50 protein-coding genes, 2 pseudogenes and 1 riboswitch (2 of these 53 cut by a window edge) are annotated in these 55,708 nt (G+C 74.3%); of the genes and pseudogenes, 22 read left to right on the forward strand and 30 right to left on the reverse strand.

Annotated elements, in window-relative coordinates; translation table 11 throughout:
- Nucleotides 1-193, forward strand: the 3' portion of a protein-coding gene (locus tag ACIPAE_RS10040; RefSeq protein WP_329367239.1) for a MarR family transcriptional regulator. Its footprint begins 338 nt before the window's first position; only the last 193 of its 531 coding nucleotides appear in the window; its start codon lies beyond the left edge, outside the window; it ends in the stop codon at nt 191-193.
- 108 nt (nt 194-301) lie between these two features.
- Here the strand turns inward: ACIPAE_RS10040 and ACIPAE_RS10045 are convergent, their stop codons facing one another.
- Nucleotides 302-694, reverse strand: coding sequence for a VOC family protein (locus ACIPAE_RS10045; RefSeq protein ID WP_328466366.1), 393 nt, complete (start codon nt 692-694; stop codon nt 302-304).
- Between the two features lie 173 nt (nt 695-867).
- Here ACIPAE_RS10045 and ACIPAE_RS10050 point away from each other — a divergent pair, with 173 nt between their 5' ends.
- The 3 genes from ACIPAE_RS10050 to ACIPAE_RS10060 all read left to right on the forward strand — a co-directional run bounded on the left by ACIPAE_RS10050 (nt 868) and on the right by ACIPAE_RS10060 (nt 3,821).
- Nucleotides 868-2,601 carry a SpoIIE family protein phosphatase gene (locus tag ACIPAE_RS10050; RefSeq protein ID WP_402444156.1) on the forward strand — a complete coding sequence of 578 codons (1,734 nt, stop codon included), beginning with the start codon at nt 868-870 and terminating at the stop codon, nt 2,599-2,601.
- Nucleotides 2,602-2,718: 117 nt separating this feature from the next.
- A complete protein-coding gene (locus ACIPAE_RS10055) occupies nt 2,719-3,186 on the forward strand; it encodes a DUF1992 domain-containing protein (RefSeq protein WP_366413462.1) in 468 nt (155 codons plus the stop codon).
- Nucleotides 3,187-3,239: 53 nt separating this feature from the next.
- Nucleotides 3,240-3,821 carry a hypothetical protein gene (locus tag ACIPAE_RS10060; protein WP_402444158.1) on the forward strand — a complete coding sequence of 194 codons (582 nt, stop codon included), beginning with the start codon at nt 3,240-3,242 and terminating at the stop codon, nt 3,819-3,821.
- Here ACIPAE_RS10060 and ACIPAE_RS10065 read toward each other — a convergent pair.
- Nucleotides 3,818-4,864 carry a hypothetical protein gene (locus tag ACIPAE_RS10065; protein ID WP_402444160.1) on the reverse strand — a complete coding sequence of 349 codons (1,047 nt, stop codon included), beginning with the start codon at nt 4,862-4,864 and terminating at the stop codon, nt 3,818-3,820. The two genes, ACIPAE_RS10060 and ACIPAE_RS10065, sit on opposite strands and share 4 nt — an antisense overlap.
- A 318-nt stretch (nt 4,865-5,182) precedes the next feature.
- On the opposite strand from ACIPAE_RS10065, the gene ACIPAE_RS10070 reads away from it, so the two are divergent.
- Complete coding sequence (locus ACIPAE_RS10070; protein WP_366413465.1) at nt 5,183-5,449, forward strand: hypothetical protein; 267 nt, start codon at nt 5,183-5,185, stop codon at nt 5,447-5,449.
- Between the two features lie 124 nt (nt 5,450-5,573).
- Here the strand turns inward: ACIPAE_RS10070 and ACIPAE_RS10075 are convergent, their stop codons facing one another.
- On the reverse strand, nt 5,574-6,074 hold the full coding sequence (locus ACIPAE_RS10075) for a DUF5949 family protein (RefSeq protein WP_329367250.1): 501 nt from the start codon (nt 6,072-6,074) through the stop codon (nt 5,574-5,576).
- 294 nt (nt 6,075-6,368) lie between these two features.
- Between ACIPAE_RS10075 and ACIPAE_RS10080 the strand changes: the two genes are divergently transcribed.
- A complete protein-coding gene (locus tag ACIPAE_RS10080) occupies nt 6,369-7,052 on the forward strand; it encodes a hypothetical protein (RefSeq protein WP_402444163.1) in 684 nt (227 codons plus the stop codon).
- Between the two features lie 299 nt (nt 7,053-7,351).
- Nucleotides 7,352-7,636 (forward strand): chaplin, encoded by a 285-nt coding sequence (locus tag ACIPAE_RS10085; RefSeq protein WP_329367254.1) that lies wholly within the window; start codon nt 7,352-7,354, stop codon nt 7,634-7,636.
- Nucleotides 7,637-7,747: 111 nt separating this feature from the next.
- Here the strand turns inward: ACIPAE_RS10085 and ACIPAE_RS10090 are convergent, their stop codons facing one another.
- Together ACIPAE_RS10090 and ACIPAE_RS10095 are read right to left on the reverse strand one after the other, a co-directional pair.
- Nucleotides 7,748-8,599: a tyrosinase family protein gene (locus ACIPAE_RS10090; protein ID WP_366413467.1), complete on the reverse strand. Its 852-nt coding sequence runs from the start codon at nt 8,597-8,599 to the stop codon at nt 7,748-7,750.
- A gap of 39 nt (nt 8,600-8,638) precedes the next feature.
- Nucleotides 8,639-9,088 carry a tyrosinase family oxidase copper chaperone gene (locus tag ACIPAE_RS10095; RefSeq protein ID WP_329367258.1) on the reverse strand — a complete coding sequence of 150 codons (450 nt, stop codon included), beginning with the start codon at nt 9,086-9,088 and terminating at the stop codon, nt 8,639-8,641.
- 331 nt (nt 9,089-9,419) lie between these two features.
- On the opposite strand from ACIPAE_RS10095, the gene ACIPAE_RS10100 reads away from it, so the two are divergent.
- Nucleotides 9,420-10,766, forward strand: a complete 1,347-nt coding sequence (locus tag ACIPAE_RS10100; RefSeq protein WP_402444165.1) for a glycoside hydrolase family 26 protein — start codon at nt 9,420-9,422, stop codon at nt 10,764-10,766.
- Between the two features lie 18 nt (nt 10,767-10,784).
- Here the strand turns inward: ACIPAE_RS10100 and ACIPAE_RS10105 are convergent, their stop codons facing one another.
- From ACIPAE_RS10105 to ACIPAE_RS10140, 8 genes and pseudogenes are all read right to left on the reverse strand, one after another.
- Nucleotides 10,785-11,963 (reverse strand): GNAT family N-acetyltransferase, encoded by a 1,179-nt coding sequence (locus ACIPAE_RS10105; RefSeq protein WP_402444494.1) that lies wholly within the window; start codon nt 11,961-11,963, stop codon nt 10,785-10,787.
- Between the two features lie 107 nt (nt 11,964-12,070).
- Nucleotides 12,071-12,769 (reverse strand): lipopolysaccharide biosynthesis protein, encoded by a 699-nt coding sequence (locus ACIPAE_RS10110; protein WP_366413470.1) that lies wholly within the window; start codon nt 12,767-12,769, stop codon nt 12,071-12,073.
- Nucleotides 12,770-12,777: 8 nt separating this feature from the next.
- Complete coding sequence (locus ACIPAE_RS10115; protein ID WP_366413471.1) at nt 12,778-14,103, reverse strand: glycosyltransferase; 1,326 nt, start codon at nt 14,101-14,103, stop codon at nt 12,778-12,780.
- Nucleotides 14,100-14,882 (reverse strand): polysaccharide deacetylase family protein, encoded by a 783-nt coding sequence (locus tag ACIPAE_RS10120; protein ID WP_402444167.1) that lies wholly within the window; start codon nt 14,880-14,882, stop codon nt 14,100-14,102. Before ACIPAE_RS10120 ends, ACIPAE_RS10115 begins: the two co-directional genes overlap by 4 nt.
- Complete coding sequence (locus tag ACIPAE_RS10125; protein ID WP_402444169.1) at nt 14,879-16,597, reverse strand: lipid II flippase MurJ; 1,719 nt, start codon at nt 16,595-16,597, stop codon at nt 14,879-14,881. Before ACIPAE_RS10125 ends, ACIPAE_RS10120 begins: the two co-directional genes overlap by 4 nt.
- Nucleotides 16,594-17,997 (reverse strand): O-antigen ligase family protein, encoded by a 1,404-nt coding sequence (locus ACIPAE_RS10130; RefSeq protein ID WP_402444171.1) that lies wholly within the window; start codon nt 17,995-17,997, stop codon nt 16,594-16,596. The genes ACIPAE_RS10125 and ACIPAE_RS10130 overlap by 4 nt, the downstream gene beginning before the upstream one ends.
- A pseudogene (locus ACIPAE_RS10135) lies at nt 17,997-19,702 on the reverse strand (sugar transferase). The gene ACIPAE_RS10130 and the pseudogene ACIPAE_RS10135 overlap by 1 nt, the downstream one beginning before the upstream one ends.
- A gap of 402 nt (nt 19,703-20,104) precedes the next feature.
- A complete protein-coding gene (locus tag ACIPAE_RS10140) occupies nt 20,105-21,355 on the reverse strand; it encodes a glycosyltransferase (RefSeq protein WP_402444173.1) in 1,251 nt (416 codons plus the stop codon).
- A gap of 443 nt (nt 21,356-21,798) precedes the next feature.
- On the opposite strand from ACIPAE_RS10140, the gene ACIPAE_RS10145 reads away from it, so the two are divergent.
- The 9 genes from ACIPAE_RS10145 to ACIPAE_RS10185 all read left to right on the forward strand — a co-directional run bounded on the left by ACIPAE_RS10145 (nt 21,799) and on the right by ACIPAE_RS10185 (nt 28,745).
- Nucleotides 21,799-22,209, forward strand: coding sequence for a rodlin (locus ACIPAE_RS10145; RefSeq protein ID WP_328466329.1), 411 nt, complete (start codon nt 21,799-21,801; stop codon nt 22,207-22,209).
- Nucleotides 22,210-22,586: 377 nt separating this feature from the next.
- On the forward strand, nt 22,587-22,829 hold the full coding sequence (locus ACIPAE_RS10150) for a chaplin (protein ID WP_329367273.1): 243 nt from the start codon (nt 22,587-22,589) through the stop codon (nt 22,827-22,829).
- 137 nt (nt 22,830-22,966) lie between these two features.
- On the forward strand, nt 22,967-23,446 hold the full coding sequence (locus ACIPAE_RS10155) for a chaplin (RefSeq protein WP_402444176.1): 480 nt from the start codon (nt 22,967-22,969) through the stop codon (nt 23,444-23,446).
- Between the two features lie 353 nt (nt 23,447-23,799).
- Nucleotides 23,800-24,018, forward strand: coding sequence for a hypothetical protein (locus ACIPAE_RS10160; RefSeq protein WP_402444178.1), 219 nt, complete (start codon nt 23,800-23,802; stop codon nt 24,016-24,018).
- 160 nt (nt 24,019-24,178) lie between these two features.
- Nucleotides 24,179-24,589: a rodlin gene (locus ACIPAE_RS10165; RefSeq protein WP_366413477.1), complete on the forward strand. Its 411-nt coding sequence runs from the start codon at nt 24,179-24,181 to the stop codon at nt 24,587-24,589.
- 153 nt (nt 24,590-24,742) lie between these two features.
- On the forward strand, nt 24,743-25,315 hold the full coding sequence (locus tag ACIPAE_RS10170; protein WP_402444180.1) for a dihydrofolate reductase family protein: 573 nt from the start codon (nt 24,743-24,745) through the stop codon (nt 25,313-25,315).
- 178 nt (nt 25,316-25,493) lie between these two features.
- Nucleotides 25,494-26,723 carry a precorrin-6y C5,15-methyltransferase (decarboxylating) subunit CbiE gene (gene cbiE, locus ACIPAE_RS10175; RefSeq protein WP_402444496.1) on the forward strand — a complete coding sequence of 410 codons (1,230 nt, stop codon included), beginning with the start codon at nt 25,494-25,496 and terminating at the stop codon, nt 26,721-26,723.
- A complete protein-coding gene (cobM, locus tag ACIPAE_RS10180; RefSeq protein ID WP_402444181.1) occupies nt 26,720-27,463 on the forward strand; it encodes a precorrin-4 C(11)-methyltransferase in 744 nt (247 codons plus the stop codon). The genes cbiE and cobM overlap by 4 nt, the downstream gene beginning before the upstream one ends.
- A 421-nt stretch (nt 27,464-27,884) precedes the next feature.
- Nucleotides 27,885-28,745 carry an alpha/beta fold hydrolase gene (locus ACIPAE_RS10185; RefSeq protein ID WP_402444183.1) on the forward strand — a complete coding sequence of 287 codons (861 nt, stop codon included), beginning with the start codon at nt 27,885-27,887 and terminating at the stop codon, nt 28,743-28,745.
- Between the two features lie 184 nt (nt 28,746-28,929).
- Here the strand turns inward: ACIPAE_RS10185 and ACIPAE_RS10190 are convergent, their stop codons facing one another.
- The 4 genes from ACIPAE_RS10190 to ACIPAE_RS10205 all read right to left on the reverse strand — a co-directional run bounded on the left by ACIPAE_RS10190 (nt 28,930) and on the right by ACIPAE_RS10205 (nt 30,794).
- Nucleotides 28,930-29,277, reverse strand: coding sequence for a hypothetical protein (locus tag ACIPAE_RS10190; RefSeq protein WP_402444185.1), 348 nt, complete (start codon nt 29,275-29,277; stop codon nt 28,930-28,932).
- A gap of 152 nt (nt 29,278-29,429) precedes the next feature.
- Nucleotides 29,430-29,708 (reverse strand): hypothetical protein, encoded by a 279-nt coding sequence (locus tag ACIPAE_RS10195; protein ID WP_366413480.1) that lies wholly within the window; start codon nt 29,706-29,708, stop codon nt 29,430-29,432.
- Nucleotides 29,709-29,869: 161 nt separating this feature from the next.
- Nucleotides 29,870-30,145 (reverse strand): hypothetical protein, encoded by a 276-nt coding sequence (locus tag ACIPAE_RS10200; protein WP_328466309.1) that lies wholly within the window; start codon nt 30,143-30,145, stop codon nt 29,870-29,872.
- 298 nt (nt 30,146-30,443) lie between these two features.
- Entirely contained in the window at nt 30,444-30,794 is a 351-nt protein-coding gene (locus tag ACIPAE_RS10205) for a hypothetical protein (RefSeq protein WP_329367291.1), read from the reverse strand.
- 1,122 nt (nt 30,795-31,916) lie between these two features.
- Here ACIPAE_RS10205 and ACIPAE_RS10210 point away from each other — a divergent pair.
- Nucleotides 31,917-32,660 carry a cobalt-precorrin-6A reductase gene (locus ACIPAE_RS10210; RefSeq protein WP_402444186.1) on the forward strand — a complete coding sequence of 248 codons (744 nt, stop codon included), beginning with the start codon at nt 31,917-31,919 and terminating at the stop codon, nt 32,658-32,660.
- Between the two features lie 153 nt (nt 32,661-32,813).
- Here the strand turns inward: ACIPAE_RS10210 and ACIPAE_RS10215 are convergent, their stop codons facing one another.
- The 3 genes from ACIPAE_RS10215 to cobG are packed head-to-tail and all read right to left on the reverse strand — an operon-like array spanning nt 32,814 to nt 36,555.
- Nucleotides 32,814-34,406: a precorrin-2 C(20)-methyltransferase gene (locus ACIPAE_RS10215; RefSeq protein ID WP_329367297.1), complete on the reverse strand. Its 1,593-nt coding sequence runs from the start codon at nt 34,404-34,406 to the stop codon at nt 32,814-32,816.
- On the reverse strand, nt 34,403-35,065 hold the full coding sequence (locus ACIPAE_RS10220; RefSeq protein WP_328466302.1) for a precorrin-8X methylmutase: 663 nt from the start codon (nt 35,063-35,065) through the stop codon (nt 34,403-34,405). Before ACIPAE_RS10220 ends, ACIPAE_RS10215 begins: the two co-directional genes overlap by 4 nt.
- Before the next feature lie 20 nt (nt 35,066-35,085).
- The gene (cobG, locus tag ACIPAE_RS10225; RefSeq protein WP_402444189.1) at nt 35,086-36,555 is read right to left on the reverse strand and encodes a precorrin-3B synthase; all 1,470 of its coding nucleotides are present in this window, start codon (nt 36,553-36,555) and stop codon (nt 35,086-35,088) included.
- Nucleotides 36,556-36,670: 115 nt separating this feature from the next.
- Nucleotides 36,671-36,757, forward strand: a riboswitch (cobalamin riboswitch).
- A 362-nt stretch (nt 36,758-37,119) separates the two neighbouring features.
- Here cobG and cobN point away from each other — a divergent pair.
- Both cobN and ACIPAE_RS10235 read left to right on the forward strand, forming a co-directional pair.
- Nucleotides 37,120-40,845, forward strand: coding sequence for a cobaltochelatase subunit CobN (cobN, locus tag ACIPAE_RS10230; protein ID WP_402444497.1), 3,726 nt, complete (start codon nt 37,120-37,122; stop codon nt 40,843-40,845).
- Between the two features lie 77 nt (nt 40,846-40,922).
- On the forward strand, nt 40,923-41,867 hold the full coding sequence (locus tag ACIPAE_RS10235) for a D-2-hydroxyacid dehydrogenase family protein (protein ID WP_328474267.1): 945 nt from the start codon (nt 40,923-40,925) through the stop codon (nt 41,865-41,867).
- 107 nt (nt 41,868-41,974) lie between these two features.
- Here the strand turns inward: ACIPAE_RS10235 and ACIPAE_RS10240 are convergent, their stop codons facing one another.
- The 5 genes from ACIPAE_RS10240 to ACIPAE_RS10260 all read right to left on the reverse strand — a co-directional run bounded on the left by ACIPAE_RS10240 (nt 41,975) and on the right by ACIPAE_RS10260 (nt 48,558).
- Nucleotides 41,975-43,180 (reverse strand): S8 family peptidase, encoded by a 1,206-nt coding sequence (locus ACIPAE_RS10240; protein ID WP_402444191.1) that lies wholly within the window; start codon nt 43,178-43,180, stop codon nt 41,975-41,977.
- A gap of 289 nt (nt 43,181-43,469) precedes the next feature.
- Nucleotides 43,470-44,027 (reverse strand): hypothetical protein, encoded by a 558-nt coding sequence (locus ACIPAE_RS10245; protein ID WP_402444193.1) that lies wholly within the window; start codon nt 44,025-44,027, stop codon nt 43,470-43,472.
- Nucleotides 44,028-44,273: 246 nt separating this feature from the next.
- Nucleotides 44,274-46,160: a discoidin domain-containing protein gene (locus ACIPAE_RS10250; RefSeq protein WP_402444194.1), complete on the reverse strand. Its 1,887-nt coding sequence runs from the start codon at nt 46,158-46,160 to the stop codon at nt 44,274-44,276.
- Between the two features lie 371 nt (nt 46,161-46,531).
- Nucleotides 46,532-47,524 (reverse strand): ArsR family transcriptional regulator, encoded by a 993-nt coding sequence (locus ACIPAE_RS10255; RefSeq protein ID WP_402444196.1) that lies wholly within the window; start codon nt 47,522-47,524, stop codon nt 46,532-46,534.
- A 389-nt stretch (nt 47,525-47,913) separates the two neighbouring features.
- A complete protein-coding gene (locus tag ACIPAE_RS10260) occupies nt 47,914-48,558 on the reverse strand; it encodes an NAD(P)H-dependent oxidoreductase (RefSeq protein ID WP_329367309.1) in 645 nt (214 codons plus the stop codon).
- 85 nt (nt 48,559-48,643) lie between these two features.
- Between ACIPAE_RS10260 and ACIPAE_RS10265 the strand changes: the two genes are divergently transcribed.
- Nucleotides 48,644-49,366, forward strand: coding sequence for a MarR family winged helix-turn-helix transcriptional regulator (locus tag ACIPAE_RS10265; RefSeq protein WP_402444198.1), 723 nt, complete (start codon nt 48,644-48,646; stop codon nt 49,364-49,366).
- Between the two features lie 23 nt (nt 49,367-49,389).
- On the opposite strand, the pseudogene ACIPAE_RS10270 reads toward ACIPAE_RS10265, so the two are convergent.
- Nucleotides 49,390-49,920: pseudogene (locus tag ACIPAE_RS10270) on the reverse strand (class I SAM-dependent methyltransferase); the annotation flags it as partial.
- A 222-nt stretch (nt 49,921-50,142) separates the two neighbouring features.
- On the opposite strand from ACIPAE_RS10270, the gene ACIPAE_RS10275 reads away from it, so the two are divergent.
- Nucleotides 50,143-51,300 carry a glutathione-independent formaldehyde dehydrogenase gene (locus ACIPAE_RS10275; protein ID WP_402444200.1) on the forward strand — a complete coding sequence of 386 codons (1,158 nt, stop codon included), beginning with the start codon at nt 50,143-50,145 and terminating at the stop codon, nt 51,298-51,300.
- Nucleotides 51,301-51,403: 103 nt separating this feature from the next.
- On the opposite strand, the gene ACIPAE_RS10280 is transcribed toward ACIPAE_RS10275, so the two are convergent.
- From ACIPAE_RS10280 to ACIPAE_RS10295, 4 genes are all read right to left on the reverse strand, one after another.
- On the reverse strand, nt 51,404-52,489 hold the full coding sequence (locus tag ACIPAE_RS10280; RefSeq protein ID WP_328466278.1) for an S-(hydroxymethyl)mycothiol dehydrogenase: 1,086 nt from the start codon (nt 52,487-52,489) through the stop codon (nt 51,404-51,406).
- A 185-nt stretch (nt 52,490-52,674) separates the two neighbouring features.
- Complete coding sequence (locus tag ACIPAE_RS10285) at nt 52,675-52,920, reverse strand: SCO5918 family protein (RefSeq protein ID WP_328466276.1); 246 nt, start codon at nt 52,918-52,920, stop codon at nt 52,675-52,677.
- A 171-nt stretch (nt 52,921-53,091) separates the two neighbouring features.
- On the reverse strand, nt 53,092-54,171 hold the full coding sequence (locus ACIPAE_RS10290; protein ID WP_402444203.1) for a fatty acid desaturase family protein: 1,080 nt from the start codon (nt 54,169-54,171) through the stop codon (nt 53,092-53,094).
- A protein-coding gene (locus tag ACIPAE_RS10295) for a DEAD/DEAH box helicase (RefSeq protein ID WP_402444205.1) crosses the window boundary here: on the reverse strand, nt 54,168-55,708 show its 3' portion. Its footprint extends 106 nt past the window's final position; the window shows 1,541 of its 1,647 coding nt (coding positions 107-1,647); its start codon lies off the right edge, out of view; it ends in the stop codon at nt 54,168-54,170. Before ACIPAE_RS10295 ends, ACIPAE_RS10290 begins: the two co-directional genes overlap by 4 nt.

The raw sequence follows: 55,708 nt of genomic DNA on the forward strand, positions 1-55,708 counted from the left end.
GGACCGCAGGGTCGCGCGGGTACGGCTCACCCGCAGCGGCGGCGAGCTGATCGACTCGGTCGTGCCCGACCAGCTGCGCTACGAGCGGGTCGCGCTCTCCGGCCTCCCGGACGGCGACCAGCGGCAGGTCGCCGCGCTCCTCGCCGAACTGCTGGTCCAGCTGGAGGGACGGCTCGGGGTGCCCCCGGGCTGACCCGGGCGGCTCCGGGCCCGATGACGACTCCGGCTCAGGCCCCGGTCGTCAGAGTCCCGGCCGTCAGAGTCCGGGCCGTCAGGGTCCGGGCCGTCAGAGTCCCGGTCGTCAGAGTCCGGGCCGGTACCGCAGCGGATGGTCGGCCGGGACCTCCACCAGGACGATGCGATGGCCGTCGGGGTCGGTGATCCACATCTCGATCAGCCCCCAGGGCTCCTGGCGCGGCTCCCGCACGATCTCGGCGCCCCGGGCCCGCAGCTCCCGGTGGGCGGCCTCGACGTCGGGAACCTGGAGCCAGAGGCGCAGGGTGTCGGCGGGAGCGGCGTCGCAGCGCCCGGACACCTCCAGGAAGCCGCCGCCGAGGAAGTAGACCGTGCCCCGCTCAGGGCCCTCGCCGAACTCCCGGTACACCTCCAGGCCCAGGACGTCGCCGTAGAAGCGGCGGGAGCGGTCCGGGTCGGCGGGCCGCAGAAGGGTCCGGCTGCTGAGTACATGCACCATGCCGCCACCCTAGAGACCGGTACGCCGGAGAGCCGTACGCCGCGGGCGTCCGCGCGGACCCGTGTGCCGAGGGCACCGCGCCGGGCCCCGCTCCGTACGCACCCCCTTGAATCGCCGATCCGGCGACCTGCGGGCAGGGTGGAGCTACGACCCGACCCGGAGGAGGGACGCCGATGCAGCCCGACGTTCCGGGGCCCGGCAGCGCGGTGTGGCAGATGCTGCTGGACGGCACGCAGGCGGGTGTGGCGCTGCTCGACCCCGATCTGCGGTACCTGTACGTGAACCCGGCGCTGGCGCGGATGAACGGGGTGGAGGTCGACGCGCACGTCGGGCGGCGGATCGTCGAGGTGGTGCCCGGGGTCGATGTCGACGAGGCGATGATGCGCGCGGTGCTGGCGGACGGCCGGCCGCGCGAGCTGGACTCCAGCGGCCAGACCAGGGCGGGCTCCGCGCACGCCCGGCGGCACTGGCGCGGCAGTTGCCACCGGGTCCTGGACGGCGGGCGGGTGCTGGGCCTGGGCCTGGTGCTGATGGAGGTGAGCGCGGACCGGGAGACACGGCGGGAGCTGGAACGGGCCAGGGAGCGGCTGCTCGTGCTGGACGCGGCGGCGATGCGGATCGGCTCCACGCTGGAGATGGAGCAGACCTGCGAGGAACTGGCGGACCTGCTGGTCGAGGTGCTCGCGGACATGGCGACGGTGGAGGTGCTGTCCAGCGGGACCCGGGACGGCCGCCGGCCGCCGCCGGACGGCACGGTACGGCTGCGCCGGTCCGCGATGAGCGCCCGCCCCGCACTGCGCGAGGTGGCGCCGAGCTTCGGCGCGCCCGGCACGTACGTCGACTACCAGCCCGGCTCGGCGATCCCGCGCTGCCTGGAGACGGGCCGCCCGATCGTGATGAACCTGCTGCCCGACGAGGAGCTGAGCAGGTCCGCGCCGAACGCCGAGCGGGCCGCGGCCTACCGGGCGGCGGGCATCCACTCCGGGCTGATCGTGCCGCTGGCCGCGCGCGGCCGGCAGATCGGCACGGTGACGATGATCAGGGCCGGGTCGTCGCCCGGTTTCGACGACGAGGACGTGGCCGTCGCCCGCGCGCTCGCCGAGCGGGCCGCGATCAGCCTGGACAACGCCCGCCGCTACACCCGGGAGCACGGCATCGCGGTGGAGCTGCAGCGCGCGCTGCTGGCCGCGCCGAGCACGCCCAACCCTCGGGTCGACGTCGCCACCCGTTACCTTCCGGCGGGCGCCAACGACCTCGTCGGCGGCGACTGGTTCGACACCCTGGCGCTGCCCGGCGGGCTGACGCTGCTGGCGATGGGCGACGTGATGGGCCACGGGGTCGGCGCGGCGGTCGAGATGAGCCACTACCGGTCCATGCTGCGGGTCGGCGCCGGCGAGGGGGACGCGCCGGACCGGGTGCTGAGCCGGATCGACCGGCTGCTGGCGGCCGGGGGCGCGGAGCGGCCCGCGACCTGCCTGCTGGGGATCGCCGATCCGCTGCGCGGCGCCGCGTGGTTCGCGAGCGCCGGCCACCTGCCGCCCGCGGTGATCGCCCCCGACGGCAGCGTGACGCTGCTGGACGTGCCGCCCGGCCCGCCGCTGGGCGCGGACCTCGGCGGGGAGTACGACACGGTGTACGCGCCCTGGCCGCCCGGGCACACGCTGCTGCTGTACACCGACGGGCTGGTGGAGCGGCGCGGCGAGGACATCGACGTGTCGCTGGGCCGGCTGGCGGGATTGCGGCTGCCGCACGCGGGGGACTCCCCGCCGCAGCCAGGGGGAGGGTCGTTGGACGCGCTGCTGGCGCGGGTGGTGCACCGGCTCGCGCCGGCCGTGGCCGAGGACGACGTGGCGCTGCTGGCCGCGCGGGCGGTGCCGGGACACGGGCCGAGGACGGAGAGGTCGTAAGGCCCGTACCCCTGGAGGCCACCCCTTACCGCGCGGCCGGGTGGGCTTGTTAGCCTCGAAGGTGCACACCGTTGGTGCCCGGCGACCCCGAGTCGAGGCGTATCGAGGAGTGGACGCATGACCGAACGCAAGCCGCCAGGAGTCTCCTTCGAGACCTGGGCCGACCGGCAGATCCGCGAGGCGGAGGAGCGCGGCGACTTCGCGAACCTGCCCGGCCGCGGGAAGCCGCTCGCCTCGCTGAACACCCCCTACGACGAACTGTGGTGGGTCAAGGGCAAGATGCAGCGCGAGGGACTGTCCTTCCTGCCGCCGTCGCTGGTGCTGCGCAAGGAGGCCGAGGACGCGGTCGCCGCCGTCGCCGAGGCGCGCTCCGAGCGGCGGGTGCGGCAGATCATCGCGGCCGTCAACGAGAAGATCGAGGCCGCGATCCGCCGCCCGCCGCAGGGACCGCCGCTGAACCTGCGCCCGTTCGACATCGAGCAGGTCGTGGCCGAGTGGCGCGAGCGCCGCGCGGGCGACGGGGGCACCGGCGACGGCGGCGCGGGCGACAGGGGTACGGGCGACGGGCGGGGGCCCGCGGACTGAGCCCGGCGGACGGGGTGTTCCGGCTGCCCGTACCGCCCTGATAGGCATGGCCCGTGCGATTCGACGCGGTACCCAAACCGCCGCCCGTCGAGGCCAGACCGCGGGACGAGCGCGGCTATCCCGTGCCCGCGATCACCCCGTGGCAGGACGAGCGGCCGCAGTTCGCGCTCACCGACCACGAGCGCAGCGCCGACTGCGCCCGGCAGCGGCTGTGTTCGGTGTGCGGCACCCGCATGCCGCGCGGCACCGTGTGGCGAGTGGTGGGCGCCGCCGAGGCCGAGGCGATCGCCGACGCGCGCGCGGCCGGCCGCCCGTACCGCAACCTCGCGCCGACCACCGAGGGACCCGGGCACCGGGCGTGCATGCTCTACGCCTCGATGGTCTGCCCCTACCTGGCCCGCCCCAACGCCCGGCGCGGCACGGACGCCGAGCGCCCCGACGACATGACCGCGCATGTCGTACGGGGCGCGGTGCGCGGGGTGCTGGGCGCGGTGGTCGGCTTCGCGGAGTACGAGTTCGCGGTCACCGGGGCCCGGACCCTCTTCCGCTTCCTGGACGTGGTGGAGTTCCTGCCGCACGAGACGGCCGACACCCACCTGGCCGCGCTGCGGGCCGAACTGGGCTCGCCGGCCTAGGAGTTCCGGAAGGCCGGCAGTCCCCGGTAGCCGGAGATCCGCTGCGGGGTGCCGGAGCCGTCGGTGCGGACCTCGACGATGCCGTCCGGGGTGCGGGCGGCGATCAGGTCGCCGGTGGGCGCGAACGCCGGCTCGGTGTAGTCCGTGGTGGCGTGCGGGGTGAGGTCCTTGTACGCCGGACCGCTGTCCGTGGACTCCTCCAGGAACAGGTGGTCGTGGCCGTCCACGGAGCGGACGAAGGCGATGGCCTCGTCGTCGGCCTGCGACATCGCCGGTTCTGAGCCGTCGGTGAGCGCCGAGCCCTGCTGCCGGAGGTTGTCGTCGCGGATGTAGACCTTGCCGCTGTCGGCGTTGGCGTAGGTCGCGGCGCCGGCCGTGCCCGCGTTCGGCCAGACGTTGCCGGTGGTCGGCAGCGGGTCGGGGTGCTCGCCGGCCATCTGGTTGAGGCTGATCGGCCGCGGGGTGCCGCCGGTGGCGGGGACGCTCTCCAGCTTCGTGGTGGAGCCCGACCGCACGGCGAACATCAGGTTGTCCAGCGCGGGCATGCCGTCGGCGGGGTCCGCCTTGCGGGTCTGCCAGGTCGGGTGCGACCAGGTCTGCCCGCCGGGGTTCTTCGCCGCGATCACCCGGCCGGTGCCGTCGGGGTTGCTCACCGCGAGGTCGCCGTCGCCGTCCACGAACGCGGCCCGGCGGCCGTCCGGGGACCAGGCGAGATCGCGCACCAGGGTGCCGAAGTCGACGCGGGTGCCGTTCATGACGACGTAGCGGCTGCCGTCGCTGATGGTCAGGCCGTTGTGCGCGGTGCCGTTGAGCGGCGAGTCGGAGGTGACCGGCTTCGCGGTGACGGTCGGGTTCCCGGTTCCGCCGCTTCCGCCGGTTCCGCTGCCGGTGGTCGCGGGCGGGGTGGTGCCGTCCGCGGTGGGGTCGTCGGGGCCGCATCCCGTCAGCAGCAGGGCGGCGCCCGCGGTGAGGCCCGCGGTCAGGGCGACGGCGGTGGCGGTACGGCGGCTACGGCCGCGGCTGCGGCGAGTGGACGCGGGCATCTCGGTTCCCCCATGAACGATGAGACGGTGCGGCGGTGGTGTGCGAACCGCTGTGAGGGCAGCGTGACAAGCCAACGTCGCCGCGCTGTGCGGTAGTTGTCACGGCCCGGCAACACCGCGGCGCGCCGTGTCCCTCCCGTCCCGCGGGTCGCCGGGGCCCCTCCGCTGTCACCGCCGGCCTCCATCGCTCACCGCCGCGCGGCCGGATGCGGCCGGACGGGTGCGACGCTCCACCTGAGCGGGTGAACGCGGTGGACGGGGGCTGACGGTGGGCGTCCCGAGCGTGCCCTGCGGGCGGGCTCGGACGTTGTACCGGCCATGAACGTATTCCGCATCCTCACCACCGCCGCGGCCGGCTCCTTCGTGCTCGCTGCCGCCGCAGCGCCCGTCGTACAGGCCGCCGACCTCAGCTCCACCCTCTCGAGCACCGCGGTGACCGCCTCCGACACCGGAGTGCAGGCCGGCAGCGTCGCCGGCGGGGTGGTCCAGCAGTCCGGGGTCGGCCCGAAGGTCGCCGCCGTGCAGAAGGCCGTCAAGGCCGGGTCCGACGCGGTGAGCGCGGGCAACCAGCTGGTCAACGGCTGACCGTCGCCCGCAGCTCCGCCCGGGTGGCAGCTCCGCCCGGGTGGCACCGCCACCTCACCGCGTACCTCGTACGATCCGCGAGGAAAGGGGCGCCCCGGTCCGGGGCGCCCCTTTGCGTGGCCGCTCAGCCGCGCAGGCTGCCGACCGGGACCGTGAAGTGGGCCGCGCTGCCCAGCACCTCCTCGTCGGCGGCGAACGCGCGCAGCTCCTCCTCCGTGACCTCGGTGCCCGGGACCGCCTCGGGCCACGGGCGGCTGGCCAGGATCACGTAGACCGACGTGCGGGCGCGGGCCGCGGCCGTCCACTGCTCCGGCACCGGGCAGGTCACCTTCAGGTAAGGCATCGTCAGCACCGCCTTGCCGCCCTCCACGAGCAGCCCCACCTTCACCTTCGGAGCCTGCGCGATGTCCAGGATCGCGCCGCCCACCGGCAACCCGATCTCCTCGGCCGCCTCGAGCACCGCCTCCTGCCCGGCTGCCGGGCCGTCCACCCCGTCGCCGAGGGAGTAGGCCAGCAGGAACGGGGTGTCCTGGCCGTCCTCGTGGCTGCCGGCCCACGGGATCACCACGAGGGTGCCCAGCCGGCTCTGGAGTGACGACGCGGACGCGGTATTGGTCTGGCTCATGGGCCGGACCCTAACGGGCTACCGGCCCCGCACCCCGCCGATGTCACCTCAGCGGGGGACCCCCGGGCACAGGATTCGCCCGTTCGTGGAGCGGTCCGCCCCGGGCGCGCACCCCAACGGAGTATCCCGGCCGGGTGGTGGGCGAATCGCCGAACCCCCCGCGTTCGCAGTCGACTTGCGCCGGTGTCGGGTCGTGGGCCCCGAGGCCGCGAGGACGCTTCGGTTGCGGGAGCAGGTGCCGCTTTCCACGGTGGTCGAGGTAGCAGACTTGCCCCCACGAAGGGAAAACGTTCCATGCACAGCCACCGCACCACTGGTCTGGTCGTCTCCGCCGCGCTCGTGGCCGCTCTTGCGGGCGGCGCCGTCGGCACCGCCTCCGCCGAGACCCCGCACCACCACGCCGCCGCCCAGCCCACGGCACCCAAGGCGCAGGCCGACGCGGCCGCGGTGCTCGCCCAGGCCAAGACGCTCGGCAACCTGGGCGGCGTGCTCGCCCCGGTCACGACGCTGGTCCAGGACGCGCTCGCCACGCCGGTCTCGAAGGACAAGGTGGCCTCGGACGCGACCGCCGCGACGGCCGCGATCACCGCGGCGAAGAAGGCCCTCCCGGCGACCCCGGCCGCCCCGGCGACCCCCAACGCCCCTGCCGCGCCCAACGCCCCCGCGGCGCCCAACGCCCCCGCCGCGCCCAACGGTTCGGCCGCCGCCACCCGGGCGGTGCACCCGCGGGCCGCAGCCGATGTGCAGGCCGACGCCCTGGCCGCGCTCCAGACCGCCGTGGACTCCCTGAGCAAGGCCGTCGCCTCCGGCGACGCGACCGGCGCGCTCGCCGCCGGCACCGCGGTCGTCACCGGCCTGGTCAACGTCGCCGTCGCCACCGTGCTCGGCGGCGGCCTGCCCGCGCCCAACCTGCCGGGGCTGCCGGCCCTCCCCTCGCTGCCGTCCACTCCCACACTCCCCACCACCCCGACCCTGTGACCCCACGCCCGGCCCTCCCGCCGCGCTGACCGCGGACACCCGGCCCGCCGTCCGTCCTCGTCAAAAGGAACGGGCCGCGGGCCGCGTGTGTGCCCGCCCCCGCGTCAATTCACCTCCTCGGCGTATTACGCGGGCGGCGCGCCCCAATTCCCGCGCCGGCCGCGCTTCCAAACCGAGGAACCCTCACCGATTCGGCCCAACCTGCGTGACCATTACCGGTCCCCGGCCGTTGCCCAAGGCGTCAATAGCCGCAGCGTTGCGGCAATTCTCATCTCGTATGACGTCTCAGGGAGATCTTGATGTCGCGTATCGCGAAGGCCGCGGCCCTCACCGCCGCCGCAGGTGCCGCGCTGGCCGCTGGTGCGGGTGTGGCTTCGGCCGACGCCGGTGCCGGAGCCGCTGCGGTCGGTTCGCCGGGTGTCGTGTCCGGCAACGTCGTCCAGGTGCCCGTGCACGTTCCGGTCAACATCTGCGGCAACACCGTGGACGTCATCGGCCTGCTCAACCCGACGTTCGGCAACCAGTGCGAGAACGACTCCTCGCACGGTGACAGCAACGGGGGCAACGGCGGCGGCCAGTACTGAGTTCCTCGCACCGCCGTACGGCCTCCGCCTCCGCACGAGGCGGGGGCCGTACGCGTGATGCGGCAGGTGCGGCAGGTGCGGCCAGGGGCACACCTCGCGCACCCCAGGCCGTCACTCGTAGGTGTAGTACTTGCGGTGGTCCAGTACTACCGACGGCTTCACGTTGAACGGGGGCATCGGCTCGGTGAGGCTGATCACCCGGCCGTGCTCGGGGTCGCCGGCGCTCAGCGGCTTGGCCGGCAGGAAGCCGGACTTCGGGTGCAGCCGCTGCCAGCGGGTCCAGATCAGGTCGATGAAGGCGTGGTGCAACCAGAAGATCGGGTCGTTCGGCGAGGACCCGCCGGTCATGTGCCCGCCGACCCACTGGTGCACCCGGTTGTGCAGGTAGCCGCCCTTGGCGTCGCTGACCACCCACCCCTCCATCTTGTTGCGCAGCCCCTTCGTGCTCGGCGCGGAGTTCCACGGCGCGGTGTCGTAGGTCGCGATCTTCAGCGCGTCATTGACCTCGGCGGCGGTCGGCAGCACGATCGGCCGGTCCGGGCGGCCCATGTCGCGGGTCAGGTACTTCTCCCGCGTGACACCGAAGGTGATCGGCCAGTTGCCGCCCTGGTAGGCGAACGGGCCGGTCATCACCTGCCCGTCGCTGGAGCGGCCGTTGCCTCCCATGAAGTCCGCTTCCCACAGCGCCGACGTCTCGGAGCGGTCCACGGTCCAGTCCCAGTACGGGATGGTGACGTCGGGGTCGATCATCCGCAGTTCGTGCTCGAAGACCAGCAGGAACTGCCGGTGCCAGGGGAAGAACGTCGGGGCCATGTGCGCCACCCGCAGCCCGGTCTCGCCGTCCGCGCTGAAGTACTGCATGTGCAGTTTGACGTACTTGTCGTACCCGCCGTTCCGCTTGAGCTGCAGCACGGCCTGCACGAAGCGCGAGCGCTGGTCGCTGGTCAGATTCCGCTGGTTCATCCGGGTGTACACAGGTGCGGTCCCTCGACGCTCGGCGGGTCAGTGATGGTGCGCGGCGGCCGCATCGGCCAGCTCGGCGCTCCCGATGACGTCGACCGCGCCCCGGGCGGTGGCCAGCGGCGTCGGATACGGCTGGAAGTGGTTGGCCATGCTGACGAAGCTGCCGTCGTACCGGCGCATGGCGCCGAGCGGACGCCCGTCGATCAGCAGCAGCAGACCGCTGGGATCGCCCGAGGGGAAGCCCTGGATGCGGCGGCCGCGGTAGACCTCGTCGAACAGCGGCGAAGCCACCTCGTCCAGCAGGGAGTCCGATCCGTCGCCGTCCGCCCCCGGTCCGCCGCCCTTCCCGTCCTGCCCGCCTGCCCCCTGCGCGGCGGCGCGCGAGGTCGGCTGCCCGGCGGCGAGCATCGGACGCAGCCCGGCCGCGGTGCCCGACACGGCGGCCGCGGCGATCAGCCCGGTCCTGAGCACTCTTCTGCGTGACGGCATGCCCGGCTCCTCTCGTCGGCACTCGGCCGCGGCTCATCTTGCCCCGTGCGGCGGGGAATCCCGGGATCGCGGCCGGTGGTCGGCAACGACGATCCGGAAGTTCACCTGACCGGGTGATATCACCAGCGGCTCCCGGCCGCTATTGACGGATGAGAGGATTCCTTTGTGGGCAAGGGAGTTCGGGGAAGAGGGCGAGAGAACAGGCCCGCCCGAAGTCCGCGGCACGGTCACGACCGAGCTGTCGAATCCGCGCGCGCCATTTATTCGTACGTTATGACTGACGGTCAGGCGGCGCGTCCGGCGCGCCTTTGCCGTCGAACGAGGAGTGGCCATGGCCGAGCGACACCACTGGTGGGTGCGGGGGAGCGTCGCGGCGGCCACGGCCGCGGTGCTGCTGTCCGGGGTGGCGGCGACCGCGCTCGGCGACGACTCCGCCGGGCGGCTGCTCGGTCTGCCCGCCTACGGGAACCCGGTGGCGGTCCCCCTGCCGTCCGCGTCGGGCACGGCGACCCGCACCCCTTCCGTCCCGCCGAGCGCACCCGCGGCCTCGGCCGACGGGCTGCCGCCGATGGGCGCCTTCACCGACTCCGGCAGCAAGGGCGTCCAGAGCCTCGGCGGGCTGGAGAACTGGCTCGGCGGCACCCAGGTGAACGTCGGCCACACCTACCTGCCGGGCGACAACTGGGACAGCATCGAGGGCGACGACGACCTGCTCCAGCCGTGGGCCGCGTGGACCCGGGCCGAGCCCGGCCGGCTGTTCGTGCTCAACGTGCCGATGCAGGCCGACAACGAGGGCCACGTCCCCGACGACCAGGTGCGCGACCTGATCGAGCAGGGCGCGAGCGGAGCCTTCGACGCGCACTTCACCCAGCTCGCCCGGCGGCTGGTCCGGCTCGGCGTCCCCGACACCGTGATCGTGCTCGGCTGGGAGATGAACGGCACCACCTACACCCACCGCTGCGGCCCGGACCCCGCGGGCTGGAAGGCGTACTGGAACCGGGTGGTCACCGCCATGCGCGCCGTGCCCGGCCAGCACTTCCGCTTCGACTTCGCCCCCAACCGCGGCCGGGACGCGATCGCCTGGACCACGTGCTACCCCGGCGACTCCACCGTCGACGTCATCGGCATGGACTCCTACGACCAGCCGCCCGGCACCGACTTCCACGAGCAGGTCACCGAGCCGTACGGCCTCCAGGCCCAGGTCGACTTCGCCGCCGCGCACCGGAAGGCGATCTCCTACCCGGAGTGGGGCCTGTTCAGGAACGGCGACGACGCCGACTACATGAGCCTGATGCTCACCTGGATCATCACCCACCACCCGCTCTACCAGACGATCACCGACTACTGCCCGCACGGCGTCTGGCAGTGCGACCAGAACCCCAACGCGTCGAAGGTGTACCGGGCGCTGCTCTTCGGCCGGAAGATCGCCACCCCCGCGTCCGCGTCCCCCAGCCCGGCCCCCACCCATGGCACCGGTTCCCCCGGCACCGGCACCCCGCCCACGTCCGTGCCCGTCGAGACCTGCGTGCCGATGCCGCTCAGCGAGGTGATGAAGCAGTCCTACGCCAGCGGGCAGGTGTGCGTACGGCTCAAGCCGCGCAGGTCGGCGCCGGCTGCCCCCGCGGCTCCCGCCCCGCCCGCGGCCACCCCGTCCCCCGGGCCGACCAGCGCGCTGTGAGGGGGTCCGGCGGGCGGCCTACCGCCGGCGCCTGCGGCGTACCTCCCGCAGCCGGACCCGGGCCGCGGTCAGGGCCCGGCGGGCCAGGAGGGACGGCAGGGCGCGGCGGGTGCCCAGCAGGAGCCGGGAGTTGGGGACCGAGAGCGGACGCCAGTGGGCTTTGTGCGGTTCGGCGCCCCGCATCATGCTGAGGACGGGGCGGTCGCCGGCCGTGGTGAGACGGGCGCCGTGCCGCATCAGCAGGGTGTTGAGGTCGACCTTCGCCGAGTGCAGGGCGGCGAAGTCGGCGCCGTAGAGGTAGCCGCCGGCCAGGGTCGGTGACAGGACGGTGAGGTTCGCGGCGACCACCTCGCCGCCGATCCGGAACTCGGTGAGCCGGGCCTCGCCGGACTCGGTCATCCGGGCGCAGGCGCGGCCGAGATGGGCGGCGAAGCGGGGGCGCAGGTGCTCGGGGGTGACGCCCCGGCCCTCCCACTGGGCGGTGTGCAGCCGCAGTATCGTGCCGATGGCGGCGGGCACGTCGGCGGCGGGCACGTCGTGTTCCTCGATGCCCGAGGCGTCGATCTTGCGCAGATGGGCGCGGATGCGCTGGCCGCGCGAGCTGCCCACCCGGGCGATCAGGCCGGTCATGGGCCCGCCGGGCAGCTCCAGGCACTCGGAGTCGGCGAGCCGCCGCTTGGGGCCGGGCCACAGGGCGTACACCCGCTCGGCCGCCGCGCCCGCCGGCACCTCGCGCAGGTCCACGACCCCGCCCCGGGCGGCCCGGCGCATCCCGCGGACGAGGGCGGCGGCCACCGGGTCGCCGCGCCGGGCGCCGTCACCCGTACGGTCCGTACGGTCCGCGCCGGGTTCGGTGTCCGCTTCGGTGCCTGCTCCCGCGGTGCCGGGGGCGATGAGCACGTCGGAGTAGTCCGTGATGGCGCCGCCGAGCGGCACGAGCGCGGGCAGCGGGCGGTAGGTGCGCATCAGCGCGACCGCGCCCACCAACTCGCCCTCCCGGCGGCCCTCTTCGGTCCCGCCGCTCCCGCCGCGCCGGACCAGGACGACCCGCAGCCGGCCTTGCCGCCCGTACGACAGCCACCAGGAGTGCAGCCAGGCGTGGCTCTGGAACGGGGTGGCGCGGGGGCAACTGCGGTGCAGCCGGGTCCACTCGGGCGCGAGCGCGGCGAACTCGTCGGGGTCGCGGCAGATGCGCACGTCGAGTGTGCCGAGCGGGTCGGGCGCACCGGCTGCGTCCGCCGCGCTTCTGGGGTGCGGCGGGCGGACGGCGGCCGGCGGCGCCGCGGTGTCGGGGCCTTCCACCGTCACACCGCCGCCCGCTCGGGCCGGGGCTCGGACGAGGACGGCGAAGCGGAGGCGGACGGGGCGGCGGACGGCGACGGGAGCGGGGTGCGGGCCGGGTGGGCGGCGTCCTCCTCGCGCCTGGGCCGGACCAGGAGGACGAGCGCGCCGAGCAGCCCGCCCGCGCTCGCGCCGACCGCGCCGGACAGCGCCGCCGACGGGGAGGATGGCGCGGCGGGTGCGGCGGCGGGCGAGAAGAGGAGCAGGCGGACGCCGGTGCTGTCCGAGTCGCGGTTGCCGGTGGCGGCCAGCGAGCGGGCCACGCCGTTGGCGATGGAGGCGGCGGTGCCGGCCTTGGACGAGCTGCCGGTGACCGAGATCATCGGGGCGTCCGGCGACGTCGCCGCCTGGACATGGCTCTTCAGGTCCCCGGCGGCGGTGTGGGTGGCGGCCTGCGCGCCGGCCAGCACCGCGGAGCCGGTGACGATCCGGCCGTACGCCTGGGCGAAGCCGAGCGCGGTCGGCGAGTCGGTGCCCTGCCGCGGTACGACCATCACGTAACTGGTCGCGGCGTACTGCGGGGTGGCCACCAGGCCGTACCCGATGCCGCCGAGCAGGCCGATGCCGATGCCGAGCGGCAGGGGCAGCCAGCGCGGCACCGCGCGTCGCGGCGTGCGCCGCCCGCGGTCCTGCGGGTCGTTGATGTCGTCCGTGTGGGTCACGGTGTGTCTCACTTCTGCGCGGGTGTCGGGGTGGTGGGTTCGGCGGCGGCCCCGGGTACGGTGCCGGGCGCCTGCCGGGAGGCCGGCGGGGCGGCCTGCTGCGCGGGCGGTTGCGGAACCGGCGCCGCCGCCTGCTGCGAGAGCGGCTGCGCGGCCTGTTGCGAGACCGGCCGCGGCGCCGGCTGGGAACCGGCGGCCCGGGCCGGGCGCGGTACGGTCGCGGCCGGACCGGACCCGCGCCGCCGCAGGCCCCGCCGCTCGCCCGCCTGCGCGTACAGCGCCATGACGCGCTGCGCGGTGCGGGCGATGTGGTAGTACTCGACCGCCGCGGGGGCGGGCAGCCGGCGCGGCCCCGCGCGGTGCTCCGCGGCCAGGGCGGCGGGCAGTTCGCCGAGGTCGATCCGGCAGGCGCCGGGCGCGTCCTCGGCCGGCACGTCCTCCACGGCGGGGCAGGCCGTGTAGAGCGCGGGCAGTCCGGCGGCCAGCGCCTCGACCACCGCGAGCCCGAACGCCTCCTCGGCGGAGACCGAGACGAACAGGTCCATCGCGGCGAGCAGTCCGGGCACCTCCGGGCCGCTGGAGTCGGCGACGTGCACCCGGTGCTGGAGGTTCAGGTGGTGCACGAGCCGCAGCAGCGGCACCCGTTCGGGGCCGTCGCCGGCGAGCAGCAGATGCACGTCCGGGACCTCGGCGACCGCCCGGATCAGCGCGTCGAACCGCTTGCCGGGCACCTGCCGCCCCACCCCGCCGACCACGTACGCGCCGACGGGGATACGGAGCCGGGTCCTGGCCTCGGCGCGCACCTCGGGGTCGAAGCGGAACCGGTCCGGGTCGATGCCGTTGGGCGCGAGGTGCACCCGCGCCTCCGGCACGCCCCAGTACACCAGCCGTTCCGCGACGGTCGCCGAGACCGCGAGGGTGCCGTGGCCGAGCCGCTCGGTGGCCCGGTACAGGGTGCGGGTGCCCAGGCCCAGCGGCCGGCCCTCGATCTGGGTGGCGCCCAGCGAGTGCTCGGTGGCCACGACGGTGTGCACCCCGGCCAGCCGCGCGGCGATCCGCCCGTAGACGCAGGCCCGGTACAGGTGGGTGTGCACCACGTCGTAGTGGCCGGCCCGGATGAAGCGGGTGAGGCGGGGGAGCACGCCGACATCGCGGTTGCCGGTCATCCGCAGGTCGTGCACGCGCACGCCGTCGGCGCGGATCGCGTCGGCCACCGGGCCGGGGTCGGTGAGCGTGGCCACCTCGCACTTGGCGTCCAGGTGCCGCAGCAGCAACCGGAGTTGCTGCTCGGCGCCGCCGACGTTGAGGCCGGTGATGACGTGCAGGACCTTCATGCGTCGCCTCCTTGTGGCACGGCGGGGAGGGTGGCGAGCTCGGCTCGCCGCAGCCGGTGCAGCAGCCGTTTGGCATGCAGCCGGGGGGAGTTGTCGGCCTGGCCGACGTAGGTGCGCGGCAGGGCGTGGCCGCAGGCGACCGGCCCGGGGTCGACCGCGCAGGCGTAGTCGTATCCGGCCCGCCGGGTGGCGAGCGCGGTGCGCGGGTCGACCGCGCCGTAGGGGTGGCAGAAGCCCGCCGGGGCGGTGCCGGTGATGTCGGTCAACAGGCTTCTGCTCTCGGTCAGTTCGAGGTTGAGATCGGCGTCGTCCAGAGCGGTCAGGTCGCGGTGCAGCAGGCCGTGCGAGCCGATCTCCATGCCGGCGGTGTGCGCGGCGCGGATGCCGTCGGCGGTCAGCAGCGGCTTGCGCGGGCCGTCCGGGTCCCAGGCGTTGGTGCCGCCGAGCCGGCCGGGCAGCACGAACACGGTGGCGGTGTGGCCGTGCGCGCGCAGCAGCGGCACCGCGTCGGTGAGGAAGTCGGCGTAGCCGTCGTCGAAGGTCAGCCCGACCAGCCGGCCGGCCCGGCCGCGGGCGCGGGCGGCGAGCAACTGCCGCATGCCGACGCCGGTCAGGCCGCGCCGCCGCAGCCAGCGCAGCTGTCCGGCGAGCCGCTCCGGGGTCACCGTGACCAGGTAGGGGTCGCCGGCCCGGCGGTCGCCCACCGAGTGGTACATCAGCGTCCAGGGCGCCCGGCGGCCGGCGTGGACGCCCGCGGGGGCAAGGAGGTCAGCGGTCATGGGCGGCCCTTCCGTGTGACGGTGGCGAGCAGGTAGGGGACTTCGGGCACCCGGGCGGCGAGCGCGGCGCCGGCGAACACCACCGGCACCGCCACCGCGCAGGCGGCCGCGGCCACCGCCGGGTCCGGCAGCCGGTGCGCCAGCGCCCAGCCGGCGGCCGTGGCGCACAGCGCGGCCAGCGCGATCCGCCCGATCCGGGGCGCCACGGCGGCGACCCGGACGGCGACGGTGTGCGCGCCCAGGCCCCGCAGCAGCAGGGCGGCGGTCACGGTGATGCCCAGCGCGTTGCCGGCCGCGATGCCGTACGCGCCCCACGGCCCGACCGCGGCGGCGTCCGCGGCCGCGGTGACCGCCAGCCCCAGCCCCATCGCGGCGGCCGGGTACCAGGTCGGGCCCGCCGCCGAGAAGTACGGCCGGACCAGTGCCCCGACCAGGCTCTGACCGAGCAGGCCGAGCGCGTAGACCCGCATCACCATGGCGGTGTCCGCGGTGTCGACGGCGGTGAACTCGCCTCGCTGGAAGAGGACTTCGATGATCTGCGGGGCGCAGGCGATGACGTAGGAGGTGCCGAGCAGCACCACCAGGCAGGCGAGCGCGAGGTCGCGCTCGACCCGGCGCCTGGCCTGCTCGCGGTCGCCGTCGGCCAGCGCGCGCGACAGCACCGGGAAGGTGACCGTCACGATCATCACCGACAGTGACATCGGCAACTGGGCGACCTTTTCCGCGTAGTTGAGGTGCGAGATGGCGCCCGCGGGCAGCGGGGCGGCGAAGAACCGCTCGACCAGCACCTGCGCCTGGCGGCTGAGTGTGAAGACGATGACCGGCGCGAGCAGCGCCAGGCCGAGCGGGTTGTCCGGGCGCGGCCCGGCCGGGCCGGTCGGCGTGGACCGCAACACCCGCAGGAAGGAAGGCAGTTGCGCCGCGATCATCAGCGCGCCGCCGACCGCGACCCCGGCGGCGGCCGCCCGTACCCCGAACCTGCCGTGCAGGGCGAAGAGCACGGCGACGATGCCGGTGTTGTACGCCACGTAGATCGCGGCGGGTGCGGCGAAGCGGCGGTGCGCGCGCAGCGCGGCGCTGAGGTAGCCGGCGACGCCGAAGGTGAGGACGGTCAGCGCGGTCAGCCGGGTGCAGGCCACCGCCGTGGCCGGGTCGGCGATGCCGGGGGCGAGCACGTGTACGACCCAGGGGGCGCCCGCCGCGAGCGCCGCGGTCAGCAGCGCCAGGGCGGCGAGCAGGCGCGGCAGGCTGCCGCGGATCAGGGCGTGCGGACCCTCGCCCCGGGCGAGGGCGGCGCTGAACGCGGGCACCATCAGCAGGGCCATGGCGTCCTCGATCAGGACGGTCGCCGCGATCTCGGGGATGGTCCACGCGACGAGGAACGCGTCGCTCTCCGCGCCCGCGCCGAAGAGGTGGGCGATGCCCTGGTCGCGGACGAGGCCGAGGACGGAGCCCGCGATGCTCAGCCCCGCGGTGGCCGCGGCGGCGTGGGCCATCCGGGAGGAGGGCTCCCGGGCCGCGCTCGGGTCGCGCGGCCGGGGCGGCGGTACGTCGATCGGCTCGGGCGGGGGCGCCCACACGTCGGGGGGCTCGGTGCCGGGGTACGCCAACACGGTCGGCGGGCGCGCGGCTTCGGGTGCGTCGGCCGGGTGGGTCCAGACGTCCTGAGGGGTGCCCCGGGCGCCTTTGACGAACCCTGCTTCCCTGTCGTTCATCGGGCGGGCTCGTCCGTGGAGTTGAGCGACCACCAGGCGGTGAGGCCGAGCAGGACGGCGGTGAGGGGGGTGGAGGGGCCACCGATGTCGGCGTAGAGGAAGTCGACGGCCTGCCAGAGGAGAAGGCCGACGGCGGCGAGGCCGGGGGCGATGGCGGTGCGGGCGTGGAAGGCGCCGCGGGCACGGAAGGCGCGCCGGGCGCGGTGCAGGCGGGCGGCGCCGCCGGCCAGGAGGGCCGCCCAGGAGCCGGTGAGCAGTCCGCAGCCGATCAGGCCCTGCTCGGAGAGGGCGAGCAGGTACATGTTGTGCGGCGAGAGCAGGGGCTCGCGGGTGAAGGTCTGCCCGGCGCCGGCGGTGTCGCTCCCGGAGTCGAGGGCGAGCGAGGCGTGGGAGTCGCGCTCGTCGGGGAAGCGCTTGAGGCCGACACCGGTGGCGGGGTGCTCGCGCCACATGGACAGCGCCGCCGACCAGAGGGTGTAGCGGTCGGTGACGGACTGGTCGGGCGCGTCGGTGACCTGCGTGATGCTGGCGAGCCGCTGGGTGATCAGCTGCGAGCCGACGCCGACCCCGCCGACCAGCAGCACCGCACAGGCGGCGAGCACCGCGAAGACGCGTACCGCCTGCCGCCATCCGGCGAGCAGGGTCATCGCGGCCAGCGCGAGCGCGGTGGCGATCCACGTGCCGCGGCTGAAGGAGACGGTGAGCGGCACCAGGAGCAGCGCCGCGCACGCCGCCGCCCCGGTGCGGACCGCGCGGCGGCCGGGCGCGAGGGCGTAGCCGACCGAGATGACCAGCCCGTACGCGACGACCGTGGCCATGCCCATGATGTCGGAGGGCCCGAACGTGCCGACCGCGCGGATGTCCTCGCCCTGGTACGAGGCGCCGGTCGCGGTGGCGTACTGCCACACGCCGATCCCGCCCTGGACCAGGGCGAGGGCGACCACCGCGCCCGCGACCACGGCGAAGTCGCGCCGGTCGCGCAGCAGGAGCACCAGCGCGGCCGGCACGAGCACGAACACCTGGGCGTAGCGCACGAATCCGGTCACGCCGGCACCGGGGTCGGGCGAGGCGATCGCGGCGACCGCGAAGCCGACGACGGGCGCGCCGAGGACGATCGCCGCGGCCGGGCTGAGCAGGCGCCGCCGGTCGCGCAACAGGCGTACGGCGCAGGCGAGTACGAGCACGGCGGAGGCGGCGTCGGCCGGGGTGACCTTGCCGGAGGTGCTGACGTTGCCCGGGGCGACGGGCGCGGCCAGCAGCGCGATGGTGGCGACGGCGGGCAGCAGGTGCGCGTACGACGCGAGATGACGCAGCGTCAGGTGGTGTCGTACGGCGCCGTCGTGGCGGCCGGCGGGGCCGGCGCCGCGGGTGCGGCCGGACGGTGCGAGGGTCAGGGTCATCAGCTACCGCCGAACCGGAAGAGCGAGGTCGCGGTGCGGACGAGGATCGCGACGTCCTGCCACAGCGACCAGCTCTCGATGTAGTGGTTGTCGAACCTGGCCCGGTCCGGGATGGAGGTGTCGCCGCGCAGACCGTTCACCTGGGCGAGGCCGGTGATCCCGGCGGGCATCCGGTGCCGGTCCTGGTAACCGGGCAGCTCGGCGCTGAACTTCTGCACGTAGAAAGGGCGTTCGGGGCGCGGGCCGACCATGCTCATGTCGCCGCGCAACACGTTCCACAACTGCGGCAGTTCGTCGAGCGAGGTGCGGCGCAGCAGCCGGCCGACGGTGCTGGTGCGGCTGTCGTGCGCCACGCTCCACAAGGTCGCTGCCTCGTGGTCGTCGGCGGGGCGCAGGGTGCGGAACTTCAGTACGGTGAACGGCCGTCCGCCCAGCCCGATCCGCTCCTGCCGGAACAGCACGCCGGGGCCGTCCGCGAGGCGCACGGCCAGCGCGCAGCCGGCCAGGATCGGGGCCGCCGCGGTCAGCGCGAGTCCGGCGAGCACGATGTCCAGCGCCCGCTTGCCGTACGGCCGTTGCCGGGTCCTGTCGGTGAACGGGCGGTAGGCGTAGCCCCACAGGTGGGCCGGCTCGATCCGCCCGGCCCCGCCTGGTCCGCTGCCGGGCCGCGGTCCGTCCTGGTCGGCCTGCCAGATCCGGCAGCCCCGCGCGGCCAGCAGCGCGACGGCCTCCGCCGTGGCGGGCCCGGCCGGCCCGACCACGACCACGTGCCGTACCGCGTCGCGCACGGCGACCCGGGCGATGTCCGCGGCGGCGGTCACGGCGAGGCGCGGGATCGACGCGAGGGCGGGGCCGGTGTCGGCGGTGCTTGCGCCGGGTGCGCCGTGGGTGGGGACCGGGACGGTGTCCTGGACGGCGAGGGGGACGGACGGCGAGGCCGAGGGGTGCGGCGGGACGTCCACGCGTGCGCCGGCCGGGCCGAACGAGGCCGTCTCCAGGGTGGGTTCGGCGCCGAGGGCCGCGAAATCGGCGGCGGTGAGGCCGTGTTCGGCGGGTCCGCCGTGGTCCGCCGGGGTGGCGACGGCCACCGGGGCGAGGCCGTACTCGGGGTGGGCGCGCAGTGTCGCGGCGAGTTGCTCGGCCGCGTTCGGGGCGCCGACGACGAGGGTCGGGGCGGGTGCGCGGCGGGCGCGGGTGCGGTGCAGGCGATGGACGAGGGCACGCAGGGCGACGGCCGCGCAGCCGGTCAGCGCGGTGGCGTCGAGGAGTTCGGGCCAGCTCAGCGCGCCGCGCGGCTCGGTCGCGGCGGTCGCGGCGGCGGCCAGGCCCCAGCCGAGCACCGTGCCCAGTGCGATGGCGGGCACCTCGTCCAGCGCGGTGGGTGTGAGCCCCGGCCGGTAGAGGCCGGCTCTTCGGTGGGCGGCCAGCAGCACGCACAGCAGCACCGCGGGCAGCACGGGCGCGCCGAAGGGCCCGACCGCGCAGAGCCCGACCAGCCCGGCGAGGCAGTCCGCCGCGGCGAGCACGCCGCCCGGCGACAGCAGCCGTTCGGCGCTCGACGGCCTTTCCTGCGAGGCGGGTTCGGCCGGGCGTCCGGGGGCGGCGGGGTGCCGGCCCGGAGCCGCGTCGGGCCCGGGCCACGTGCCGGCGGCGGGCCGGATCTGCGGCTGGGGGACGACCACCCGCAGGTCGGCGTCGGAAGCACGGTCGGCCGCCGCGGTCTGCCACCTGCCCGGGTTCATCGCCGTCTGCGACGCCTGCGCTGTCTGACCCGTCTGTCCCGGCTGGGCTGCCTGAGCTGCCTGAGCTGCCTTGGCGGTCCGGCCGGTGCGGGCCGTCCGGGTCGCCGTGCGGCCGTTCCCGGACCCGGCCTGCCCGGGTCCGGCCGGTGCGGCGGAAGGAGCGAAGGCGCCGAAGGGGGCGCCGGGTCCGGCCGTGGCACCGTAGCCCCCGCCGTATCCCGCGTCGCCGTATGCCGTATCGCCGTACGCGGCGTCGCCATAAGCCGCGTCACCGTACGGCGGCAGGCCGGTCTCGGGCCAGGGCGGCGGGGCGGCGGCCTCGGGGAGGGCGGAGTGGTCCGGGGTCGAGGGGCGGTTCACGCGGTTCACCGGGCGGGCACCTCGACCTCGCGGTCCGGGTGGGTGGCCGGGGAGGTCGCGCCGGGCCGCGCCGGGTGCGGTGCGAGGGCCGTGTAGAGCGCGCCGACGGCCGCCGCGGACACGCGTACGTCGTGGTGCGCGCGGACGTGGGCGAGGGCGCGCAGGCCGGCGGCGGCACGGGTCGCCGGGTCGGTGAGCAGCCGCAGCAACGCGGCCGCGAGCGCCGCCGGTTCGCCCGGCGGCACGACGCACAGCTCGGTGTCGGCGGCCGGCACGCTCTCCCGGGCGCCGTCGACGTCGGTGGCCACCACCGGCCGCGCGCACGCCATCGCCTCCAGCGGGGCCAGCGCCATCCCCTCCCACCGGGAGGGCTGCACCACGACGTCGGCGGCCTGGTACCAGGGCAGCGGGTCGGCCGCGTTCCCGGCGAACAGCACACCCGGGGGCGCGTCGCCCACCAGCCGCTGCCGGTCCGGGCCGTCGCCGACCAGCACCAGCCGGGCGGCGGGCAGCCGCGCGGTCACCTCGGGCCAGGCCCGCAGCAGGACGTCCTGTCCCTTCTGCGGGCACAACCGCCCGACGCAGACCACCACGGGCGCGTCGGCGCCGAGGTCCGCGAGCGAGGGCAGCGCCTCCCGCGCGGAGGCCGGCCGCAGCGGCGGCCGGAAGTGCTCGGTGTCGATGCCGTTGGGCACGACCGCCCACGCGGCGCGCACCCCGTGCCGGGCCCCCGAGTCGCGCTCGGCGCCGCTGACGCACAGCACGCGGTGCGTCCAGCGGGTGGCGGCGCGTTCCCAGCGCAGCACCGCCCAGGCGGTCGGGCCGGACACCGCGTCGTAGGACCAGGCGTGCGGCTGGAAGACGGTGGGGACGCGGCCCCGGGCCGCCAGCCGGCCGGCCAGCCCCGCCTTGGAGCTGTGCAGGTGCAGCAGGTCGGGGCCGACCGCGCGGATCACCCGGGCGAGGGACCGTACCTCGGCGGGCAGCGAGCGGCCGGGCGCACGGCGGGCGGGCCAGGCCACCACCTCGGCGCCACCGTCGGCGGCGGCCGGTCCGAGGTCGCCGCCGGGCGGGCAGGCCACCACGACCCGTGCGCCCCGCGCCGCTTGCGCCCGCACCAGGTCGGCGACGACACGGGCCACCCCGCCGTCCACCGGCTGCGCGACGTGCAGCACCGTCAGCCCGTCGAGACGGGCTTCCCCGGCCGCTGCGGTCCCCGTCGTCAACGGGGCCTGGTCGTCATGGTCTTGCGGCATCGCGCGCCGTTCCCTCTCTCCGGGACCCGGGGAAGTCCGAAGTCCGGTCGGTACCACGGCCCGGCGATCGGCTCCGGCTGATCGCCCGGAGCGCTGGACCAACCTTGATCAACGGGCCGCGTGCACTCAACGAATGCGGTGCCTGTCAGGTAATCGCTCTGAATTCTCACAGCACGGTCGCAGACGACCCCGGGTAACGCCCGCAGGACGCGCGGCGCCGCCGGCAGTCGCTCTGAGCTGGCCGTTTCTTATGACCATCGGATTTCACCCACGCGACGAGATGTCAGCATCGGAGATCGGCAATCACCCTTGTGAGGGAATGCGTCCCGCATGGTGACCGGGGCTATCCGTTCGGGTGAAGGTTCATTACCAACCGGCTGTCGCGCTGTTGATCAGACTGGCCCTGGTACCGGGGCCACCCTCTCTTCCCAGAAGGACCTATCGTGATCAAGAAGATCCTCGCCACGGCCGCCGTCGCGGCCTCGCTCGCGGGTGTCTCCGCGACGGTCGCCCCCGGCGCGATGGCCATCGGCGACGACCACGGCACCACCACCGCCAACGGCAACGGCTCCGAGCAGAACTACGGCAACACCTACACCAGCGGTGTGATGAGCCCGTCGTTCGCGCTGATCCAGGGTTCGCTCAACAAGCCCTGCATCGCCCTGCCGGCCAAGGCGAACCTCGGCTCGCTCATCGGTGTCGTGCCGGTCAGCGTCCAGGACCTCAACGTGCTGACGTCGCCGCAGAACCAGCAGTGCACCGAGAACTCCACCCAGTCGCAGGGTGACGAGCCGCTCTCGCACATCCTGGACGGCCTGCCGATCCTGTCCGGCAACGGCGCGGCCAACCACTGATCCACTGATCGGCGCGCTTTCGCCGCCGACCGGATCGCGACCCGCTCACGACCGGTTCCCGACCGGCTCGCTCCGGCCTCGTTCGGTCGTGTACGGCCCCGGCCCCCGATGTCTCCGTCGGGCGGACCGGGGCCGTCGCCGTGCGGAAAAGGGAACGGCCCGGGCGGAATCGGGGCGGCGCGGGATTCCGGGATTTCGGCGAGTTACACCGCCCATTCGGGTGGATAGTGTGCCCCGGTGGCGATCGGGGAGTTTCCTCGACACCAGGGCGCTCGTTGGTCCGGTCGGCAGCGGTGTGCTCGGGCGTGGAATTGCCCGGCGGGCCGTCACGAAAGCCGTGGCGGTGCACGACGCCGTTTCCGGAAAAGGAGTCCACCGTGAAGTACTCGAAGGTCGCAGCGGTCGCCGCCGGCACCCTGATGGCAGCCGGTGCCGCTGTCCCCGCGTTCGCCAGCGCCGGCGCCGGCGGCGTCGCCGCCGGCTCGCCGGGCGTGCTGTCGGGCAACGTCGTCCAGGTCCCCGTGCACGTGCCGGTCAACCTGTGCGGCAACACCGTCAACGTGATCGCGCTGCTGAACCCCTCGTTCGGCAACACGTGCGTCAACGCCGACAGCCACTGACGTCTGCCTGACGGGTCGTGACAGCGCCCTGATCAGGTACCGCCCCGGAGTGCGGCACGGATGATCGCTCCGGGGCGTCTGTCGGGGCCGCGGAAGAGCCGCGCGCCTCTGGAGTAGCAATGCGGAAAGAAGAGTCGATGCGACAGATCCTGAGCCGGAGCCTGCTCACCGTTGCTGCCGCGGGCAGTGTCCTGGCCGTGGCGGGAGGTGCTGCCCACGCCGATGCGGGCGGCGACAGCACCGCGGCCGGTTCGCCCGGCATCCTGTCGGGCAACTCGGTGGACGTCCCGGTGCACGCGCCCATCAACGCGTGCGGCAACACCGTGGACGCGGCCGGGCTGCTGAACCCGGCGTTCGGCAACTCCTGCCGCAACGACGAGTCCCCTGCGCCCACCACCCCCGCGCCCCAGGCGCCGCCGCGCACCGAGAAGGTCCCCCCCGTGTCCCCGGCCAAGCCTGTCGTGGTGCACCAGCGGCTGGCGGAGACCGGGCTGGACAACCGCGAACTCGGCATCGCGGGCGCGGCCGGAGCCGCTTTGCTCATGGGCGGAGCGCTGCTGTACCGACGCTCCCACGCGGCCTCGAATGCGGCGCGCGGCACGGCCCGAACGCGCTGAAACCGTTCCGGTGGCGTATCGAGGAATGCGCGCCGGAAAGGCGATTGACAGCAGGACTGCGCCGTTGTTCTGCCCGTAAGGGTGATTGTCGGCCGATGCGGTGTGATTTCCGTTGCCTGCGGATCGGCGTGGTCGTTGTACACGGCGCCGGACTTCGGCATCCGACGGTGTCCCGCGGCACTCGCCCTCCCCAGGGCCGGGCCGCCGGCTCTCGGCTTAGGAAAGGGTGACAAGTGAAGTACTCAAAGGTTGCGGCGGCAGTGGCCGGATCGGTGATGGCGGCCGGAATGGCCGCACCCGCCTTTGCCGAGGGCGCCGGCGGCGCCCCCGTCTCTGTGGGCAACATGTCGACGATGCCCACGAGCATCAACGGCGGTGTCGACCAGGCGCTGAACGAGCAGCCGCTGCAGAAGATCGCCGACGCGACGCCCGTCGGCTCCGCCCTGCAGACGGCGCAGAACGGCACCGGCATCGCGGGTTCCGCGCTGTCCGGGCTGGCCAAGGCCACCGGGGGTCTGCCCGCCGGTTCGCTGCTCGGCGGGCTGCCGACGAACGGCCTGCCGCTCGGCTGACGCCGCTCATTTGCCGCCTTCCCGACTTTCCCGTCCTTTCCGCCCGCCCGGCTTATCCCCCGTCGGAGTGAAAGGCCGGAACCAAACCTCGTTGGGGCAGTTGACCAGATTGCTCCAGACCTTCCAGAACAGTGCACCAAGCACCTAAAAAAGGACGAAAATGATCAAGAAGATGCTTGCCGGTGCTGCTCTCGCCGCGTCGGTCGCCGCCGTCGGTGCCGCCGCCGCCCCGCAGGCCATGGCCATCGGCAACGATGCGGGCACCACCACGGTGAACGGCAACGGCGCCGAGCAGGCGTACGGCAACACCCAGACCGGCGGCACCCAGAGCCCGCAGATCGGCCTGGTCCAGGGCACCCTGAACAAGCCCTGCCTCGGCGTGCCGGTGAAGGCCAACGTCGGCTCGCTGATCGGTGTCATCCCGGTCACCGTCCAGGACGTCAACGTGCTGACGTCGCCGCAGAACCAGCAGTGCACCGAGAACTCCACCCAGGCGCAGGGCGACGAGCCGCTCTCGCACGTGCTCAGCAACATCCCGGTGCTCTCCGGCAACGGTGTGGCCAACCACTGAGCCACCCCCGGCCGCTTCCCGGCCATCGGCCGGTGACGCTCGCCCCGCGAGCCGAACCGGCCCGCTCCACCCCGCACGGGCCGCCGGCCTTCCCCCCTCGCCGGCGGCCCGTCGGCATGCCCCGCTGTCAGTGCCCGCCGCTACGGTGAGGCGATGCCCAGGACGACGTACTTCACCGCGACGAGCATCGACGGCAGGATCGTGGACGAGGCAGGATCGCTCGACTGGCTCTTCACGGCCGACCACGGCGGGGAGGGCGGGGCCCGTTTCCCCGTGTTCTTCGAGGCGGTCGGCGCCTTCGCCCTCGGCGCCACCACCTACGAGTGGATGCTGGAGCACGAGGAGATGCTGCGGCAGCCCGAGAAGTGGCGCAGCTGGTACGGCGACACGCCCTGCTGGGTGTTCACCCACCGGGAGCTGCCGGCCGTGCCCGGCATCGACATCACCTTCGTGCGCGGCGACGTCCGGCCAGTCCACGACGCGATGGCCGCGGCCGCCGGCGACCGTACGATCTGGCTGGTCGGCGGCGGCGAGCTGGCGGGGCAGTTCGCCGACGCGGGAGTACTGGACGAGCTGGTGCTCGGCGTCGCACCGGTCATCCTGACCGGCGGCGCCCCGCTGCTGCCGCGCCGGCTGGAGTCGGACCGGCTCACCCTGACCTCGGTCGAGCAGTTCGGCCAGTTCGCCTACCTCACCTACGGCCTCGGGCCGGAGCCGAGGGCGTAGCCGCAGGCAGGACCGCGCGGGGCACCGCGGGCGGAGGCTCAGCTGCTCCTGGCGGCGGACCGTGGGGCCGCGGGCCCGGCGCACCCGGCGGGCCGGGGTCGGCGGCAGGTCGGTAAGGTCCTGCTGACCTGCCGCTTCCCCGACCCGAGGTGTCCGCGTGAGCTCCGACCCCACCCCGGTGACCGTCGTCGGCATCGGCGCCGACGGTTGGGACGGGCTGCCCGAGGCGTCCCGTGCCGCGCTGCGCGCCGCGCACACGCTGATCGGCGGCCCGCGCCAACTCGACCTGCTGCCATCGGAGTGCGCCGGGCAGCGGGTGCCGTGGCCCTCGCCGCTGCGGCCCGCCGTGCCCGCGCTGCTCGCCGCGCACGACGGCCGCGCGCTCGCCGTGCTGGCCAGCGGCGACCCGTTCTTCCACGGCATCGGCCGGGCCCTGGCCGAGGTGCTCGGCCCGGAAGCGCTGCGGGTGCTGCCGCACCCCTCGTCGGTCTCCTACGCCTGCGCCCGGCTCGGCTGGCCGGTCGAGGACACCGCGGTGGTCACGCTCGTCGGCCGCCCGGCGTCGGCCCTGGCCGCCGCGCTGCACCACGGCCGCCGGCTGATCGTGCTCAGCGCGGGCGCCGCCACCCCCGGCGAGGTCGCCGCGCTGCTGCGCGACCGCGGCTTCGGGCCCAGCCGGCTGCGGGTGCTGGAGCAACTGGGCGGTGCCCGCGAGCGCGTCGCGGCCGACGGCACCGCCGACGGCTGGCCGCACGCACCCGGCGACCCGCTCAACGTCGTCGCCGTCGAGTGCCGGCGCGCCCCTGACGCTCGGCGGCTCGGCGCGGTGCCCGGGCTGCCGGACGAGAGCTACGACCACGACGGGCAGCTCACCAAGCGCCATGTCCGCGCGGTCACGCTGGCCGCGCTCGCCCCCGCGCCCGGCGAACTGCTCTGGGACGTCGGCGGCGGCTCCGGCTCGATCGCGATCGAGTGGATGCGTACGCACCCCTCCTGCCGCGCGGTCGGTGTCGAGCGCGATCCGGTACGGGCCGCCCGGATCACCGCCAACGCCGCACGGCTCGGGGTGCCCGCGCTGCGGGTCGTCACCGGCGCCGCACCCGCCGCACTGGCCGAACTCCCCGCTCCCGACGCGGTCTTCGTCGGCGGCGGCCTCACCGCGCCCGGCCTCCTCGACGCCTGCTGGGACGCGCTCCCCGCGGGGGGCCGGCTCGTGGCCAACACCGTCACCCTGGAGTCCGAGGCGCTGCTCGCCGCCCACTACCGGCGCCGCGGCGGCGACCTCGTACGGCTCTCGGTCGCCCACGCCGCACCCGTCGGCGCCTTCACCGGCTGGCGTCAGGCGATGCCGGTCACCCAGTGGTCGGTGGTCAAGCCGGCCGATCCAGCAGAAGCGGAAGACGAATGACCGTCTACTTCATCGGCGCCGGCCCCGGCGCCGCCGACCTCATCACGGTGCGCGGTGCGCGGCTGCTCGCCTCGTGCAAGGTCTGCCTGTACGCCGGGAGCCTGGTGCCGCGCGAGTTGCTCGCCGACTGCCCGGCCGGGGCCGAACTCGTCGACACCGCGCGGATGGATCTCGACGGGATCACCGAGGCGCTGGTGCGGGCGCACCGCGACGGCCACGACGTGGCGCGGCTGCACTCCGGGGACCCGTCGGTGTTCAGCGCGGTGGCCGAGCAGATGCGCCGGCTCGACGCGGCCGGGGTGCCGTACGAAGTGGTGCCCGGGGTGCCCGCGTTCGCCGCGGCCGCCGCCGCGCTCAAGCGGGAGTTGACGGTGCCGGCGGTCGGGCAGACGGTGATCCTCACGAGGGTGGCGCAGCGGGCCACGCCCATGCCGCCCGGTGAGGACCTGCCGACCCTCGCCCGCAGCGGCGCCCTGCTCGTCCTGCACCTCGCCGCCGGCTACGTCGACCGTGTCGTCGCCGAGTTGACGCCGCACTACGGTGCTCAGTGCCCGGCCGCAGTCGTGGCATTCGCCAGCCGCCCCGACGAGGTGGTGCTGCGCGGCACCCTCGGCAGCATCGCGGAACAGGTCCACGACGCGGAAATCCGCCGGACCGCCGTCATCATCGTAGGCCGCACTTTGGCAGCCGAGTCCTTCCTCGACAGCCACCTCTACTCCACGGCCCGCCTGCGCGACTGAGCAGCGGGCGAGGTCGGCCGACCGCGCGGCCGGCGAGGTCAGCCGCCCGCGCGGCCGAAGCGGATTGCCGCGGCGGCCAGTTCGACGCGTCGGGCGCGGGGGAATTGTCCGATGGTGATCGGCGGCGATCCCGAGTTGCCCCACCTCGTAAAAGGCTCCCGATTGCCGACCGTCCGGGAAATGGCCGAGTACGGGACGGGAAAAAAGTCCGGATCGCATGGGCGGGTTCCGACACGCCCACCGTGGGTGAGATTGGGCTCTCCATGCTCCAAAGGGTGGATCATGGTGTTCGGTTCCCCATTCTTCGCGCGCGCTCGGAGACATTATGCGCTCTGACATCAGCACGTCACAGGACACATCTGTGCCGGTTCCCCGCCCTGACTCCGGGGCACCTGCCCAAGCGCAGTCGGAGGAAAGGACGTTGGTCTTCGAGGGATTTGCGTATCACTGCCGCATTGTTCGTCAGGACAACCCCCGGACGGAACCGCTGGTGCTGCTGGGCGGTTCGGCGCAGAACCGCTTCGCGTGGCTGCGGCACCAGAAGTGGCTGGCCGAATGCAGTACGATCATCACCGTGGACCTGCCCGGTTACGGCAGTGCGGATTTCCTCCCCGCCAGCTACGGGATGGACTTCCTTGCCGACTGCGTGCACCACATGACGCAGGAACTGGGCATTCACCGGGCGAATGTCATCGGCAGCTGTTTCGGCGGGGCCATCGCTCTGCGATACGCGCAGCACTACTCCGACCGCTTGGTGAAGTTGGGCTTGGTCGGGATGACCACGGCCATCCCGGCGCACTACTCCTCCGCTGTCCCGCGGTGGGCGCGCATGCTCGAACTCGGCGACCGGGCGCAGATCGCCTCCGAACTGGTCGAGCAGTTCATGTCTCCTCCCGGAACCGGTGTGGTCTACAAGCACCAGGCGGTCTCGCGATTGCTCTACGGGCAGTTCATGGCGCAGTCCGAGGATGACATCAACAAGTCGGTGGAGCACAACGCGCGGCTGATGACCCACGACTGGTACCGGGACGAGCCGGTTCCCGCCGTGCCGATCCTGGTGTGCACCGGTGAGTACGACACGCTCTGCACACCGGCGATGGGCCGTGCAGTCGCCGCGGCCCTTCCGCGGGCCGCTTTCACCACCATCAAATACGCCGACCATCTGGCGCCGGTCGAGCGGATCTCGGAGTTCTCCGACCTGATCACCAGGTTCTGCACCGACCAGCAACTCACCGGTCTTTCGTACACCAACCCGATCGAGTGGCTGGGCAGGACCGCGTGACCGTGTTCCGGCCCGCGGTCTGAGGCGCACGCGCAGCGGAGCGCGCGCCGAGGCCGCCGGGGTGCACGACAGATGGCCGGGCCCGGGGACGATCCGGGTCCGGCCATCTGTCGACGGGGACGCGGTGGACGGGGTTCGGCCCGCCGCGCCTCATCCGTGGGGGCGGCGAGTGCCCGCCACGGCACTAGCGTGAGATGTCGGGTGCTTTGAATCCCTCGGGTGCCGGCGCGTGGTTGGAGCAGTCGACGACCGCCCCGATCTGCGTCGTCCCCGGCTGCCCCACCGCGACTTGCGGTGTCTGGGGCTCCTGACGCGACACGTTGGTGCAGTCCTGCTGCTGCTGCAGGTGGTAGGTGCCGTCTTTGCTGGTGTACGTGTTCTCGGACTTGGTGACGCAGGTGTCGTTCCCCTGAGCGTCACGCGTGCAGTTGGTGGACGGCCCCGCGGCAACGGCATGGCCGATACCCACGCAAGCCAACGAGATGCCACCCACGAGCACGGAGAGGGCCGCGCTCTTCGTGTGTTTGAACATGTGCCGTGTTCCTTCGCGGTCGGTGTCACACTCGGACCAGCACCGGTGTCCGGTCTCAACTGATCTCCGTGAGGATGGGCCCCGGCGCCCGAGGGGCCGGGGTTCGGCCGTGGATTCCGGGACCCATCTGGTACCTACTGGGCTGGTCTGGCTCAGAAGGCGCTGTTGCTGCAGCCCATGCTCGAGCCGAGCTGGGAGCTCTGGGCGCCCGGGTTGCCTTCGCCGCCCAGGGCGTTGCCCAGGGCGCCGTTGAGGATGCCGACCTCGCCGAGGACGTCGAGGTTCAGGTCGTGCGACTTACACGAGGTGCTCTGCTGCACGTTGAACTTGTTTCCGCCGGGGTTGTCGGACGCGGCGGCGGTGCCGATGCCGACGAGGCCGAAGCTGCCGAGCATGGCGGCCACGGCGACCGCCTTGTAGATCTTGTGCATGTCATGCTCCATGTTTTGGGTCAGGCACGGTTGACGATGCGCGGTGCGATGGCGCTGTCATGGGCCCCATGCGCACCGGTACTTCTGAAGGGGCGCATGAAAGCGGCGGGCCGTGATGGTGGGGCCCGCCGCGTCCATGGGTTCAGCTACTCCGACAGCGCTCAGAAAGCGCTGTTGTTGCAGCCCATGGTCGAGCCGAGGCTGGTGGCCTGGGCGCCCGGGTTGCCCTCGCCGTTCAGCGCGTTGCCCAGCAGGCCGTTGAGGACGCCGACCTCGCCGAGGACGTCGAGGTTCAGGTCGTGCGACTTGCACGAGGTGCTCTGCGACACCTGGTACTCGCTGCCACCGTGGTCGCCGGCAAAGGCGGCGCCGGCGCCGGCGAAGCCGATGGTGCCGAGCACGGCGGCCACGACGGCTGCCTTCTGGATCATGCGCATGTCTGTTCCTTCGTGTGGTTGATCGGATACTCTCCGTGACCGACTCACGGTGTGATGAAGATAAGCACTGGATGCCGTGAGCCGTGAGAGGCACGTGAGGTGGCCAACCGGTTCTTCGGGGGCCATTCGGTCGAAGCGGAGTGCCCAACACCGTTCGCAGTGAGGGGAGTTGGGCCTCAGTGGTCGCTTGAGTGACGCGCCGCCCGGAACAACCTGATCGGCTCAGCCCGCAGGGTGTTCAGACTCGAAGGGCCGTCGCCTGGAGAGCGCAACGGAGACGGTCCCGTGGGTCCGTTCCCTACTTGTTGAAGGCGTTGTTCACCTGGGTGCAGGTGTCGCCCTGGGTCTTGGAGTCGCCCAGGAGGGCGATCGGGATGTTCGCCTGGAGCACCGTCTGCGGGCTGCACTCCTGGTACGGACGGAAGAGGTTGTTCTGCTCCTGCGGCGCCTCCTGGGGGGCGGCCTGCGGGGCTCCGAGGGGCAGGGCCTGCGGGAGCGTGACGGTCGGCGACAGCTGGGGGGCGACCTGGGGGGAGACCTGCGTCCCTTGCGGGGCCGGCGCGCTCTGGGGAGCTTGCTGGCTCTGGGGGGCCTGCTGCACGCCCTGGGGAGCCTGCTGGCCCTGCGCCTGCTGCGGGGCCTGCTGCATGCCGCCTTGGGGGGCCTGCTGGGCCTGCGTCTCTTGCGGGGTTTGCTGACCCTGCGTCCCTTGGGGAGGCAGTTGGCCCTGCGTGTCGGCGAAACTGACGCCCGCGCCAATGGCGGAAAGGCTGCCGACTGCCATGGCGACGACTGCCAGTTGCTGGAGTTTGCGCATATCCCTGATCCTTCAATTGACGCACGGGGTCGATTACCTACCGTGACTGCGTGAAGGCTAGCAGTAGCCGCCGATTCGGTCGGCCAGCCCGATCAACCGGGCGGTCCTCGTTCACAACTGCGCGACGCAGGTGGGAGAGCCGGGCGGCGAGTTCACGCCTGCGCCGAATCCGACGGGGCACATCTGCGGGGCCGGTGCCGGGAGCGATGTGCCAGGTTCGGCGGCCCGGTGGCGCATCGGCGGCACTGGTTGACCCGATCGCGATTCCACCGCCGACGGCACGCCCGCTAACGGGGTCTTTCGCTTCTCTGCGCTTCACTCGTTCGTGTCATGCGGCGCGGGCGGATCGTCACCGGGTGTCCTTTGTCGGTGTCAGGGGTGCGAATTCCGGTACCGGGCCCGGGGGTTCGCTCGCCGAGGTGTTCGACAACTGAACTGCGTTCGCCCGCAACCCCGTTGACCTGCGGCGCGCCGTCCGGTAGCCGTGGCAGGGAGGGTCGGGAGCCGTGGCGGCAGGCCGGTTCTGGACGGTTCTGGACGGTCGTTCGGCTGAGTTCGATGTTGTCGTCACCAAGGTCGACCAGTTCCGTCGACAGGGTGGGCATGGGCGTTATGCGCTTTCCCGGACCGGGGTGGTGATCGACCGGCTCGACGGCAAATCGGAGGGCGCCTTCCTGCCCGGCTTTGGAAGCTCAGTAGGCGCTTCGCGGAGATTTCCGGAGATTCTCCGGCCGGCGGCCTGCCATCTTCACCAGCCGCGCGTTCGACTCGGCGACCGGCCGGAACGAGCGGAATGGCGTGAGCAGTTACCGGAATTCCCGCCCGTGCGCGGACGGCACCGGGAGCACCTGCCGGCGGGTGGGCCGTCGACCGTCACGGTGGGGTGGGCCGGGAGGAATGTTTCACGTGGAACGTACGATGCGGGGTCGAGGGGCTGGTGGGAAGGGGTGCGGTGTGCGGCATGTGCTGGTTCTCGGGGGGACCGCTGAGGCGAGGGAACTCGCGGGGGTGCTGGTCGCGATGGGCACCGTGCGGGTGACGTCGTCGCTGGCCGGGCGGGTGGCGGCCCCCCGCCTACCGCAGGGAACCGTGAGGATCGGCGGGTTCGGCGGGACCGAGGGGATGACGCGGTGGCTGCGCGACCATTCCGTGGACGCGCTGGTGGATGCCACGCACCCGTTCGCCGAGACGATCAGCGCGCACGCGGCGGAGGCCGCCGCGCACACGGGGGTGCCGCTGCTGGCGCTGCGCCGACCCGGGTGGACACCCGGCCCCGGCGACCGCTGGCATCCGGCGGCCTCCCTCGCGCAGGCCGCCGAGATGTTGCCCGGCATCGCCTCCAGAGTGTTCCTGACCACCGGACGCACCGGGCTCGCCGCGTTCGCCGGGCTGGACGACCTGTGGTTCCTGGTGCGGTCGGTGGACCCGCCGGAAGGGCCGGTGCCGCGCCGGATGGAGGTGCTGCTGGACCGGGGGCCGTACACGGTGGAGGGGGAGCGGGCGGTGCTGCGGGAGCACCGGATCGGGGTGGTGGTGACGAAGGACAGCGGGGGTGCGGCCACGGCCGCGAAGCTGGTGGCCGCGCGGGAGGCGGGGTTGCCGGTGGTGGTGGTGCGCCGGCCGCGGGGGGTGGCGGGGGTGGAGGTCGCGGAGGACGTGGAGCGGGCGGCGCGGTGGGTGCGGGAGCGGATGGGCTGAGGGCGCGGTGGCGGGAGGTGGGTGCGGGAGCGGATGGGCTGAGGGCGCGGTGGCGGGAGGGGGGTGCGGGAGCGGATGGGCTGAGCGCGCGGTGGCGGGAGGGGGGTGCGGGGGCGGATGGGCTGAGGGCACGGTGGCGGGAGGAGGGTGCGGTCAGCTCCGGGGGTAGGTGCGCGGCGTCCAGACCACCTGCTCGCCGTCGCCGCGCACCACGGTCCTGGTCTGGGTGGAGCCGACGATGAGCAGGGTGCGCATGTCGACCTCCGCGGGTTCCAGATCGGCGAGGCGGACGATCCGGACCTGCTCGCCCGGGCCGCCGACGTCACGGGCGACCACCACGGGGGTGTCGGGAGAGCGGTGCTCCAGCAGGAGTTCGCGTGCCTTGGCCACCTGCCAGGTCCGGCTCTTCGACCCCGGGTTGTACAGCGCGAGCACCAGGTCGGCGGAAGCGGCCGCGCGCAGCCGCTCGGCGATGACCTCCCACGGCTTGAGCCGGTCGGACAGGGAGACCGCCGCGTAGTCGTGGCCGAGCGGGGCACCGACCCGCGCGGCGGCGGCGTTCGCCGCGGTCACGCCGGGCAGCACCCGTATCGGCACGTCCCGGTACGGCGGTTGCGACGCGGCCTCCACCACGGCGGTGGCCATCGCGAACACCCCCGGGTCGCCGCCGGACACCACGGCCACCCGCCGCCCCCTGCGGGCGAGTTCCAGCGCGAACTGGGCGCGCTCGGCCTCCACCCGGTTGTCGCTGCCGTGCCGCAGCTGTCCGGCCCTGACCGGCACCCGGTCCAGGTAGGTGGTGTAGCCGACCAGGTCGTCCGCCGCGGCCAGCGCGCCGCGCGTCTCGGGGGTCAGCCACAGCGGCCCGGCCGGCCCGGTGCCGACTACCACGACATGCCCGACGCCTTCGGCCGCCGCCTCCTCGGCCCGCTCCTGCCGGGGCACCGCCGCGCCGCCCCGGCTCGGCAGCACCGCCATCGCGAAGTACGGCACCGACTCCGGGTCCACCTCGGCCAGTTCCGCGATCCGCTCGCCCGCCATCGTGGCCCGCTCGACGTAGCGCGCCTCCGCCAGCCGCCCCGACCGCTCCAGCGCCCGCCGCACCGCCGGGAACGTACGGCCCAGCTTCAGCACCACCGCGGTGTCCGCCGCCGCCAGCCGCGCGGCCAGCTCCTCCTCCGGCAGCGTGCCGGGCAGTACCGTCAGCGACTCCTCGCCCTCCACCAGCGGCGCCCCCAGCCGCGCGGCCGCGCCCGCCATCGACGTCACCCCGGGCACGACCTCCGTCGGGTACCGCCCGGCCAGCCGCTTGTGCATGTGCATGTACGACCCGAAGAAGAGCGGGTCGCCCTCCGCCAGCACCGCGACGCTGCGCCCCGCGTCCAGGTGCGCCGCCAGCCGCGCCGCCGCCTGCTCGTAGAACTCCTCCATCGCGCCCTGGTAGCCGCCGGGATGGTCGGTCGTCTCCGTCGTCACCGGGTAGACCAGTTGCTCCTCGATCTGCCCGTCGCGCAGGTGCGCCGCCGCTATCCCCCGGGCGATCGACCGGCCGTGCCGCGCGCTGTGGTACGCCACGACGTCGGCCGCCGCGATCACCTCCACGGCCCGCAGGGTCATCAACTTCGGGTCGCCGGGCCCGAGACCGACCCCGTACAGCCGCCCCACGCCGGAACCGGCACCGCTGCCGGCAGCGGTCGGGCCCTCGGGGGCGGTGGCGTCGTGCTCCGCGGAAAGGCGGCTGCTCATTCTTCCTCGCTCGCGATCGCGTTGAGTGCGGCTGCCGCGATGGCGCTGCCGCCGCGCCTGCCGTGGACGACCAGGTGGTCGAGGGCCGACGGGTGGGTGGTCAGGGCCTGCTTGGACTCGGCGGCACCGACGAAGCCGACCGGGACGCCGATGACGGCGGCCGGCCGCGGGGCGCCGTCGGCGACGAGTTCGAGCAGCCGGAACAGCGCGGTGGGCGCGTTGCCGATGGCGACGACGGCGCCGTCGAGCCGGTCCCGCCACAACTCCAGCGCCGCCGCGGTGCGGGTGGTGCCGAGTTCGGCGGCGAGCGCGGGCACCGACGGGTCGCCGAGCGTGCAGATCACCTCGTTGTCCGCGGGCAGCCGCTTGCGGGTCACCCCGCTGGCGACCATCGCCGCGTCGCACAGCACGGGCGCCCCCGCCCGCAGCGCCGCCCGGGCCCGGGCCACCACGCCGGGGCTGTACGCGAGGTCGGCCACCAGGTCGACCATCCCGCAGGCGTGGATCATCCGCACCGCGACCTGGCTGACGTCCGCGGGCAGCCCGCCGAGGTCCGCCTCGGCGCGGATCGTGGCGAAGGAGCGGCGGTAGATGGCCGCGCCGTCCTTCTCGTACTCGTACGCGTACGGGTTCGCGGAGCCCGGGGGGACCGGGGGCACAGGAGGCACGGTGGTCTCGCTCATTCGATCGGCGCGCCGCGGCGCGCGGCCGCCACGGTGGCGGCGAGGTCGGAGGGTCGGGGGTGGGCGCCGCGTGGCGGGGCGCCGGTACGGAAGAGGTCCACACGGTAGCCGCCGGAGGTGGCGACGACGTCGACGCGGTCGCCGGTGCGGGGGCGGCCGCAGCCGCGGGAGCAGCCGGACCAGTGGACGGGGAGGGGGCGGGCGGGGGCGGGGGCGTCCCCGGGTTCCCCGCTCCCGGGGGCGGGGCGGGCGGGCTCGCTGTCCCCGGGGGCGGGGTGGACGAGGGCCGCCGCGTCCGCGCGTACGTCGGCGAGCGACTTCGCGCATCCGGGCCGCCCGGCGCACGCGCTCACGCCGACCCACGGGGAGGCGGTGTCCGTCACCAGTCCGGCCGCCGCGAGGGCGGCCAGCTCCTCCTGGGCGCGGTCGGCGGGCACCCCGGGGACGACGGCGCCGCGCCACGGGGTGAGCCGCAGGTGCGCGGCCGGGGTGCGGGCGGCAAGCGCGGTCAGGGCACGCCACTGGGTGGGGGTGAGGCGGCCGAGGGGAGCGAGGACGGAGAGGGCGAGGGGGCCGCCGGGGGTGGCCGGGTGCGGGATCGGGCCGAGCGCGGGGGAGGCGGAGGGGGCGGCTTTCCCCCGGGTGGGGTCGGGGGAGGCGGAGGGCGGGGTCGGCTCGGTGGCCGGAGGCGCGGTAAGGCGGTCGGCGAGGGCGGCGGTGAGGGCCGCGCCGCGGTCGGGCAGGTCGGCCACCCGCCACGCGGTGGGCTCGCCGCCGTCGGGCGCGGCCGACGTGACGAACGCCTCCGCGGCGAGCAGCGCGGCCCGGGGCGCGTCGGCGACGGACAGGCGGAGGGCCGGGTTGCGGCCGACCCGCAGCAGCGCGGTCCCGTCCGGTGCCGCGCGCAGCGTCACGTCGGGCGCCAGGGCCGCGACGTCGCCGCGCCCGTCGTCGAGGGCGAAGAGGAACCGCCCGGACAGCGCCGCGGCCGTCCCGCTGCCGCACAGCAGCCCGTCGAGCGCCCGCAGCCACTCCCCGACGTCCAGGTGCCCCCGCCCGTCGAGGCCCGACAGCGGCGAGGCCACGATGTTCCGTACCCGCTCGTGTGCCGCCGACGGCAGCAGCCCGGCCGCGCCGAGCAGTTGGGCCATGTCCGCCCCGCAGGCCGCGCCCAGGCCGCGCAGTTGGACGTTGCCGCGCGAAGTGAGATGGACATCACCGTCGCCGAACCGCCGCGCCGCCTCGCCCAACCGCTCCGCCTGCGCCGCGGTGAGCACTCCGCCGGGGATGCGGACACGGGCCAGCGCGCCGTCGTCCGCCGGGTGCAGCCGCAGCGCCCCCGGGCAGGCGTCCGCCCGGTTCCGCGGCTGTCCGGCACCCTCGCGCACCTGCGCGTTTCCGTCCGCCGGACATGCCTCGGCGGCCGGCCGGGGCGGCCGGCGGGGCTGGTCGGGGGCGGTGGACATGGCGGCGAGCATACCGACCGTGCCACAAATCGGATGAACTGCTGAACGGCTATGGCGCTTACTATGCTCCCCGTGCGGACCTTCCGGTTCGCCATCGCCGCAGACGGCGACAGGGGAGGAAGCCCGGTGCGAATCCGGCGCGGTCCCGCCACTGTGAACTTGACCACCGGGTGCCTCCGGCGGTCGAGCGAGCCAGGAACTCCCGCCGTCCGACACTGCCCGGGGCGCGGACACCCCGAGGAAGGGTTTGCCGTGACCGTTACGGGTCCTCCCGAGTTGCCCCGTTCTGCCGGTTCCAGGACCACCTCTCCGGCGAGCGAGGGGCCGCCCCTTGCCGACGCGTCTTCGTCCGGCGGTGCGCCTGGGCTGGTCGCTCCGCTCTCCCCCAGCGCTTCGCCTGGGAGGGACCCCCACACGCCCCTTGAGGGTGACCGTGCTTCCGCGGATGCGGCGGCACACCACCAGGGGCGCGGGGCACCGCGCGAGCAACCGGCCACCGGGCAGGCGGTCCCGGAACCGGCGGGACCGACCACTCCGCGGGGTCAGGGGCACCGCGAAAGCGTTCTGCTGCTGAGCACTTCCGACACCGATCTGCTGAGCGCGCGGGCGGCGGGCGGGCCGGTGCCGTATCGCTTCGCGAACCCGACCCGCCTCGCCCTGGACGACCTGCCGGGGCTGCTGGAGGGCGCCGGCCTGGTCGTCGTACGCCTGCTCGGCGGCCTGCGGGCGTGGCAGGAGGGGCTGGACGCGCTGCTGGCCACCGGCCTCCCCGTGGTCGTCCTGAGCGGTGAACAGGCCCCGGACGCCCAGCTGATGGCGGCCTCCACCGTGCCGGTCGGCCTCGCCGCCGAGGCGCACGCGTACCTCGCGCACGGCGGCCCCGCCAACCTGGAGCAGCTCGCCCGCTTCCTGTCCGACACGGTGCTGCTCACCGGCCACGGCTTCGACCCGCCCGCGCCCGCGCCCTCCTGGGGCCCGCTGGAGCGCACGGCCGCCGAGACGCCCGCCCAGGCCCCCGCCGTCGCCGTGCTCTACTACCGCGCCCACCACATGAGCGGGAACACCGCCTTCGTCGCGGCCCTGTGCGACGCGATCGAGGCGGGCGGCGGCCGCGCGCTGCCGTACTTCGTCGCCTCCCTGCGCACCCCCGAGCCCGAACTCGTCGCCGAACTGGCCGCCGCCGACGTGATCGTCACCACCGTGCTCGCGGCCGGCGGCACCCGTCCCGCCGAGGCGTCCGCGGGCGGCGACGACGACGCGTGGGACGCGGGCGCGCTCACCGGCCTGGACGTGCCGGTGCTCCAGGCGCTCTGCCTGACCGGCTCGCGCGCCGCCTGGCTGGCGAGCGACGAGGGCGTCTCGCCGCTGGACGCGGCCACCCAGATCGCGGTGCCGGAGTTCGACGGGCGGCTGATCACCGTCCCGTTCTCGTTCAAGGAGGTCGACGCCGACGGCCTGCCCGCGTACGTCGCCGACCCCGAACGCGCCGCCCGGGTGGCCGGTATCGCCGTACGGCACGCCCGGCTGCGCCACATACCCGCCGCCGACAAGCGCCTCGCCCTGGTGCTCTCCGCCTACCCGACCAAGCACTCCCGCATCGGCAACGCGGTCGGCCTCGACACCCCCGCCAGCGCGATGGTCCTGCTGCGCCGGCTGCGCGAGGAGGGCTACGACTTCGGCCCCGACCCGGTCCCGGGCCTGGACACCGGTCTGGACACCGGCCTGGACACCGGGCCGGCACCGGCGAACGCCCCCGACCGCACCCCCGGCGACCCGCACCCTGGCGACGACCTGGAACGTACGCCCGACCCCGCCCCCCACTCCGGCGACGCCCTCATCCGCGCGCTCATCGACGCCGGCGGCCACGACCAGGACTGGCTCACCGAGGAGCAGCTGGCCCGCAACCCGGTACGGGTCCCCGCCGCCGACTACCGCCGCTGGTACGCCACCTTGCCGCAGGAGCTGCGCGCCGCGGTGGAGCGGCACTGGGGCCCGCCGCCCGGCGAGCTCTTCGTGGACCGCAGCCGCAACCCCGAGGGCGACATCGTGCTCGCCGCGCTCCGGCACGGGAACCTGCTGATCCTCATCCAGCCGCCGCGCGGCTTCGGCGAGAACCCGATCGCGATCTACCACGACCCCGACCTGCCGCCCTCGCACCACTACCTGGCGGCGTACCACTGGATCGCCGCCCCGGCCGCGGACGGCGGGTTCGGCGCCGACGCGATGATCCACCTCGGCAAGCACGGCAACCTGGAGTGGCTGCCCGGCAAGAACGCCGGGCTCTCGGCCGCCTGCGGCCCGGACGCGGTGCTCGGCGACCTGCCGCTGATCTACCCGTTCCTGGTCAACGACCCGGGCGAGGGCACCCAGGCCAAGCGCCGCGCGCACGCCACCCTCATCGACCACCTCGTGCCGCCGATGGCCCGCGCCGACTCCTACGGCGACATCGCCCGCCTCGAACAACTGATGGACGAGCACGCCCAGATCGCCGCGATGGACCCGGCGAAGCTGCCCGCCATCCGCGCCCAGATCTGGACCCTGATCCAGGCCGCCCGCCTCGACCACGACCTCGGCCTGGCCGACCGCCCCGACGACGAGGGCTTCGACGACTTCCTGCTGCACGTCGACGGCTGGCTGTGCGAGATCAAGGACGCCCAGATCCGCGACGGCCTGCACGTCCTCGGCCAGGCCCCGGCCGGCACCGACCGGGTCAACCTGGTGCTGGCGATCCTGCGGGCCCGGCAGATCTGGGGCGGTACCGCGGCCCTGCCCGGGCTGCGCGAGGCCCTCGGCCTCGACGAGTCCGCCGCCACCCGCACCGCCGCCGACGCCGTCGAGGAGCGCGCCCGCGCCCTGGTCCAGGCGATGGAGGACGCCGGCTGGGACCCGGACGCCGTGCCCGCGGCCACCGCCGGGTACGGCGAGCAGGCCGCCGCCGTCATGGAGTTCGCCGCCCGCGAGGTGGCGCCCCGGCTCGCCGCGACCACCGACGAACTCGACCGCACCGTGCACGCCCTGGCCGGCGGCTTCGTGCCCGCCGGGCCGTCCGGCTCGCCGCTGCGCGGCCTGGTCAACGTGCTGCCCACCGGCCGCAACTTCTACTCCGTGGACCCCAAGGCGGTGCCCTCCCGGCTCGCCTGGGAGACCGGACAGGCCCTCGCCGACTCCCTGCTGACCCGCTACCGCACCGACAACGGCGACTGGCCCGCCTCCGTCGGGCTGTCCCTGTGGGGCACCTCCGCGATGCGCACCGCGGGCGACGACATCGCCGAGGCGCTCGCCCTGCTCGGCATCCGCCCGGTGTGGGACGACGCCTCCCGCCGCGTCACCGGCCTGGAGCCCGTGCCGCTGGACGAGCTCGGCCGCCCCCGGATCGACGTCACCCTGCGCATCTCGGGCTTCTTCCGGGACGCCTTCCCGCACACCGTCGCCCTGCTGGACGACGCGGTCCGGCTGGCCGCCTCCCTCGACGAGCCCGACGACCGCAACCACGTCCGCGCCCACACCCGCGCCGACCTCGCCGAACACGGCGACGAGCGGCGCGCCACCACCCGCATCTTCGGCTCCCGGCCGGGCACGTACGGCGCCGGGCTGCTCCAGCTCATCGACTCCCGCGACTGGCGCACCGACGCCGACCTCGCCGAGGTCTACACCGTGTGGGGCGGGTACGCCTACGGCCGGGGCCTGGACGGCCGGGCGGCCCGCGGCGAGATGGAGACCGCCTACCGCCGGATCGCCGTCGCCGCGAAGAACACCGACACCCGCGAGCACGACATCGCCGACTCCGACGACTACTTCCAGTACCACGGCGGCATGGTCGCCGCGGTCCGGGCGCTGCGCGGCACCGCCCCCGAGGCGTACATCGGCGACTCCACCCGCCCCGAGACCGTCCGCACCCGCACCCTGGTCGAGGAGACCTCCCGGGTCTTCCGCGCCCGCGTGGTCAACCCGCGCTGGATCGAGGCGATGCGCCGGCACGGCTACAAGGGCGCCTTCGAACTCGCCGCCACCGTCGACTACCTGTTCGGCTACGACGCGACCACCGGCGTCGTCGCCGACTGGATGTACGACAAGATCACCGAGGCGTACGTCCTCGACCCCGCCAACCGCGCCTTCCTCCAGGACGCCAACCCCTGGGCCCTGCACGGCATCGCCGAACGCCTGCTGGAGGCCGAGTCCCGCGGCATGTGGGCCGAGCCCGACCCCGCGGTGCTCGCCGAACTGCGCCAGGTCTACCTGGACACCGAGGGCGACCTCGAAGGCGGCGACGCGGAGGACAGCGCGGGGTAGGCCCCAGGGAGCGCGGTCGTAGGATCGCCGCAGCCAGGAGACCCCAGGAGACCCACCCAGGAGGAGCCGCCGTGCCGATGCGTGTCGCCGTACTGGACGACTACCAGCAGGTCGCCGAGTCGCTGGCCGACTGGTCCGGGCGGCTGCCCGGGGCCGAGACGGTCTTCTTCCCCGGGCACCTCGCCGACCGTGACGAACTGGTCGCCGCCCTGGAGCCGTTCGACGTGGTGGTGGCGATGCGCGAGCGCACCGCCTTCCCGCGCGAGGTGCTGCGGCGGCTGCCCCGGCTGCGGCTGCTGGTCACCACCGGCATGCGCAACGCGGCCGTCGACGTGGCCGCTGCCGCCGAGTTCGGCGTGCTGGTCAGCGGCACCCGCACCCATCCGACCGGCACCGCCGAGCTGACCTGGGCGATGATCCTCGGCCTGGTCCGCCAGGTCGCCGCCGACGACGCCGCGATCCGGGCCGGCGGCTGGCAGCAGCGGATCGCACCGGACCTGGCGGGCGACGTGCTGGGCGTCGTCGGCCTCGGCCGGCTGGGCGCCCAAGTGGCCGCGGTGGGAGCCGCCTTCGGGATGGACGTGGTCGCCTGGAGCCCGAACCTCACCGCGGAGCGCGCGGCCGAGAGCGGCGCCCGGCTGGTCGCGAAGGACGAGCTGTTCGCCACCGCGAAGGTCGTCACCGTGCACATGGTGCTCGCCGACGGCACCCGCGGCCTCGTCGGCGACGCCGAACTCGGCGCCATGCGCCCGGACGCCTACCTCGTCAACACCTCGCGGTTCGGGCTGATCGACGAGGACGCGCTGCGCCGGGCCCTCGCCACGGACCGCCCGGCCGGCGTCGGCCTGGACGTCTACGACACCGAGCCGCTGCCCGACGGCCACTGGCTGCGTGCGGCGCCCCGCACCCTGCTCTCCCCGCACATGGGCTACGTGACCGACACGACGTACCGGATCTTCTACACCGACGCCGTCGAGGACATCGAGGCGTGGCGGGCGGGCGCGCCCGTACGGACCCTCTGATCAGGAAGGGCTCTCGGACCTTCAGACCTTCGGATCTTCAGACCTTCCGGCCGTACGGGCGCGCCGCCGTCGTACCCGGTCTTCCACCGGGTCCTACCGGGTGGTGCTCACAGGCCGCCGGTGAACAGCAGCCGGTTCGGGGAGTCGTGCTCGACCGTCAGCACGCCTTGGGTGCTGTTGTCGACCAGCGCGGCCTTGACCTGCTCGGCGGTCGCCGACGGGTGCTCGGTCTTGTAGAGCAGCGCGGCGCCGGCCACGTGCGGGCTGGCCATCGACGTGCCGCTCTTGGCGACGCTGCCGCCGCCGAGCTTCGCCGAGATGATGTCCTGGCCGGGCGCGAAGAGCGCCACGCAGGTGCCGTAGTTGCTGAAGCCGGTCTCGTCGTCGCCGCGGTCGGTGGCGCCCACCGCCAGTGCCTGGCCGGCGCTCGCCGGGGAGGCCCCGCAGGTGTCTTTGGTGTCGTTGCCGGCCGCGACCACCGGCAGCACCCCGCTGTCGGCCAGCGCGTCCACGGCCGAGTTGACCGCCGGGGAGTAGTCGCCGCCGAGCGAGGCGTTGAGCACCGCGGGCTGCTGGGCGTTCTTCGCCACCCAGTCGAACCCGGCGATCACCTCGGCGTCACTGCCGTTGCCCTTGCAGTCCAGCACGCGCACGCTCACCAGCGTCGCCTTGGGCGCGACGCCGAACGTGGCGCCGCCGACGGTGCCCGCGACATGCGTGCCGTGGCCGTGGCAGTCCTGGCCGTCCTGGCCGTCGCCGACCGCGTCGAACCCGGGCACCGCCCGGCCGCCGAACTCGCTGTGCCCGAAGTCGATCCCGGTGTCCATGATGTACGCGGTGCCGCCGGCGCCGGTCCCGACGGTGCTGAACTCGTCGTCCAGCGGCAGGTTGTGCTGGTCGATCCGGTCCAGGCCCCAACTGGTGGCCGTGGCCCGGCTGTGCGGCCCGCTGATCGTGAGGTCGGAGCCGGTGATCCGGCCGTTCTGCTCGACCGCCGTGACACCCGGGGTGTCGCGCACGGTGTCGAGCTGGGAGGCGGTCAGCGCGGCCGCGAAGCCGTGCAGCACCTTGTCGTAGCTGAACAGCGGCCTGATGCCCAGGGTGCGGACCTCGCCGGTGAGGTTCACGCCCTTGTCGAGGGTCACGATGTACTGGCCGGGCACCGCGTCGCCGGTGGCGGCGATCAGCGGGGCGGGGGTGGGCCTGGCCGGCCCCGGCAGGGGCGCCGCCGACGCGGCGGACGCGGCGGACGGCAGGACGGCCAGGGGTGCGAGGAGGAGGGCGGCGGACAGGCCGCGCGCGAACAGGCGCATTCGGTCTCCGTGGAGTGGGGGGATTCGGTGGGGGAACCGCAGGGGCCACGAGGGCCACGGCGGCTACCGGGATACGGAGCTTCGGAGCTGCTGGATTGCTGAGCGACTGAGTTGCTGAGTTGCCGAGCTGCTGGGCTTCTGGAGCGGCGCGAACGTCCACACGCGGAACGAGAGCGCGTCCGGCGGGCGCCACCACCACCCACCACCATCCGCCGCGATCGAGGCCGCCTCCCACCCCGACACACCTGCCGCGCTTCCGCGTCAGCCGATCGGGCGCCACGACCGCCCGTCAGGGCATGCCCGCGGCCGACAGCAGCTCGCGGGCGCCGGCCGTGTCGATCGACTCGGCCAGTTCGCGCAGCGCGCTGCGGTCGGGGAGCAGCCCGGCGGCGTAGGCGCGCCGGGCGCCGCGGTCGAGCTCGTGCCACAGGAACGGGTTGGCGAGCAGCACCCGCACCTCCACCGACACCCGCCCGCCGAACGCGTCGCGCAGCACCACCCGGCGGTCTATCTCCCCCAGGAACCGCGCCGACACCAGGTAGTCGGTGTGCACGCGCCGCCTGCGCACCAGCCCGCGCACTTCCAGCCAGCCGTCGCCCGCCGTGGTGCGCGCCGGCAGCAGGATCGCGAACAGCGCCGTCGAGAGCGCCCCGCACGCCGCGAGCCGCAGCATGTCCAGCGTGCCGTCCCACCCGTCCATCACCAGCGCCACGGCCAGCACCGTCGCGGCCGCGCCGTACGCGCTCCACCGCCGCCCGGCCCAGGCGCGATCGGCCGCGACCGCGGGGCCGTCCGCTCCGCCGATCCGCGCCCGGGGTACCGCGCCGGAGCGCTCACCGTGTCCCATGCCCCAGACGCTAGGTTTCGGCCGGGCTCGCGCGCCCTTCCTTGACGCCCCCCTGACGCCCGGCGCGCCCTTCCTGGCACCCCCTTTACGCCCCCATGGCCGCGCCCGGGGCTGGGCGCGGCCGGAACGGTGCCTCCGGCTGCGGACGGAGGAGCCGTGCGGGCCGGTCCTGACAGCCCGGCCCGCACGGCTCAGTGGAAGGGGCGCCCTGGTGCGGCGGGGAGTTGGCACCAGGGCGCGTCCGGATCAGGTGCCGTAGACCTGGAACTCCCAGAGGGAGTACCCGTACTGCGTGGCCCGCTGCGTGCCGTACAGGCGCACGTAGCGGCCCGATCCGGTCACCGGCAGCGTCTGCTCGCCGCCGGTCCCGCTGGTGGTGGAGTAGACCGACGTCCAGTTCTGGCCGTCGGACGAGGTCTGGATCTGGAACGCCGTCGCGTACGCGGGTTCCCAGTCGAGCTTCACCTGGCTGATCGTGTGCGTGGCGCCGAGGTCGACCTGGAGCCACTGCGGGTCGGAGAAGCCGCTCGACCAGCGAGTGCCGGTGTTGCCGTCGACCGCGGCGGACGCCGGGAAGCTCGCGTTCTCCGTGGAGGAGGCGGTGGCCGTCTTGCCCTGGGACAGCAGCGTGCCCGTGCCGCCGCCCGGGTTGCCGCCGTCCGACGGCGTGCCGTACAGCGCCAACTCGTAGAGCGAGTCGCCGTACTGGCTCGCTCTCGCGGTCGCGTAGACCCGCACGTAGCGCGCCGTGGTGTTCAGCGCGGTGTCCTGGAGGTCCTGCGGGCTGTTGTTGTTGGTGTAGACGGTGGTCCAGTTCTGGCCGTCGGCGGACACCTGTAGCTGGTAGGCCGATGCCGCGGCCGCCTCCCAGGTGAGGCTCGCGTGCGTGAGGGCGTAGGACTGGCCGAGGTCGACCTGGACCCACTGCGGGTCGGAGAAGCCGCTCGACCAGCGGGTGGAGATGTTGCCGTCGGTCGCGTTGGACGCCGGGAAGTCCGCGCTCTCGTTCGAGGAGGACGTGGTCGGCTTGCCCTGCGCGATGTTCGGGCCGAGGTCGCCGGCGGCCGGCTTGTTGTAGACGGCCACGTAGTCGATGTTCATCTGGCCGCCGGACGCGGTCGCGGCGGTCGGGCCGCCGCCGAAGGCGCCCGGGAAGGCGCCGCCGATCGCCAGGTCGAAGATCACGTAGTAGCTGTGGTCGACGGCGTTGGCCCAGGTGGTGGCGTCCACCTGGCTGGAGTTGATGGTGAAGTACTCGGCGCCGTCGAGGTAGTAGCGGATCTGCTCGGGCGACGTCGAGCGGTCGATCTCCACCGCGTAGGTGTGGTACCCGGTCTGGCAGCCCGCGCAGGCGCGCTCACCGGAACCGATGCCGGTCGACTCGTTGCACGGGCCGCCGGGGCTCACCCCGCAGTGCAGCGTGCCGAACACCGAACTGCGGGCGTTGATGTCCTCCATGATGTCGACCTCGCCGGAGCCCGGCCAGCCGACACCGACCCGCAGCGGCGAGCCCAGCATCCAGAACGCCGGCCAGTAGCCCGCGCCGCTGGTGGTGTTGAGGTTCGGCTGCTGGATCGACGCCTGGACGCGCACCACGCCGCCCGGCCGCGCGCCGAACCCGTCCGCCTGCGTCTCCACCCGGCCGGACGTCCAGCCGGAGTTGGGGTCGGTGCCGTCGTGCAGCGCCTTCAGCACCAGGTGGCCGTTGCCGTCGTGGTAGACGTTGGAGGTGCTGTTGGTCGTGGTCTCGATCTCGCCGGTGCCGAAGTTCGCGCCGGCGCCGTCGTCGTAGCGCCAGGTGCCGGTGTCCAGCGCGGAGTTGGCGGCGCCGTTGAAGTCGTCGCTCCAGGTGGTGCTGAACCCGGCCGGCGCGGCCGGCACGTCGGAGGGTGCCGCGGCGGGCTTGGCGGCGGCCGCCTTCACCGCCTTCACCGCCGGCGCGGCCTTCGCGGCCGTGCTCGTGCGCGCGTCGGCGCCCGTGGTGGCCATCGCGGACGGCGAACCGGCCAGGGCGAGGCCGGTGAACGCCGCGACCGCGGCGATCAGCCCGACCACGGCGCGGCCGCCGCGTATCCCGTGCCGTGCACCGCCTCGACGGCGCGGTGGTGGTACGCGCGTTTCTGGGGTGGACATGCGTGTCCTCCCTCTCCTTCTCCTGTGGGGGGTTGTGGGGGGTCGTGCGCGTTGCCGGTCGGAGAGAACCCGGCAATGCCTGAGAGCGCTCTCAGGCACACCCAGGAGAATCGGCCCTGGCTCCGAGCGGTGTCAAGAGAACGGCAACGTTTACGGAGTCGAGCCGCGCGGCTGCCCGGAATCCGCCGGGTACCGGTCACCCGGAAGTCGTCGGCGCGGGCGGCTCGGAAGCCGTCGGCGCGGGCGGTTCGGATCGGCCCGGGGTGCGGGCGGCCCGGATCGGCCTGGGGCACGCGTGCTCGGCCCGGGTGCTCGGCCTCGGCTCTTCCCCCGTGCGGGCGGGGGGACTTGGGGCGGCGCCGCCCCACGGGTCAGGGTGCCGACAGGAGTTGGGCGACCAAGGGGGTGAGGGTGTGGTGGACGGCGCGGCCGGTGCGATGGGTGGTGAGCAGGCCGGCATCGCGCAGGACGCTCGCGTGTTTGGAGGCGGAGGCCGCCGACAGGCCCGCGCGTGCGGCGAGTTGGTTGGTGGAGGCGCCGTCGGCGGCGACCTGGAGGACGGCGGCGCGGCTGTGCCCGAGGAGGGCGGCCAGCGCGGTGCGGCGGTTGTCGGGCCGGGCGAGGTGGGTGAAGAGGGCGGGATGGGCGCCGCCGAAGACCTCGTAGTAGAGGGCGGGTTGCTCGTCGGCGGGGTCGCAGGGCACGTAGGTGCTGAACGCGCCCGGCGCCAGGACGAGGCCGCGTCCGCCGAGCCGGTACTCGTCGCCGTCGGCGTGCCCGTCGAGTTCCAGCACCGGCGGCCGCCAGCGCATCCGCGGGTGGAGGCCGCGCAGCACGGACTCGACGCCGCCGTGCAGGAGTTGGCGGCTGCGCACGGCGCGGTCGGCGGCGAGCGCGGCGGCCAGCCCTTCGCGGTACGGGGCGACCGCCACGCGGTGGTAGGCGCGTACGCCGGCGGCGAGGCGTGCGGTCTCGTGCGGACGGGCGTCGGCGATGTCGCGGACCGTCCGGGGCGGCAGGTCGCGGTGGCGCGCGATGTAGTCGATGTCCGCCCGCAGCGACTGCCGGGGCGTCGCCCGTAACCGCTCCAACTCCTCGTCCAGCGTGCGCAGTCCGGCGTACGGTCGCAGGAAGCGGGGCACGGGGTGGGACGGCGCGGTCGGCGCCAGCTCGGCGAACGGGTCGTACCCGCCGTCGGTCGACGCCCGCAGCCCGGCCCGTACGGTGCGGCGCCACAGGTCGAGGCCGGGCGAGGGCGGTCCGTGGCCGAGCCGGTAGACGCTGAGGCTGGTCATGGCCAGCGGGCTCGGCGCGGGTGCCAGCCGGGTGCGGGCCAGGTCGTCCAGCGTGAAGTGGATGTGCATGATGCCCGCCTCCCCGCCCGACCCGGCCGCGTCGTTGCGGGCAGGATCGAAAAGTCTTCCCTCACGTCCTTTGTACACGGCACGCTGAGCGGGCGCGGCGCTTCCGTTCGTCTGGGTTTACGGGGGGCGAACGGACGTGCCGGGCACCGGATTCGGCGACCCCGCGGCGGATGACGGCGCCCGGACGACGTCGTGGCGGACGGCGGGACGGGAGGAGCGCCGGCGTGGGCCCCCACCGGCAGGTGGTCCCGGGTGCCAGGGGCGCGCGGCACCCGGGAGGGGTCTGCTCGGACTGCTCCGCGGCACCCGGGAGGGGTCTGCTCGGACTGGCTCCACGGCACCCGGGAGGGGTCTGCTCGGACTGGCTCCACGGCACCCGGGAGGGTCGGTCAGACGGCTACCGGCGACTTCCACAGGTCGTCGATCGCGGCCTCGGCCGCCGCCAGGCTCTCCTCGGCCAGCGGCACCAGCTCGGCCATCGCCGGGTTGCTCCCGGCAAGCGTCAGCTCCGCGGTGATGAAGCGCGGCTCCAGGCCGGTCAGCGACAGACCGTGCGGGAGCCAGGGCTCGGCGTGGTCCCAGCCCTCGCGGGGCGTGCCGGCGCCGTAGCCGCCGCCGCGGGCCGCGAGCACCACCATCTCGCGCCCGCCGAGCAGCGGTGCCATCGTCTCGCCGTCCACCGAGAGCCCCGGCGCGATGAGGTGGTCGACCCAGGTCTTGACGCCGCTGGGGGCGCCGAAGTTGTAGAGCGGCAGGCCGAGCAGGACGGTGTCGGCCGCCTTGACCTCGCCGACGATCTCCTCGCTCAGCGCCCAGGCGGCGGCCTGCTCGGGAGTGCGGTCGGCCGCGGGAACGGCGCCGGAGTGCACGGTGGCGGGGACCAGGTGGGGCAGCGGGTGCGCGCCGAGGTCCCGGTAGGTGACGGTCCCGCCCGGGTGGGCCGCGCGCCAGACGGCGGCGGCGCGCGCGGTCAGCTTGCGGCTGACGGACCGCTCGCCCTGGATGCTCGCGTCGATGTGCAGGAGGTGAGGCATGTCGTTGACCTTCCACGGATGGTTTGTGTAGCGCCAACGATTTATAGCACGTCACCATTCCCGGCGGACTGGGTAGACTCGGGGAATGGCCTCTCTGCCCGTGCTGAACCAGCCGCCGAGGCGGTCCGGAGCGCTGCTCGACCAGCTCGCGCGGCGGATGCGGCTGCGCGGGGAGTCCGTGCTGGCGCCGCTCGGGCTGCGGCCGCGCCACCTGGTGGCGCTCACGGTCCTGCGGGACCTGCACGGCAGCACCCAGCAGGCGCTGTCCTCGACCCTGATGATGGACCGGGCCAACGTCGTCGGGCTGCTCAACGAACTGGAGGCCGACGGCCTGGTGGAGCGGCACCGCTCACCGGAGGACCGGCGCCGCCACATCGTCAGCCTCACCGACCCCGGCATCCGGCGGCTGGCCGCGGCCGAGTTCGCGCTGGCCGGTGCCGAGGACGACGTCCTGGGCGCCCTCGACCCCGCGCAGCGCGACACGCTGTACGAACTGCTGCGGATCGCCGCGGCCGGCCGGCCCGCCCCCGACCGGGTGGAGGCACTCGGCGGCCTGAGCGCGGACGAGGCCGCGCAGGATCAGCTCGCGGGCTCCCCCGGCGCCGGGCCCGGGTCCTGCCTCACCGACGACGACGCGTGCCTCGCGGCATCCGACCCCTGCGGCTCCGACGCGGGCTCCCGCCCCGACGCCCGTTCCGACGCCCGTTCCGACGCCCGCTCCGGCGCCGAGTCCTGCCGCGAGGGCTCCGCCACCACCGCGCTGCCCAGCGACATCGCGCCGACGAAGCGCGGCGCGCCCTCCTCGTAGAACACGTCCAGCTCGGTCAGCGTGAAGCCCGCGCCGGTCAGCAGGTCCGGGATCGGGCGGGTGAGCCGGCAGCCGCCGGCCAGCCGGCGCTGGAACGGTTCGAGCCGCCGCTGCCAGCGCCGCACCTCCGCGTCGGGCGCGAGGCCGTGCTCCACGAACCGCAGGGTGCCCCCCGGCCGCAGCACGCGCCGTACCTCCCGCAGGGCGGTGTACGGGTCCGGGATCGTGCACAGCGTCCAGGTGGAGACGGCCGCGTCGAAGATCGCGTCGGCGTACGGCAGCGCCTGCCCGTCCAGGCCCGAGCGCAGCACCGGTACGGACGAGGCCCGCACCCGGCCGCCGGCCAGCCGCCAGCCGGTGTCGGAGGGCTCCACGGCGTCCACCCGGGTCACGGCGGGCGGGTAGAAGGGCACGTTGCGCCCCGAGCCGAAGCCGATCTCCACCACCGCGCCGGTGAGTTCCGCGCAGACCCGGCGGCGCAGCACCGCGGCCTGCCGTGATCCGCAGGCGGCGTCGACCAGCCGCGGCAGCACCCGCTCCGAGTAGACGCCCATGGCCGCGGCCCCCTTGTGACGCTCCTCCCGCCAGTCTCGCACCGTGACGGCGCCGCCGGACCCCTTCGACGCCCGCGCCGTCCGTGCGTTTCCCGCCCCGACGACGCGACGTGCGCGCCCCGCCGCACCGCCGGCCGCCGTACCGGCCTCCGCGCGCCGGGGCACCGTTTTGAGTTGCCCTGCCCCCGGGTGTTCGCTGGAAGGACCACGGAGGTGGTGAACATGAAGGCTGTCGTCTACCAGAAACCCTTCTCCGTCGCGGTCGCCGATGTCGACACTCCCGGCATCCAGCACCCCAACGACGTGATCGTCCGCGTCACGTCCTCCGCGATCTGCGGATCGGACCTGCACATGTACGAGGGCCGCACCGCGGCCGAGGCCGGCATCGTCCTCGGCCACGAGAACCTGGGCATCGTCGAGGAGATCGGCTCGGGCGTCGCGTCGCTGGCGGTCGGGGACCGCGTGGTCATGCCGTTCAACGTGGCCTGCGGCTTCTGCAAGAACTGCCTGGCCGGCAACACCGGTTTCTGCCTCACGGTGAACCCCGGGTTCGCCGGCGGCGCGTACGGCTACGTGGCCATGGGGCCGTACCTCGGCGGGCAGGCCGAGCACCTACGGGTGCCGTTCGCCGACTTCAACTGCCTCAAGCTGCCGCCGGGCGAGCAGTTCGAGACCGACTTCGTGCTGCTCGCCGACATCTTCCCGACCGGCTACCACGGCTGCGAGCTGGCCGAGGTCTCCCCCGGCGAGTCCGTCGCGGTCTACGGTGCCGGCCCGGTCGGGCTGATGGCCGCCTACTCGGCGCTGCTGCGCGGCGCGGCCAAGGTCTTCGTGGTCGACCGGGTGCCCGAGCGGCTGGCCAAGGCCGACGCGATCGGCGCGGTGCCGATCGACTTCACGCAGAGCGACCCGGCCGGGCAGATCCGTGACCACACCGACGGCGAGGGCACCGACAAGGGCATCGACGCGGTCGGCTACCAGGCCCAGGGCCACGACGACGGCCGCGACACCGGCCACGAGGAGCCCGCGAGCGTGCTCAACTCCCTGGTCGAGACGGTCCGTCCGACCGGCAGGCTCGGCATCCCCGGCCTCTACGTGCCGTCCGACCCCGGCGGCCCCGACGAGCACGCCCGCCACGGCCAACTGCTCGTCTCGATCGGCAAGATGTTCGAGAAGGGGCAGCGGATGGGCACCGGGCAGTGCAACGTCAAGCAGTACAACCGCCAGTTGCGCGACCTGATCACCGCGGGCCGGGCCCGCCCCAGCTTCGTGGTCAGCCACGAACTCCCCCTGGAACAGGCCCCCATGGCCTACGAGAAGTTCGACCAGCGGGTGGAGGGCTACACCAAGGTCGTCCTCCACCCCGCCCTGGCCGCCTGACCCCCACCCCACCCGATCCCCGGGCCGACCACCACCCGCCGGCGGCCCGGGACCACCGACGTCAAACCCGGCGCACCCCGCACTGACCGGATCGACGTGGTCGTCAGAGCACGACCACCGAGCGGAGGACGTCGCCGTCGCGCATGCGGGTGAAGGCCTGTTCGACGTCCGGGAGTTCGATGGTCTCGGTGACGAACGCGTCGAGGTCGAGGCGGCCTTGGAGGTAGAGGTCGATCAGCATCGGGAAGTCGCGTGAGGGCAGGCAGTCGCCGTACCAGGAGGACTTCAGGGCGCCGCCGCGGCCGAAGACGTCGAGCAGGGGGAGTTCGAGCTTCATCTCCGGGGTGGGCACGCCGACCAGGACCACCGTGCCGGCCAGGTCCCGTGCGTAGAAGGCCTGCTGGTACGTCTCGGGGCGGCCGACCGCCTCGATCACCACGTCGGCGCCGAAGCCTCCGGTCAGCTCGCGGATCGCCTCGACCGGCTCGCTGGTGCGGGAGTTGACGGTGTGGGTGGCGCCCAGGCGGTGCGCGGTGGCGAGCTTGCGGTCGTCGACGTCCACCGCGATGATCCGCGCGGCGCCCGCCAGCCGGGCGCCGACCACCGCGGCGTTGCCCACCCCGCCGCAGCCGATCACCGCGACCGAGTCGCCCCGGCCCACGCCACCGGTGTTGAGGGCCGCGCCGAGCCCGGCCATCACCCCGCAGCCCAGCAGCCCCGCGGCGGCGGGGGAGGCCGCCGGATCGACCTTCGTGCACTGTCCGGCGGCCACCAGCGTCTTGTCGGCGAACGCGCCGATGCCCAGCGCGGGCGACAGCTCGGTGCCGTCGAGCAGCGTCATCTTCTGCCGGGCGTTGTGCGTGTCGAAGCAGTACCAGGGCCGGCCGCGCCGGCACGCCCGGCAGTTCCCGCAGACCGCACGCCAGTTGAGCACCACGAAGTCCCCGGGCTCGACCTCGGTCACCCCGGCGCCGACCGACTCGACCACACCGGCCGCCTCATGGCCGAGCAGATACGGGAAGTCGTCCCCGATGCCGCCCTCCCGGTAGTGCAGGTCGGTGTGGCACACCCCGCACGCCTGCACCGCGACCACGGCCTCACCCGGCCCCGGGTCCGGTACGACGATCGTCTCGACGCCGACCGGGCCGCCCTTGCTCCGCGCCACCACACCCCGCACCTGCTGCACCACGGCATCCACCTCTCTGCGTCTGGGACGACCTCGCATTGTCCCGGGATGCGGGGCGCCGCGCGACCAGCCACGCAGCGCCCGCGCTCGCCGGAGACAGGAACCTGGAACAAGAACCGGTACGGAAACCGGTACGGGAACGGGGCGACCGCGCGCCGGCCGCCCCGTACCGAACCGGCGCTCCCGAACTAGCCGGCCGTGGTGCTGTGCAACGGGAACCCGAGCGCCTGCATCGCCCGCTCCACTTCGCCCGCGTTGAAGTCGCGCCGGTCCTGGCGGGTGAGAGCCGCGCCGACCTGCATCAGCGGGTAGCGGACCCCGCCGATGTCGACGGAGCTGCCGGTGACGGGCTCGGGAGTGACCCCGCTCATCACCTGCTCCACCTCGGAGGGGTGGAAGTAGAAGTGGTGGCGGGCGATGGTGACGCGCATCATGCCTCGACAGGGGAGAGGGGACAGGGCCGAAAACTCCACACTCTCATGTTTCCGGCAGGGGGCATACCTGCTGTTCGACCGCCCCGGACCGCCCCGGCCGGCGCCGTGGAAGGCGTCGTCCGAGGCGGGTCCGGGGACCAGGTCCGGGTCCAGGACCGGGACCAGGTCCGGTCAGGTGGTGGTCGCGGCCCGCAGCGGCGCGCCGACGTCGTGCAGATGGCGCAGCGCCTGCGCGTAGGAGGAGACCAGCCCGCTCTCCGCGTAGGCGATGCCCAGTTCCGCGCAGTACGCCTTCACTATCGGCTGGGCGCGCCGCAGGTGCGGCGTGGGCATGCTCGGGAAGAGGTGGTGCTCGATCTGGTAGTTCAGCCCGCCGAGCGCGATGTCGGTCAGACGCCCGCCGCGCACGTTGCGCGAGGTGAGCACCTGGCGGCGCAGGAAGTCGGGCCGGTCCTTGCCGGTCAGCGTCGGCATGCCCTTGTGGTTGGGCGCGAAGGTGCAGCCCATGTAGACGCCGAACACCGCCTGGTGGACGGCGACGAACGCCAGCGCCTGGAGCGGGGTGAGGATCAGCAGCAGCGCCGTGATGTACGCGGCGATGTGCACGCCGAGCAGCACCGCCTCCAGGGTGCGCTGCTTGTACGCGGGCCGGAACAGCGCCCGCACCCCGGCCACGTGCAGGTTCATGCCTTCGAGGGTGAGCAGCGGGAAGAACCAGTACGCCTGGCGGCCGCCGATCCAGCGGGCCACGCCGCGGGCGTTGCGGGCCTGGCCCTGCGACCAGACCAGGATGTCCGGGCTGACGTCCGGGTCCAGTTCCTCGTGGTTGGGGTTGGCGTGGTGGCGGGTGTGCTTGTCCTGCCACCAGCCGTAGCTCATGCCGACGCAGAGGTTGCCCGCGATGCGGCCGGCGGCCTCGCTGGGCCGGCGCAGCCGGAACACCTGGCGGTGGGCTATGTCGTGGGCGACCAGCGCGATCTGGGAGAAGAGCACCCCCAGCACGCCGCCGATCGCCAGCTGCCACCAGGTGTGGCCGAGCATCGCGAACGCCGTCCACGCGCCGATGTACAGCGCGGCGACGCCGCCGATCCGGGCCACGTAGTAGCCGGGGCGGCGCTTCATCAGGCCGGAGTCGGTGATCCGCCGGGAGAGCGCGGAGAAGTCGCTTCCCTCGCAGGGCGCGCCGTCGTCGGCGGCCTGGTCGGGGAGCGGTGCGGCGGTGGCGAGCGCGGCCGCCGCGGCGGGCCTCACGCGGCGCGCCCGCGGGGTTGCGCGGTGCGGGCGCCGCCGGAGCGGGTGCCCCCTGAGCGGGAGCCGCCCGAGCGTCCGGCGGAGGTCCCCGCCGAGCCGCCGGCGGAACTGCCCGCCCCGCGGCCGGAGCCGCCGCCGGTGCGTGCGGCGTTGCCGCCGCCGCGGCCCGCGCCGCCCCGGCCGGAACCCGCGCCGGAGGCGCCGCCCGCCCGTGGCCTGCGCCTGCTGCCGCCGCGTCCGGTGGAGCTGCCGGAGGCGTGCGCCGCCGGCACCGGTGCCGCGATGGTGACCGGCACCCCGGAGGGCACCCGGGCACCGGTGATCCGGGCCAGTTCCTCGTCACCGGAGTGCACCCTCGCGGTACGCGGGGTGATCCGGGCCTTGGCCATCAGCCGTTCCATGTCGCGGCGCTGGTCGGACAGCACCAGCGTCACGACGCTGCCGGACGCGCCCGCGCGGGCGGTGCGGCCACCGCGGTGCAGGTAGTCCTTGTGGTCGGCCGGCGGATCGACGTTGACCACCAGGTCGAGGTCGTCGATGTGGATGCCGCGCGCGGCGACGTTGGTGGCCACCAGCGCGGTCACCTCGCCGTTCTTGAACTGGGTGAGGGTACGGGTGCGCTGCGGCTGGGACTTCCCGCCGTGCAGCGCGGCCGCCCGTACGCCGCTGGCCAGCAGGGTCTTGGCGAGCCGGTCCACGGCGCGCTTGCTGTCCAGGAAGAGCAGCACCCGGCCCTCGCGGGCGGCGATCCGCACGGTGGCGTCGCGCTTGTCCTCGCTGGTCACGTGGAGCACGTGGTGCTCCATGGTGGCGACGGCACCGGCCGACGGGTCCACCGCGTGCACCACCGGGTCGGACAGGAACCGGCGGACGAGGGTGTCCACGTTGCGGTCGAGGGTCGCGGAGAACAGCATCCGCTGGCTGCCCGGAACCACCTGGTTCAGCACCGCGGTGACCTGGGGCAGGAAGCCCATGTCGGCCATCTGGTCGGCCTCGTCGAGCACGGTGATGACGACCCGGTCGAGCCGGCAGTCGCCGCGCTCCACCAGGTCCCGCAGCCGGCCCGGGGTGGCGACGACGATCTCCGCGCCGCCGCGCAGCGCCGCGGCCTGGCGGCTGATCGACAGCCCGCCGACGACCGTGGCCAGCCGCAGGCGCAGCGCCCTGGCGTACGGGGTGAGGGCGTCGGTGACCTGCTGGGCGAGTTCGCGGGTGGGCACGAGCACCAGCGCGAGCGGCTGGCGCGGCTCGGCGCGCTGCCCGGCGGTGCGGGCCAGCATGGCCAGCCCGAAGGCGAGGGTCTTGCCGGAGCCGGTGCGGCCCCGGCCGAGGACGTCGCGGCCGGCCAGCGAGCTGGGCAGCGTCGCGCCCTGGATCGGGAACGGCACGGTGACGCCCTGCCGGGTCAGCTCCTCCGTCAGCGCGGCGGGCATGTCCAGCTCGGCGAAGGTGGTCGCGGCCGGCGGGGCCGGGGTGACCGTGGTGTAGACCGACTCCTCGGAGCCGGTGTCGGCGGGGCGTCCGCCGGAACGGCCGG

The sequence above is a fragment of the Streptomyces sp. NPDC087270 genome (genome assembly GCF_044744625.1).
Classification (GTDB): domain Bacteria; phylum Actinomycetota; class Actinomycetes; order Streptomycetales; family Streptomycetaceae; genus Actinacidiphila.

Bases quoted from the DNA above. Each gene is read 5' to 3' on its own strand.
- ACIPAE_RS10045 (WP_328466366.1), bottom strand. From the start codon at position 694: ATGGTGCATGTACTCAGCAGCCGGACCCTTCTGCGGCCCGCCGACCCG.
- ACIPAE_RS10050 (WP_402444156.1), top strand. From the start codon at position 868: ATGCAGCCCGACGTTCCGGGGCCCGGCAGCGCGGTGTGGCAGATGCTG.
- ACIPAE_RS10055 (WP_366413462.1), top strand. From the start codon at position 2,719: ATGACCGAACGCAAGCCGCCAGGAGTCTCCTTCGAGACCTGGGCCGAC.
- ACIPAE_RS10065 (WP_402444160.1), bottom strand. From the start codon at position 4,864: ATGCCCGCGTCCACTCGCCGCAGCCGCGGCCGTAGCCGCCGTACCGCC.
- ACIPAE_RS10070 (WP_366413465.1), top strand. From the start codon at position 5,183: ATGAACGTATTCCGCATCCTCACCACCGCCGCGGCCGGCTCCTTCGTG.
- ACIPAE_RS10075 (WP_329367250.1), bottom strand. From the start codon at position 6,074: ATGAGCCAGACCAATACCGCGTCCGCGTCGTCACTCCAGAGCCGGCTG.
- ACIPAE_RS10080 (WP_402444163.1), top strand. From the start codon at position 6,369: ATGCACAGCCACCGCACCACTGGTCTGGTCGTCTCCGCCGCGCTCGTG.
- ACIPAE_RS10085 (WP_329367254.1), top strand. From the start codon at position 7,352: ATGTCGCGTATCGCGAAGGCCGCGGCCCTCACCGCCGCCGCAGGTGCC.
- ACIPAE_RS10090 (WP_366413467.1), bottom strand. From the start codon at position 8,599: ATGAACCAGCGGAATCTGACCAGCGACCAGCGCTCGCGCTTCGTGCAG.
- ACIPAE_RS10095 (WP_329367258.1), bottom strand. From the start codon at position 9,088: ATGCCGTCACGCAGAAGAGTGCTCAGGACCGGGCTGATCGCCGCGGCC.
- ACIPAE_RS10100 (WP_402444165.1), top strand. From the start codon at position 9,420: ATGGCCGAGCGACACCACTGGTGGGTGCGGGGGAGCGTCGCGGCGGCC.
- ACIPAE_RS10115 (WP_366413471.1), bottom strand. From the start codon at position 14,103: ATGAAGGTCCTGCACGTCATCACCGGCCTCAACGTCGGCGGCGCCGAG.
- ACIPAE_RS10120 (WP_402444167.1), bottom strand. From the start codon at position 14,882: ATGACCGCTGACCTCCTTGCCCCCGCGGGCGTCCACGCCGGCCGCCGG.
- ACIPAE_RS10125 (WP_402444169.1), bottom strand. From the start codon at position 16,597: ATGAACGACAGGGAAGCAGGGTTCGTCAAAGGCGCCCGGGGCACCCCT.
- ACIPAE_RS10130 (WP_402444171.1), bottom strand. From the start codon at position 17,997: ATGACCCTGACCCTCGCACCGTCCGGCCGCACCCGCGGCGCCGGCCCC.
- ACIPAE_RS10140 (WP_402444173.1), bottom strand. From the start codon at position 21,355: ATGCCGCAAGACCATGACGACCAGGCCCCGTTGACGACGGGGACCGCA.
- ACIPAE_RS10155 (WP_402444176.1), top strand. From the start codon at position 22,967: ATGCGACAGATCCTGAGCCGGAGCCTGCTCACCGTTGCTGCCGCGGGC.
- ACIPAE_RS10160 (WP_402444178.1), top strand. From the start codon at position 23,800: ATGCCCACGAGCATCAACGGCGGTGTCGACCAGGCGCTGAACGAGCAG.
- ACIPAE_RS10165 (WP_366413477.1), top strand. From the start codon at position 24,179: ATGATCAAGAAGATGCTTGCCGGTGCTGCTCTCGCCGCGTCGGTCGCC.
- ACIPAE_RS10170 (WP_402444180.1), top strand. From the start codon at position 24,743: ATGCCCAGGACGACGTACTTCACCGCGACGAGCATCGACGGCAGGATC.
- cobM (WP_402444181.1), top strand. From the start codon at position 26,720: ATGACCGTCTACTTCATCGGCGCCGGCCCCGGCGCCGCCGACCTCATC.
- ACIPAE_RS10190 (WP_402444185.1), bottom strand. From the start codon at position 29,277: ATGTTCAAACACACGAAGAGCGCGGCCCTCTCCGTGCTCGTGGGTGGC.
- ACIPAE_RS10195 (WP_366413480.1), bottom strand. From the start codon at position 29,708: ATGCACAAGATCTACAAGGCGGTCGCCGTGGCCGCCATGCTCGGCAGC.
- ACIPAE_RS10200 (WP_328466309.1), bottom strand. From the start codon at position 30,145: ATGCGCATGATCCAGAAGGCAGCCGTCGTGGCCGCCGTGCTCGGCACC.
- ACIPAE_RS10205 (WP_329367291.1), bottom strand. From the start codon at position 30,794: ATGCAGCAGGCCCCGCAGCAGGCGCAGGGCCAGCAGGCTCCCCAGGGC.
- ACIPAE_RS10215 (WP_329367297.1), bottom strand. From the start codon at position 34,406: ATGAGCAGCCGCCTTTCCGCGGAGCACGACGCCACCGCCCCCGAGGGC.
- cobG (WP_402444189.1), bottom strand. From the start codon at position 36,555: ATGTCCACCGCCCCCGACCAGCCCCGCCGGCCGCCCCGGCCGGCCGCC.
- ACIPAE_RS10235 (WP_328474267.1), top strand. From the start codon at position 40,923: ATGCGTGTCGCCGTACTGGACGACTACCAGCAGGTCGCCGAGTCGCTG.
- ACIPAE_RS10240 (WP_402444191.1), bottom strand. From the start codon at position 43,180: ATGCGCCTGTTCGCGCGCGGCCTGTCCGCCGCCCTCCTCCTCGCACCC.
- ACIPAE_RS10245 (WP_402444193.1), bottom strand. From the start codon at position 44,027: ATGGGACACGGTGAGCGCTCCGGCGCGGTACCCCGGGCGCGGATCGGC.
- ACIPAE_RS10250 (WP_402444194.1), bottom strand. From the start codon at position 46,160: ATGTCCACCCCAGAAACGCGCGTACCACCACCGCGCCGTCGAGGCGGT.
- ACIPAE_RS10255 (WP_402444196.1), bottom strand. From the start codon at position 47,524: ATGCACATCCACTTCACGCTGGACGACCTGGCCCGCACCCGGCTGGCA.
- ACIPAE_RS10260 (WP_329367309.1), bottom strand. From the start codon at position 48,558: ATGCCTCACCTCCTGCACATCGACGCGAGCATCCAGGGCGAGCGGTCC.
- ACIPAE_RS10265 (WP_402444198.1), top strand. From the start codon at position 48,644: ATGGCCTCTCTGCCCGTGCTGAACCAGCCGCCGAGGCGGTCCGGAGCG.
- ACIPAE_RS10275 (WP_402444200.1), top strand. From the start codon at position 50,143: ATGAAGGCTGTCGTCTACCAGAAACCCTTCTCCGTCGCGGTCGCCGAT.
- ACIPAE_RS10285 (WP_328466276.1), bottom strand. From the start codon at position 52,920: ATGATGCGCGTCACCATCGCCCGCCACCACTTCTACTTCCACCCCTCC.